Annotated in this window: 39 protein-coding genes (1 of these 39 only partly in view); 5 read left to right on the forward strand and 34 right to left on the reverse strand. The window is 35.2% G+C overall.

Annotated elements, in window-relative coordinates:
• From RRB46_RS00935 to pcp, 7 genes are all read right to left on the reverse strand, one after another.
• Positions 1–1562 carry the 5' portion of a DEAD/DEAH box helicase gene (locus tag RRB46_RS00935; RefSeq protein WP_311537157.1) on the reverse strand. Its footprint begins 529 nt before the window's first position, so only the first 1562 of its 2091 coding nucleotides appear in the window; its start codon is at positions 1560–1562; its stop codon lies off the left edge, out of view.
• Positions 1559–2881: an ATP-binding protein gene (locus tag RRB46_RS00940; RefSeq protein WP_311537158.1), complete on the reverse strand. Its 1323-nt coding sequence runs from the start codon at positions 2879–2881 to the stop codon at positions 1559–1561. The genes RRB46_RS00935 and RRB46_RS00940 overlap by 4 nt, the downstream gene beginning before the upstream one ends.
• Positions 2878–4545, reverse strand: coding sequence for a tellurite resistance TerB C-terminal domain-containing protein (locus RRB46_RS00945; RefSeq protein WP_311537159.1), 1668 nt, complete (start codon positions 4543–4545; stop codon positions 2878–2880). The genes RRB46_RS00940 and RRB46_RS00945 overlap by 4 nt, the downstream gene beginning before the upstream one ends.
• Positions 4546–4595: 50 nt before the next feature.
• Complete coding sequence (locus RRB46_RS00950) at positions 4596–5447, reverse strand: fructosamine kinase family protein (protein ID WP_311537160.1); 852 nt, start codon at positions 5445–5447, stop codon at positions 4596–4598.
• A gap of 111 nt (positions 5448–5558) precedes the next feature.
• Complete coding sequence (locus tag RRB46_RS00955; RefSeq protein WP_311537161.1) at positions 5559–6563, reverse strand: CAP domain-containing protein; 1005 nt, start codon at positions 6561–6563, stop codon at positions 5559–5561.
• A gap of 41 nt (positions 6564–6604) precedes the next feature.
• Positions 6605–7630: an alpha/beta fold hydrolase gene (locus RRB46_RS00960; protein WP_311537162.1), complete on the reverse strand. Its 1026-nt coding sequence runs from the start codon at positions 7628–7630 to the stop codon at positions 6605–6607.
• 1 nt (position 7631) lies between these two features.
• On the reverse strand, positions 7632–8276 hold the full coding sequence (gene pcp, locus RRB46_RS00965) for a pyroglutamyl-peptidase I (protein WP_311537163.1): 645 nt from the start codon (positions 8274–8276) through the stop codon (positions 7632–7634).
• Between the two features lie 96 nt (positions 8277–8372).
• Between pcp and RRB46_RS00970 the strand changes: the two genes are divergently transcribed.
• Positions 8373–8669 carry a rhodanese-like domain-containing protein gene (locus RRB46_RS00970; RefSeq protein ID WP_311537164.1) on the forward strand — a complete coding sequence of 99 codons (297 nt, stop codon included), beginning with the start codon at positions 8373–8375 and terminating at the stop codon, positions 8667–8669.
• A 22-nt stretch (positions 8670–8691) separates the two neighbouring features.
• Here RRB46_RS00970 and RRB46_RS00975 read toward each other — a convergent pair whose 3' ends face one another.
• The 6 genes from RRB46_RS00975 to RRB46_RS01000 all read right to left on the reverse strand — a co-directional run bounded on the left by RRB46_RS00975 (position 8692) and on the right by RRB46_RS01000 (position 15096).
• Positions 8692–9486, reverse strand: coding sequence for an ABC transporter permease (locus RRB46_RS00975; RefSeq protein WP_311537165.1), 795 nt, complete (start codon positions 9484–9486; stop codon positions 8692–8694).
• Positions 9470–11053 carry an ATP-binding cassette domain-containing protein gene (locus RRB46_RS00980; protein WP_311537166.1) on the reverse strand — a complete coding sequence of 528 codons (1584 nt, stop codon included), beginning with the start codon at positions 11051–11053 and terminating at the stop codon, positions 9470–9472. Before RRB46_RS00980 ends, RRB46_RS00975 begins: the two co-directional genes overlap by 17 nt.
• Positions 11046–11414 (reverse strand): zinc-ribbon domain-containing protein, encoded by a 369-nt coding sequence (locus tag RRB46_RS00985; RefSeq protein ID WP_311537167.1) that lies wholly within the window; start codon positions 11412–11414, stop codon positions 11046–11048. The genes RRB46_RS00980 and RRB46_RS00985 overlap by 8 nt, the downstream gene beginning before the upstream one ends.
• Before the next feature lie 114 nt (positions 11415–11528).
• Positions 11529–11729, reverse strand: a complete 201-nt coding sequence (locus RRB46_RS00990) for a cold-shock protein (protein ID WP_297688721.1) — start codon at positions 11727–11729, stop codon at positions 11529–11531.
• Positions 11730–11731: 2 nt separating this feature from the next.
• Positions 11732–12460 carry a class I SAM-dependent methyltransferase gene (locus tag RRB46_RS00995; RefSeq protein WP_311537168.1) on the reverse strand — a complete coding sequence of 243 codons (729 nt, stop codon included), beginning with the start codon at positions 12458–12460 and terminating at the stop codon, positions 11732–11734.
• A complete protein-coding gene (locus RRB46_RS01000; RefSeq protein ID WP_311537169.1) occupies positions 12460–15096 on the reverse strand; it encodes a valine--tRNA ligase in 2637 nt (878 codons plus the stop codon). Before RRB46_RS01000 ends, RRB46_RS00995 begins: the two co-directional genes overlap by 1 nt.
• Before the next feature lie 466 nt (positions 15097–15562).
• Here RRB46_RS01000 and RRB46_RS01005 point away from each other — a divergent pair, with 466 nt between their 5' ends.
• The 3 genes from RRB46_RS01005 (at position 15563) to RRB46_RS01015 (ending at position 19825) form a co-directional block, all read left to right on the forward strand.
• Positions 15563–16381, forward strand: coding sequence for a pyruvate, water dikinase regulatory protein (locus RRB46_RS01005; RefSeq protein ID WP_311537170.1), 819 nt, complete (start codon positions 15563–15565; stop codon positions 16379–16381).
• Positions 16378–19002, forward strand: a complete 2625-nt coding sequence (ppdK, locus tag RRB46_RS01010; RefSeq protein WP_311537171.1) for a pyruvate, phosphate dikinase — start codon at positions 16378–16380, stop codon at positions 19000–19002. The genes RRB46_RS01005 and ppdK overlap by 4 nt, the downstream gene beginning before the upstream one ends.
• A gap of 115 nt (positions 19003–19117) precedes the next feature.
• Positions 19118–19825: a TraX family protein gene (locus RRB46_RS01015; protein ID WP_311537172.1), complete on the forward strand. Its 708-nt coding sequence runs from the start codon at positions 19118–19120 to the stop codon at positions 19823–19825.
• A 38-nt stretch (positions 19826–19863) separates the two neighbouring features.
• Here RRB46_RS01015 and RRB46_RS01020 read toward each other — a convergent pair whose 3' ends face one another.
• From RRB46_RS01020 to purE, 15 genes are all read right to left on the reverse strand, one after another.
• The gene (locus RRB46_RS01020; protein WP_311537173.1) at positions 19864–20142 is read right to left on the reverse strand and encodes a hypothetical protein; all 279 of its coding nucleotides are present in this window, start codon (positions 20140–20142) and stop codon (positions 19864–19866) included.
• Entirely contained in the window at positions 20139–20432 is a 294-nt protein-coding gene (locus RRB46_RS01025; RefSeq protein WP_311537174.1) for a hypothetical protein, read from the reverse strand. The genes RRB46_RS01020 and RRB46_RS01025 overlap by 4 nt, the downstream gene beginning before the upstream one ends.
• A gap of 95 nt (positions 20433–20527) precedes the next feature.
• The gene (locus RRB46_RS01030; RefSeq protein WP_311537175.1) at positions 20528–21115 is read right to left on the reverse strand and encodes a hypothetical protein; all 588 of its coding nucleotides are present in this window, start codon (positions 21113–21115) and stop codon (positions 20528–20530) included.
• 24 nt (positions 21116–21139) lie between these two features.
• Entirely contained in the window at positions 21140–21352 is a 213-nt protein-coding gene (locus tag RRB46_RS01035; protein WP_311537176.1) for a hypothetical protein, read from the reverse strand.
• Between the two features lie 51 nt (positions 21353–21403).
• Complete coding sequence (locus RRB46_RS01040) at positions 21404–21724, reverse strand: hypothetical protein (RefSeq protein ID WP_311537177.1); 321 nt, start codon at positions 21722–21724, stop codon at positions 21404–21406.
• A 103-nt stretch (positions 21725–21827) separates the two neighbouring features.
• The gene (locus tag RRB46_RS01045) at positions 21828–22019 is read right to left on the reverse strand and encodes a hypothetical protein (protein ID WP_106460684.1); all 192 of its coding nucleotides are present in this window, start codon (positions 22017–22019) and stop codon (positions 21828–21830) included.
• Between the two features lie 21 nt (positions 22020–22040).
• Positions 22041–23684, reverse strand: coding sequence for a formate--tetrahydrofolate ligase (locus RRB46_RS01050; RefSeq protein WP_311537178.1), 1644 nt, complete (start codon positions 23682–23684; stop codon positions 22041–22043).
• On the reverse strand, positions 23685–24929 hold the full coding sequence (gene purD, locus RRB46_RS01055; protein ID WP_311537179.1) for a phosphoribosylamine--glycine ligase: 1245 nt from the start codon (positions 24927–24929) through the stop codon (positions 23685–23687).
• 1 nt (position 24930) lies between these two features.
• Positions 24931–26448 carry a bifunctional phosphoribosylaminoimidazolecarboxamide formyltransferase/IMP cyclohydrolase gene (purH, locus tag RRB46_RS01060; protein ID WP_311537180.1) on the reverse strand — a complete coding sequence of 506 codons (1518 nt, stop codon included), beginning with the start codon at positions 26446–26448 and terminating at the stop codon, positions 24931–24933.
• On the reverse strand, positions 26445–27008 hold the full coding sequence (purN, locus tag RRB46_RS01065) for a phosphoribosylglycinamide formyltransferase (protein ID WP_311537181.1): 564 nt from the start codon (positions 27006–27008) through the stop codon (positions 26445–26447). The genes purH and purN overlap by 4 nt, the downstream gene beginning before the upstream one ends.
• Positions 27005–28009, reverse strand: coding sequence for a phosphoribosylformylglycinamidine cyclo-ligase (gene purM / locus RRB46_RS01070; RefSeq protein ID WP_311537182.1), 1005 nt, complete (start codon positions 28007–28009; stop codon positions 27005–27007). Before purM ends, purN begins: the two co-directional genes overlap by 4 nt.
• Entirely contained in the window at positions 27993–29420 is a 1428-nt protein-coding gene (gene purF / locus RRB46_RS01075; protein WP_311537183.1) for an amidophosphoribosyltransferase, read from the reverse strand. Before purF ends, purM begins: the two co-directional genes overlap by 17 nt.
• Positions 29421–29439: 19 nt before the next feature.
• Positions 29440–33108 (reverse strand): phosphoribosylformylglycinamidine synthase, encoded by a 3669-nt coding sequence (locus RRB46_RS01080; RefSeq protein ID WP_311537184.1) that lies wholly within the window; start codon positions 33106–33108, stop codon positions 29440–29442.
• Positions 33095–34135, reverse strand: coding sequence for an ATP-grasp domain-containing protein (locus tag RRB46_RS01085; protein WP_311537185.1), 1041 nt, complete (start codon positions 34133–34135; stop codon positions 33095–33097). Before RRB46_RS01085 ends, RRB46_RS01080 begins: the two co-directional genes overlap by 14 nt.
• Positions 34132–34611 (reverse strand): 5-(carboxyamino)imidazole ribonucleotide mutase, encoded by a 480-nt coding sequence (gene purE, locus RRB46_RS01090; RefSeq protein WP_297688748.1) that lies wholly within the window; start codon positions 34609–34611, stop codon positions 34132–34134. The genes RRB46_RS01085 and purE overlap by 4 nt, the downstream gene beginning before the upstream one ends.
• 182 nt (positions 34612–34793) lie before the next feature.
• Here purE and RRB46_RS01095 point away from each other — a divergent pair, with 182 nt between their 5' ends.
• Positions 34794–35477: a phosphoribosylaminoimidazolesuccinocarboxamide synthase gene (locus RRB46_RS01095; protein WP_311537186.1), complete on the forward strand. Its 684-nt coding sequence runs from the start codon at positions 34794–34796 to the stop codon at positions 35475–35477.
• 36 nt (positions 35478–35513) lie between these two features.
• Here the strand turns inward: RRB46_RS01095 and RRB46_RS01100 are convergent, their stop codons facing one another.
• From RRB46_RS01100 to hpf, 6 genes are all read right to left on the reverse strand, one after another.
• Positions 35514–36818, reverse strand: coding sequence for a sodium-dependent transporter (locus tag RRB46_RS01100; protein WP_311537187.1), 1305 nt, complete (start codon positions 36816–36818; stop codon positions 35514–35516).
• 156 nt (positions 36819–36974) lie between these two features.
• Positions 36975–38273 carry a sodium-dependent transporter gene (locus RRB46_RS01105; protein ID WP_311537188.1) on the reverse strand — a complete coding sequence of 433 codons (1299 nt, stop codon included), beginning with the start codon at positions 38271–38273 and terminating at the stop codon, positions 36975–36977.
• A 3-nt stretch (positions 38274–38276) separates the two neighbouring features.
• Complete coding sequence (trpS, locus tag RRB46_RS01110; protein ID WP_296128169.1) at positions 38277–39362, reverse strand: tryptophan--tRNA ligase; 1086 nt, start codon at positions 39360–39362, stop codon at positions 38277–38279.
• Between the two features lie 45 nt (positions 39363–39407).
• Positions 39408–40518 (reverse strand): peptide chain release factor 2 gene (gene prfB / locus RRB46_RS01115; protein ID WP_296128171.1). Its coding sequence is split into 2 segments (ribosomal slippage): positions 39408–40442 and positions 40444–40518, totalling 1110 coding nucleotides; the frame shifts between segments, so codons are not numbered across the junction.
• A 1-nt stretch (position 40519) separates the two neighbouring features.
• Positions 40520–43237: a preprotein translocase subunit SecA gene (gene secA, locus RRB46_RS01120; RefSeq protein WP_311537189.1), complete on the reverse strand. Its 2718-nt coding sequence runs from the start codon at positions 43235–43237 to the stop codon at positions 40520–40522.
• 273 nt (positions 43238–43510) lie between these two features.
• Positions 43511–44056, reverse strand: a complete 546-nt coding sequence (gene hpf / locus RRB46_RS01125) for a ribosome hibernation-promoting factor, HPF/YfiA family (protein ID WP_296128176.1) — start codon at positions 44054–44056, stop codon at positions 43511–43513.
• Positions 44057–44113 lie beyond the last annotated feature (57 nt).

Here is a 44113-nt window from a genome sequence, read left to right on the forward strand (position 1 = left end):
ATTACCATAATTTTTCGAGACCTATGGTTAATGGCATTGATTTGCCAAACTTGGCCTGCTAGGTAGATCCTATCACCGACCTTTAGATTATCCCCAAGCTCAATCTCTCCCAAGATATTTTTATCAGTAGAAACCTTATAAGATTTTTTGCTAACAAATTGGTTATAAAAAGACCCCATGGTCATGAGTTTTTCAGCTTCCATGCCTACTATATACTCACCATCTATTTCTTCTATGAAGTTTTTTTCTAGCATAAAATCTTTTAGCTTTGCAAATTCATCATCGCTTATATCAGAAAAACTCTTTAGGTTTTTATTTAATTTTCCAAATTCATCAAAGAAAAGTCCATTTTTTTCTAAAAGAGTCGATAGGACTTGGTGGGCGAAGATATCAAAAGACTTCTTTGGAGGCTTAATCTTATCAAGCCTTCCTTCCTCGAATAAAATAAGAGCAGCCAAGGCCTGAAGGAGGTCATATTTATCTGTTGCTATTTGATGGATTATAGATTTTTTACTTCTCCTACCAGACCTTCCCAATCTCTGGGCAAGAGATAGGACAGAAGCAGCCGATCCTACTTGAATAACCTGATCAACTGCCCCTATATCAATTCCAAGTTCTAGGGTCGATGTAGCTACAATTATGAAATCTTGCCTGGAGTTTTTAGCAAAGTCTTCGATTTCCTTTCTCTGAATTTTTGAAATTGACGAATGATGGGAAAAGACCCTAAGGCCATAGGCCTTGTCTTTGATTTCTTTTTGCAAGAGATAGGTAAGTTTTTCAACCTTCTCCCTAGAATTTGGGAAAATTAAGGTAGACTTACCAAGTGAATATCCTAAAATCTTCTGAATAATCTCATTATTTATATCATCGGCTTCGATATAATCAAGGCTTGCCAATAAATCATTTCTTGACCTATCAAGCAAAATGTTTGTTTCTCTGCCATTTATAAAAAATTCTTTAGCTAGGGAATAATTTTCATCTCCTAGAGTTGCTGAAAGACCTAGCATCCTTGGAGTCTTTAGAGAGTAGGCCTGGATTCTTACCAGGAGAGATTTTAACTGAAGGCCCCTATTAGTATCTAAAAAGCCGTGAATTTCATCTACTATTATGAAATCTAAATCTTTAAATAAAACCTTAGCCCTTGCCTTATCGCTTACAAGCATGGCTTCTAATGATTCTGGAGTAATTAGCATGATTCCAGAAGGATTTGCAACAAGCTTTTCCTTTTGACTAACAGATGCCTCTGAATGCCAACTAGTCACCCTTATATCAAGTCCCTTGCAGATGTCTAAGACTCTTTTAAACTGGTCATTAATAAGGGCGATTAGGGGTGAAATATATAAAATTTTTAAACTTTTATCTAAGTCATCAGCCTTTGAAATTGCAGGCAAAAAGGCCGCTTCAGTTTTGCCTGATGCTGTTGGTGCAGCAAGAATTAAGTTATTGTCTGTCTTATAAATTTGCTTGATGGCAGCTTCCTGAATCTTTGTAAGACTTTGCCAGCCATTTTCATAAACAAATTTTTTCATATCCCTATTTAATAGGTCAAAGGCATTTGTCATATTATTTCGATCTCATCATCTAGATTGTCTGGGTCTTTGAAAACTGCCACTTGGCTTCCAAATTTGTTGGCAAGTATTTGATTAATATCGACATCTTGGTTTTGCCTTTTTATATCAAGTATTTCTATAAAATCCTTGATAACTGATCTTGGGGTTAGAAATTCGTCAGCTCCCGGCCTATTTAATTGGCCCTCCATATAGGTCACAATCTGGTCATGGCTTAGATTAATCTCGCTTTTATAGTGGGTGTTGTAGATATCGACTAGGTTTTCTAAAAGTGTATAGATTTCTTCTTCAGTCAAGACCCTAAGGCCAAGGACAGTTTTATTGGTATTTACAAGCCTATCATCCATTGATGCCTCATTTCCAAGCCTTCCTTTTAAAGCTCCATAAGAAGCAAGCCCCCTACTTTCATCAAAGACTGTCTTTCTAGTCGCCCCAAAATTAATAAATAAGTGCTTGGCTAGGTTTGATTTTGTTTCGTTAAAAATATTTAAGATTCTCTCATAATTTCTTTCACGAGTTGTAGCATGTGGTAACTTGTAGAGGTTGACTGCCTCATCAAAGTTTATCACAAAACCCTTATAGCCAATTTCTGCAAAAAGCTCTGCCAGGTTTTTAATAGCTTCAAAATAATTATCATCATTTATTATTTCATTTATGCCAAGCTCTTTTTTTGCCTCAGTCTTTGTGGAAATATCACCCCTAATCCATCTAATAGCCTCAAGTTTTAAAAGCCTATTATCAGCTACAAAGCCCTCATAATATTTGCAAAGAGCTTGGCCTAGCTCATAAGAAAGGCCTACTGATTTGAAATTTGCAAGGATATCTAAAATTTCTCCTTTGACCTTATCCTGATATTGGCCAGCCATCAAATCTTTCATATCATAGGAATAATCCTGGGCAAGCTTCATAAAAATATTTGAGATCCACTCTTCAATTATAGCTTCTATAACGTTTCCTTCTCTTTTGGTCTTTGTCTTTATATTTTCAATTATAGCTTGATACAGGCCAACAGCCTTCCTATCAGTGGCATAGAACCTTCTTGATGGGTTAAGGTCAATGGTTGATACTATAAAATTATTAGATAAGGCCAGGTTTTCGATTGTCTTGAGCATAAAAGATTTACCAGATCCAAAATCACCCACCCAAAACCTAAGATCTGAATCGCCATTTTCAATATTTTCTAAGATTTTGATTATCTCTTCTACTTCTACCTTCCTTCCCACAAGCAAGTGACCTATGCCAATATCTGGCACCACACCTGCTTCTAGGCTTTTTATAATCGAGTTTGCTTCTTTAGGGTTGATTTTTCTCATCTTATATACTCCTCCACCATATTTAGGTAAAATTCATCTATTAACACATTTCCATCTTCTATTCTTATAGTTTGGTCATTTACAAAATCATAAAGTTCGTCATTTACTTGTTTAATAAAGATATTTAAAAACAAGCCTTGGTCTTGGGCAATTCTTTTTACCTCATCTTCTGCAAGAGATCCCTTTTCTATTAAGAGTTTTAGAAAATTTCTACTTGCTTCTGATAAATTCTTTTCCTTAGGCTCTTCTTTTTCAGGCAAAGGCTCACTTGCTTCAATATTTTCTTCTTCTCCTACAAATTGACTTATAGTTTCTACAGTAGACCTTAGGGCCTTTCTAGATCTAGCAATTTTTTTATCATCAAGACTTATCCTTTTAGGCTTAATTTTATCAAGGTCTAAAATTTCAGAAATAAGACCTATATCGATATTATTTTCCTTTACAAGGTCTAGGAAAAACTCGTAATTTTCTTCTTTTATGACTTTAAATAAAATTTTATCGTGGGCTTTTTTATTTACTTTACTTTTGTAAATATGATATAAGGCTATTATTCTAAGGCTTGGATCCTTTGATTTTAGAAGGGCATTTAGAATTTGATTAAAATTTTGCTCTTTACTAAAATTTTCTAGAATTCCTATCTGTCTATCAATATCTAAGGATTCTATATATCTGGTAAATTCAGTAAGCTTAGCTGGATTTTCCTTAAAATATTTAAGGTAAATCCCACTTATCTCCTTATCTTTCAAATCAAAAAGAGCCGACCTTTGGTAATCCATAAAGATGTTCAAGATATCTGAAGCCCCATTTTCTAAAAGTAAGTCAATAGCACCTTGGCTTTGGATTTCTGATAAAAATACAAAAATACTTCTAACATTTGCTTCGCTTATTATTAGGAGGGCATCTAAGAGCTTTTTTGAGAGGGTGTAAGGTTTTTGGTAGGCCACTAAAAGGTCGGTATTAATATTTTCATCATCAAATACTATTTTTAGGCTCTTTAGAAATAAATTCATGGTAAGATTTTTTAAATCTTCATTATCCCAAAGAATATTAGACCTTTTGCTTATTGATTCGATTGCCCTTTCCTGGTCAATGTCAAACTTATATTTTTCCCTTAAAGACCCATCCTCGTCCCAAAATACCTTCTGCTTGCCGTTAGCTGTTAGGTCATAGAAAGCTATAGTTTTTTCATTTGCTCTTGGAATATTTTTTATAAAATCCTTGGCTGTATCTCTTAAGATCTTTATTGTATCCTTATCTAAAAAGGTCCCTAAGTTTTCATAGATAGATTGGGTTTTCTTTTCAAAGTTAGGATCATAAAAAGAATTGACATAATCTCTTGATAGCAGATAAATTTGATTATATAAGTCATTTGAAAGAATTTTCTTGCCAGCTAGGCCTACTTTTATCAAATTTAAATACAAGTTGATAGATTCTTTCTTGACTTGGTCTGGCAAATTTATATTTGCATTTCTTATCCTTAATTTGGAAAGATAATAATCGTCAGACTTATTTTCTAAGTCAATATTTATATTTGCCTTAAGATTTTTAGTATTTACTTTTCTATTTATCTTTTTCTTATCCCTAGCTCCAAGATCTTCAAGCAAACCTTCTATCAAAGCCTTAATATCATCCATAGCTTCCCCCATTTCTAGCTTACTAATCATTATACTCTTAGGGGATATAAAGTTAAGCAATAAAAAAAGTGCCGAAGCACTTAATTTAATATATTTTTCATGACATCATTTACTGATGAATCATAAACTGGTCCAAATTTTAAGAGGTGGACCATTAGTAGGTAGAGTCTATAGAAGTTTATTCTTTTTTCCCAACCTACGTATAGAGGCAGCTCATCCCTGTAGGCCTTGTAGAAAATCTTGCCAAAACCACCGAATACTGTTGAAATCCCAATATCAAACTCACGGTCACCGTATAGAGGATTTGGGTCAAATACTAATGGAGCTTGGTTTTCATCAAACATGAAATTACCTGCCCAAAGGTCTCCATGAAGGAGGACTGGCCTTGATTTGTGACTATCAAGTTCCTTTTCTATAACTTTTCTTACCTGGTCATATCTTTCAAGGTCTTTTTTATCCCATAAAAGACTTGAAGCTAGCTCATCTCTAAGCTTATCCATCCTTTGATTAAGGAAAACTTCCTTCCAAGTATCCCTATATTCGTTCGAAAAGGTAGAACCTGCTCCCCTATAAGGATAATCAAAGCCAAATTTGCCATTTGGGCTTTCTATGGTGTGAATTTTGGCAATAAGTTTTGCCAAATCTTCTTGACTGCCCATAGTATCTTCCTTATGGTAGGTTAAAAGCATAAAGCCACTGTCATCATTTGATCCACTAGCAAGGACTCTTGGAGCATTTATTCCTTCTCTTTCAAATATCTCAAGTCCTTTTTTCTCACCATCAAAGAATGATTCATCGCTATTTTTTTGTACTTTTAAAAAATAATTTTTTCCATCTGCCCTTAGCTTGTAGGTCTCATTTACATCTCCACCATTAATGGATGTAATTGATTCTACATTGGCTAAAGGTAATTTTGTAATTAATTTTTCCATAATAACCCCTATTCTTTTACTCTTCTTATAATAATTTACCTCTTATATAAATTCTTTAAATAGCAAGATCTAGCGGGTTAATTATTATAAATCTAATTTTTATCCATTTTCCTATAAGTTTTGAAGAAGTTTTTCACCCTTTTGGATTAACTGTTCAGAAGTTTCCATCAACTTATCAAGTTCTCCCCTAACCTTTGCTACTGTGTTTGGTGTGTTTTTGATTAGATACTTAGCTGCACTTAAGGTCTCTCTATTTTTATTAATTGCCGCTTCTAAATCTTTTTTAATTTCTGCTTTAGACTTTTTATTCTTAGTAACTTTTGCTGGAACTTGTTTACCAAAGTTAACTGTGTAATCACCGACTAGTCCTGTCGCACCAGTCCCAGATTTGGCACTATTACCAAATTCAGCCAAAGCATAGTAATAATCTGCTCCAGGAACTAAAGCAAGGCCGAAATATTGATAGCTTGGATCTAGGAGTATATAAAGGTGGGCATTTCCGTTGTTATAAACGCCATTAGCATCTATAAGTAGTTGATATTCACTCCTATTATTGTAGTCACTTCTTTTCATATATGCCCATTGGTTTATTGCACCTTGTGGGCTAAAAGCTCCTGAATTATAAGCAATTATTTCAGCATTTGTCCTTGCGCCATTAGGAAGACTAGCTGCAGAATAATCACTGCCATCAGCTCTTACGTGACCTTTGGCATCTGTAAGGCCAACCTCAGTTGCCCTTTGGATGGCAATTTTTTCTAAATCTTGGGACCAATTTATTGAGTTTAGGTAGGCTTCCTTTGAATTTATCCCCTTAGTTTTTAGGTAATCTCTTAATTTTTGATTAGATTTATTAGAATTTCCTCCAGTAAAAGGCACATTTTCATCCCACATATCAGATCTTATTTGTCTGATAGCAGCAAGTGTTGCATTTTTATGGGCCTCATCTTGTTTTAAGCGCACTGTAGCGCTTAGGGAAGGGAAATTTTTGGTAGAGATACCTAGGTTTAAATCGCTAGAAGCATAAGCAATATTATTTTGACTACTTGCTAGGTTAAGTGCACCAAAACTTGTTGCCATAAGTAAAGATAGGGCCATAACTTTAGTGGTTTTTTTCATTTTAAACTCCTTGTGTTTTTATTTATTATAATTTATATTTTTTAAAATACAATTAAATTATCCTTATCATCTAAAATATTTAGTATATCCTCATAAACAATCTCTTTGTCAGTTTCATTTAGGATTTCGTGCTTCATATCCTTATAGGCTTTTGAATTAATATTCTTATAGCCAAGTTCTTCAAGAAAAGTAAGGCTTGATTTAATTCCCTTCTCTCCTTTGGTAATAGGGTCGCTCTCGCCCACTAGGTTATAAATCTTAAGATTTGGATTGGCAAGCTCATAAGTCCTTGACCTTGTTAATTTTTGGTTTAATTCTATAAGGGTCCTTGAATATCCTAACTTGAATTTGAAAATCCTCATCGGATCATTTTCTTTATTTTTTATATTTTCTTCATTAAAAGAAATAAAATCAATCCCCTTACCTGCCCCTACTATGTAGTCAATGATTTGACTTTCATGCTTATCTCCAAAATAAAAGCACAATATATTTAAGAAAAATACTCCAACTGGAGCAAAGGCATTGCCTGGCACTGTTCCTGTAAGGATTAATTTATCGATTAATTTATCATTTTTACGTAAATACAGTCTTGCAATCATAGATCCCATGGAATGGCCCAGCATAAATAGCTTCTTGTCAGGATAAGTAGCTTTTAGGTACTTACTTAGCATTGCCTGGTCATCTATAAGCTCTTCTGCCCTTTGCATGAAACCATTTGGATAGGCATTTGAAATTGATCTTCCATGACCTCTATGGTCTGCAATTGCTACTATATAGCCATTGTCTGCCAAAAAGTTTGCAAAGTCATCATAATTTCCCCCGTGCTCACTCATGCCGTGGACCAATTGGACAAGACCCTTTGGCTTCTCAGTCTTATAAATTTTTACAAATATATCATTGCCATCTGTATTTGTTAAGTATAGTTCTTCATGGTTTTTATCTTCACTTATGGTAAGTCTCTTAAAATATTTGCTGGTCATAGCTAGGGACTTATAAAAACCTTCTTTCCTCAAATAATAAAGTTGAGGAATTATGAGAATTATTAATATTATAAAAAATATCTTCATATCAATGGGTCCTTCCTTGAGCTATCTTTAAATCATCTTTATCATAATATTCAATGCTTGTATGAATGGCTATTTCTATTGCCCTTACCATAGTTGCCAACTCCATAGAAGCTATGCCATTTTTTTCAATAACTTGGTCTGGTAAGAAAGGTAGGTGGATAAAGCCTGCCCTAATATTTTTATATTTACTAGCCAAATACAAGTCTTGATACATCACATGGTTGCAAACATAGGTTCCTGCTGTATTTGATATAGCTGCAGGAATTTTTTCTTCTTTTAGTTTATTTATTATTGCCTTAATAGGAATTGTCGCAAAGTAAGCTGGCGCTCCATCTTCACGAATTTTCCTGTCAACTGGCCTATTTCCTTCATTATCATCTATCGAAGCATCATCGATATTAATAGCAACTCTTTCTACTGTGATATGGCTTCTACCACCTGCTTGGCCTAGTGAAATAATAATATCTGGCTTTATTTCTTTGATTTTTTCTTCAATTATACTTGCCGATTTTCCAAAAACCGTAGGGATAAGCTCTTTATAAAGATCAGCCCCATCTAACTTTTCTGGAATTTTTTCTAAGACAAGGCTAGCAGGATTTATTTTTTCCTCCCCAAAGGCATCAAAGCCTGTTAATAAAATTTTCATAATTCACCTCTATATACTTTTACCAAAAACAGTCTATTTTTAAACAAAATTAGGAAAAATATTTTTGAAGTATAATAAAACAAAAAAGGAGATTCTATGACTATAAAAGAAATATCTGGTGATAACCTCTTAAAACTTGATGCTTCCTATAAGATAATAGATGTAAGAAGTGAAGAAGAGTATAAAAATGGTCACATCAAAAATTCTATAAATATGCCCCTTGATAAAATAATGGATTATATAAATAAGTTTGATAAGGATGAAAAACTAGTTATCCATTGCAGAACAAATGGCAGAGCAGGAAGGGCCCTAGCTATCTTAGAATACTTAGGTTATAAGAATTTAACCCTTGCTCCTGGAGTAGATTTATACGATTATAATTTAGTAAAATAAAAGGTCTTGCCAAAGCAAGACCTTATTTGTTTATATTTTTTTCTAAAACTACTCCCGCCAAATATCCGCTTAAAGCTGATAGGGCAATGAGCATGAGCCAACAAACTATAAAATGACTTACATTACTATAGTCTATAAATTTACCTACTCCTGGAAATGAACCCGGCCTTTCAGTAAAACCTGTCAATCTTAAGATTGCATCATAGCCATTTTTACTTATCATAAGGCATGATATAGCTTGTAGGTATAATTTTTCAAGCTTAATATTTCCTGCTAAAACAAGTTGAATTAACAAAACAAATGGCATGGCTGTCATTGCAATTTCCGTATTTTTAACTGCCGCAGAAATAAGAATTCCCAGTGCATTAGCTGCATAAATAATTAGGAAAAAACTTATAAACAAGCCAACAAGGACAAAATAGTTTTCGATGTTTTGGCGGTAAAAAATTGTAAGTAAAATCGTTATTATCACCGCTTCTATCAAACATATCAAAAGACCAAATATCATGTGGCTTGCGATATAAGATTTTATATCAAGGCCTTCCCTATATTCATGTTTTATAATATCTCTTTCCTTACAAATTGAAGTAATAGAATTAAATATTCCAAGCCATAAGCAAGCACAAGCTAGGATAAAAACAGCAGTACCCGCATCAGATGATGTGGTAAGGAAGCTATCTTCTCCTGTAACTATCCTAACTATGGCTGGAGTTGTAATTGCTCCTAGTAGGATTATAAGCTTTGACTTGTTTTTAAAATCTCTAATTAATTTTCCTAAATATACTTTTATCTGTTCTTTCTTAGATAGGTAATTCACTTTCTCCCCCTTCTCTAAATTTATCTATATAATAATCTGTATCTTCTAAGAGCCTATCAACTATTGTCTCAATATTTTTTGTGTCAAAAAACTCCATCGCTTCTTTAGGGCTACCATAAAAGGCAAGCTTGCCGCAATTTTCACTTTGGCTCTTACCTAAAACTAATATCTTATCAAATAATTCAATAGCCCTATCCGGACTATGAGATATTAGCATGATTATCTTATCATTATCTGCAATTGTCCTTAGATTAGCCATGATAGACCTAGCATTATAGCCATCTAGACCAGAATCTGGCTCATCAAGTAAAAATACAACAGGAGATGAGATATATTCACTGGCTATCGATAATCTTTTTCTCTCTCCCCCTGATAAATCTCTAACAAGAGAATCCTTGATTTTATCTAGGTTCATCATTTGAAGTATTTCTAAGACATAATCATTTAATAAATTCTCATCCTTTGTAAAATCTCTAGGAAGCTTTAATTCTCCAGAATTTTTAAGGGTCATAAAAACAGTGTCATTATCCCTTGATAGATCAAACTGCGGTACAGTTGAAACCATTCTCTTAACCAAATTGAAATTTCTAGCAAAATCTATATTTCCAATACTTATAGATGAATTTGCATTATCTTCATTCAAAAACTCTTTAAAAAGAGTAGATTTACCAGCACCTGATGATCCTAAAACTAGGATAAGCTCTCCTGGTTTTGCCTTAAATTTTATATCCTTAAGTAAAGTTTTAGGCCCATTTTCTGTCATTACAACTTTTTCTTTGATATCTACATCCAAGAAGTCATCCTTACTTATATTCACCGCAAATATAGCCTTAGATTTTTTCTGATAATCTTCAAGTTCGTTTTGATAAAATAAATAATTATCCTTTAGGATAAACATCCTAGACTTATCTATGAGGTAATCATTATTATTGAAAATAATTTCATCATAAATCTTTTTATTATTTAAATAAAGCCCATTAGGAGACGGTTTTATATATAATCTTTCATTTTTAAAACTTATAAAGTCCACATCTATTGAAAAATCTTCACCAAGAGGCTCTTTGTTCCATGCCACATTTTCCTGGTCTAAAATCGTATAAATAAAACTTATACCATTTACTTCAATTAGGTCATTATTTAAAAGATAATATTTCTTATTAGGATCTAGAAGCTTCTTATTTACAAATAAATTTGAATTAGGATTGCCTTTAAAATAATAACCCTTATAATCATTTGCCAAAATCGATCCATCTCCTAAAAGTATTTCCTTATTAAATTTTAAAATTTCAACTTCTTCATCAATTTTGACTATGAGAGGATAGATATCAGCATTTAGGATTTTATCTGAAGCATTGATGCTTTTGCTAAAACTATCATATATATTTATCAAGGTATTTGCTAGAGGAATGTCTTCTTTTGTCAAATCTTTTTTGCCTATAAATGATGTTCTCTTTACTCTCGGTCCATCGTTAGAAACCAATATTCCACAATTGGGGCAATACTTATAGCCTATCTTTAAATTATGAGAGCACTGAGGACATTTTTCTTTTAAGAAATATTTATCCATCTACTTCTCTCTTCTGGCCACATATTGGGCAAAAATTTGAATTCGCTTCATAAATTGCCCCACAATTAGGACATTTCCTAGTGGCACTAGTTAAAATGTTTATTTGACTATTTAAACTTGTAAGTTTTTCATATAGGGATTTTATATTTTCCCTATCTTCCTTAAAATCAGGTAGACTTTCGCCTTTTTCCAACCTATCATAGACCTCACACCCTAATAATCTTAGGGCCTCATTCATCTCTTCTTCTAAATTTTTATATTCTTTTCTAAGTTTACTTTCTTCTAATTTTGTTTTTGCAGACTCGCTAACCTTGTTAGATGCCTTACTTACCTTAGAAAAAACACCATCTAAAAAATCCATAATTTTTCCTTTCTTATGTTTCTATAATAACATAGTTTATCCTGTTAATCAATTATAAGTTTTATTTCAATTTATTTTTATTAACATAAAAAAATTCCCTCAAAAGAGGAAATTTTATAACTTTTTAACTTTTATGGCTTGAGGCCCTCTTGGGGCTTCTACTTTTTCAAATTCTACATTATCGCCTGCATCTAGCCTTTTAAATTCTTCATCTGTTATTATATCTGAAAAATGGACGAATATATCTTCTCCAGCCCATTTTATAAAGCCGAAACCTTTTTTATTATCAAAAAATTTAACTACACCTATACTCATTTTCACACCTTTCTTGCTGCAAATAAGACCCTTAAAGTATCTTCATCTACATTTTCAAATGTATCTTCATCAAATATTTGTAGGTCAATAAATCCTGATTTTTTGGCCAAATCTTCCATGAAATCTATGCTATAGACTCTTTCACATTGGTATTCCCTTATTCTCTTGTAGGTCCCATCTGGATTTTCCACAAAAAAATTAAGTTCCATATCTACTAGGTTATCTTCCATATAATTATCCCAAGTGTAGAAGATATCTTCATACTCATAGACAAAGCAGTTTGACCCAAAGATTTCCCTCATCTTCATTTCTGAATTTATATCAAAAATTAGAAGGCCTCCATCTTTTAGGTTCTCATAGCAATTTTTAAATAGCTTTTCTAAATCTTTTGGATCTATCACATAGTTTATGGAATCTAGAAGTATTACTATTAGGTCGTAAGCCTTGGGATTTTCAAAGTCAACCATATCATAATAGATTAGATTTACCTTGTCATTGTCATATTTGCCTGCAAAGCAATCTAGCATTTCACTTGACAAATCTAGGGCATCAATTTCTTTAAAATCATCAAAAAAATGATTAGTAAGCATGCCAGAGCCACAAGCTAGCTCCAGCATCCTCTCCTTTTCTATCCCATATTCTTTTATTAATTTTTTGATATTATTAGCATACTTTTCATATTCTATATCAAATGATAATTTGTCATAAATATAGGCAAACTCACCGTACATTACTTATCCTTAATTTCTTCTAGGCTTTCTTTTGTTTTTTGAAGGAGGTCTTTGTAGCCTTCAAGTTTTTCTCTTTCCTTATTTACTACTGCCTCTGGTGCCTTATCTACAAAGCCCTTGTTTGAAAGCTTGCCTTCTGCTCTTTTTATTTCACTTTCTAGCTTTTTAATTTCATCTTTTAGACGAGCTCTTTCCTTGTTATAGTCCATAAGTTCATCTAAGGACATATATACAGAAAATTCGTTAAAGACAAGCTTAACCATACCATCATCTTCAATTTTATAGTCAGCCTTATTTTCTACTTCTACCTCGCTTGCGCTTGCTAGGTTTATAAATTGGGCTTTAATCTTTTCGATTAGGGCCTTATTCGCTTCATTTTCTGCTAGAATTGTAAGCTTTTGTTTGGTTTTTGCAGGTACATTTAGGCTTGCCCTTTGGTTTCTTATGGCTGTTATTGCCTTTATTACTGAGTTTACATTCTTTTCCTCATCTACAAAGTTATATTCTTCTCTTATTTCTGGCCATTTTTCTACAATTAGCATGTCATCTTTGTTTGGAAGTGCTGAATAGATTTCTTCTGTTATAAATGGCATGAATGGATGAAGAAGGATGAGCATATTTTTAAGAACGTAAAGTAGAACTTTCTTAACTTGTAATTTTTCTTCAGAATCGTCGCCATATAGTCTAATTTTTGCAAATTCTATATACCAATCGCAGTATTCATTCCAGATAAAATCCTCTATCCTGTCTGCTGCAAGACCTATTTCATACTTGTCTAGGTTTTTAGATACATCTTCTATTACTTGATTTAATCTCTTTAGAATCCATTCATCCTCTAGGGATAGGTCGCCGAAGTTTTCATCAAGCTTGTCATTTTCATCTATGTTCATTAGGACAAATCTTGATGCATTCCATAATTTATTGGCAAAGTTTCTAGAAGCAAGGAGCTTATCCTCATCATATCTCATATCGTTTCCTGGAGAGTTGCCTGTAATTAGGGTAAATCTTAGGGCATCTGCACCAAATTTTTCAACTACATCTATTGGGTCTACACCATTTCCTAATGACTTACTCATCTTTCTACCTTGACTATCTCTAATTAGACCTGTAAATAATACGTGAGAAAATGGAACCTTTCCTGTTGTATAAAGGGAAGCAAATACCATTCTTATTACCCAGAAGAATATTATGTCATAACCTGTGATTAAAATATCTGTTGGGAAGAAATAGTCAAATTCTTCGTTTTCTTCTGGCCAACCAAGGGTTGCAAATGGCCAAAGGGCTGATGAGAACCAGGTATCAAGTGTATCTTCATCTTGGGTGACTTTTTTACCCTCTAGCATGCCATTTTCATCTGGCATTTCTTCTGATACTATGACTTCTCCATCTTCTGTATAAAATACTGGAAGTCTGTGACCCCACCATAATTGACGTGAGATTGTCCAATCTCTAATATTTTCTAGCCAGTTCATGTAAGTTTTGGATAGGTTGTCAGGAATTAGTTTTAATTCGCCATCATTGTAGGCATCTATACAAATTTTTGCAAAGCCATCCATCTTTACAAACCATTGTTTAGAAATAAGTGGCTCTATTACAACATCTGTTCTTTCAGAATAGCCTACAGCGTGGTCAATCTCTTCTATTTTTACAAGGAGGCCTTCTTTTTCAAGATCAGCAAGCATTGCTTTTCTCGCCTCATATCTATCCATGCCAGAATATCTGCCATAGCCATCTACTATGTGGGCTTTGGAATCAAGGACTACACATTGGCCAAGGTCGTGACGAGCACCTACTTCAAAGTCGTTAGGGTCATGGGATGGGGTGATTTTTACACAACCTGTACCATATTCCATATCTACGTAGGAATCTGCAATTATAGGAATCTTACGACCTACAAGTGGTAAGATTAAATTTTTGCCAATCTTATCCTTAAAACGATCATCTTCTGGGTTTACTGCTACAGCAAGGTCACCAAGCATAGTCTCTGGACGGGTTGTAGCTATTGTTATAAAATCATCGGAATCTTCATAGTGGTATTTGATATACCAAAGCTTGCCCTTTTGATCCTTGTGGTAAACTTCTGCATCAGAGATAGCAGTTTCTGCCATTGGGTCCCAGTTTACAATCCTATTGCCCCTATAAATTAGGCCATCATCATACATCTTCTTGAAAACTCTTTTTACAGCTCTTGTGAGGTTTTCATCCATTGTAAAGGAATCGTGATCCCAATCGCAAGAAACACCTATAGTTCTAAGTTGCTTTTTGATTGTGCCACCATACTTATGAGTCCAGTCCCAGGCTTCTTCCAAAAATCCAGCTCTTCCAAGATCAGCCTTTGTTTTTCCATCAGCGGCAATTTTACCAACTACCTTTGCCTCTGTAGATATAGATGCATGGTCTGTTCCTGGTATCCATAAAGCTTCAAATCCTGCAAGCCTCTTATATCTAATTATGATATCTTGTAGGGTATTGTTTAGGGCATGACCAAGGTGAAGTTGACCTGTAACATTTGGTGGTGGCATAACAATTGTAAATGGCTTTTTGTCTGGATTTACCTTTGCCTTAAAATATCCATTATTTTCCCATTTTTGGTAAATTTTCTTTTCAAAATCCTGTGGATTATATTTAGTATCCATCATTTCTCCTTTCAATATAAAAAGGCGGTAGCGCTTAATAGGACGAATTATCGCGTTACCACCTAAATTTCTTTATAAAAAGACTCTCTCTTGCATATATGCATGCTACATTAACATGTACGAAAACAACCTTCGTCTAGTCCCAAGTAAGATTTTCACCAACCATCTTCTCTCTATGCTTCTTTCTAGACTACTCCTTTTTCATTGTTAATATTCGATTTAATAGTCTTATTATATTTATCTTTGCCAAAATGTCAATATCTAGACCTTCTAGGAAAATCTATTTTATGAAAACGATGGCTTTCTTACGGTAAATTAATTTTTATCTAAAATTAAACTAGACAAATCTATTAAAATGAATATAATTTAATATATATCAATAAAAATTTTCAGAATTGATGAAAATATTTTCATTATTTGATTTTTTTTGTTATAATATATTTAGAGTCTTGGTGTAGGAGTAGTTATGGATTTAAAAATTTACCTTATATCAGATGGCGGTGCTTATCTACTAAAGGACATAGTTCATAACACCATGAGTCATTTTGATGCCAAATATAAAATAGAAATATTTGACAATCTCAATAACTTAACAAAGCTAAATGGTATACTAGGTGTAATTAAGAGATCAAAAAATTCAATAATTTATCACTCTTTTAGAGACTCTAAGATGAATGCCTATGTCAAAAATTTCTGCAAGGCTAATGAAATCAACAGCATTGAACTTATGGATTATTCGATTAATTCCATGGCTAAGATTCTTGGTGAAAACCCTCACGAAGAAACAAATTTCATTGACCCTACAGAATTTCTCCATTCTAGAAGGATGGATGCCCTAGATTTTGCCATAAAATATGATGATGGCCAAGATTTTAGGGGCCTTGAACATTGCGACATAGCAATCATAGGAGTTTCAAGATCTTCAAAAACTCCCCTATCCATGTATATGGCTAGTAAGGGATACAAAGTTAGTAACATCCCCTTGCTAATAGATTCAAAAGTACCGCAGGCACTTTTTGAAATTGACCCAAGCAAAATTTTCGGTCTTACTATTGACAAGGATGTACTTAAAAAAATCAGAGAAGAAAGGCTAAAATCACTCAATCTTTCAGTAGACTCTCTCTACTCTTCTAAGGAGCGTATCAAAAATGAGATCGATTACGCACTTGAATTAATGAATGATTTGGGATGTACGATAATCGATGTCACTTACAGATCTATAGAAGAAACTTCGGAACTTATAATTGATTATTTAAATCAAAATAAAGAAAGGGAAAAATTATGAGCACAAAATACGTTTATAACTTCGATGAAGGCGACAAATCAATGAGAAGCCTTCTAGGCGGTAAGGGAGCAAACCTTGCAGAAATGACCAACATGGGAATCAATGTTCCTTATGGTTTCTCAGTAACAACTGAAGCATGTATCAGATATTACAAAGAAGATAAAAAGCTTTGGGATGAATTAAATGCTGAAATTACTGAACATATTAAAGACCTAGAAAAACACAATGGCAAAACTTTTGGTAATAACGAAGATCCTCTTCTAGTATCAGTTAGATCTGGTGCACCTATATCAATGCCAGGTATGATGGATACTATCCTAAACTTAGGTCTTAATGATGTTGCTGTTAAGGGTCTTGAAAATAAAACTCAAAACAGAAGATTTGCTTACGACTCTTATAGAAGATTTATTCAAATGTTTGCTGATGTTGCAATGGGACTTGATAAAAATAAATTTGAAGAAGTTCTAACAGCCAAGAAAAATGAAAAAGGCGTTGCAACTGACCATGACCTTACAGCTGAAGATTTTGTAGATGTAGTTGATAAATATAAAGTAGTTTATAAAGATCTTGCTGGCGAAGAATTCCCACAAGAACCTAGAAAACAATTAGACCTTGCTATTGCTGCAGTATTTTCATCATGGAATAACGACAGGGCAATCCTTTACAGAAAATTAAACGAAATTGATGATAAAATGGGTACAGCTGTTAACGTTCAATCAATGGTATTTGGTAACATGGGCGAAACAAGCGGTACTGGTGTAGCCTTCTCTAGAAACCCAGCTACAGGAGAAAACGTTCTATATGGTGAATACCTAATGAACGCTCAAGGTGAAGACGTTGTTGCAGGTGTTCGTACTCCAGAACCAATCAGCCATCTAAAAGACTTAATGCCTGAAGTATATGAAGAATTTGCAAACACAGCTCAAACTCTTGAGAAACATTACAAAGACATGCAAGATATGGAATTTACTATCCAAGATGGTAAACTCTATTTATTACAAACTAGAAATGGTAAAAGAACTGCCCAAGCAGCTGTCCAAGTAGCTGTTGATATGGTAGAAGAAGGCTTAGTTGACGAAAAAGAAGCCCTATTAAGAGTTAACCCACAAGACTTAGACGGACTTCTCCACCCTACCTTCACTCAAGCAGCTATAGATAAGTCTGAAGCCCTAACAGTAGGTCTTGCAGCATCTCCAGGAGCAGCAGTAGGTAAGATAGCTTTCTCTGCCCCAGAAGCAGCAAAAAGAGCCAAAGATGGTGAAACAGTAATCCTTGTTCGTGAAGAAACAAGCCCAGAAGACCTAGAAGGTATGGTATCAGCAGTTGGTATCCTTACAGCAAGAGGCGGTATGACATCACACGCTGCAGTAGTAGCAAGAGGTATGGGTAAATGCTGTGTATCTGGTGCTTCAGATATCCACGTAAACGAACTTGAACATACCCTAAGAGTAGGCGATGTAGTTTTAACAGATCAAGATACAATTTCAATAGATGGTTCAACAGGTGCAATCTATGCAGGAACTCTTGAGACCCAACCACCACAAATGCACGGAGCATTTGGAACATTCATGGAATGGGTAGATAAATATAGAGATATGAAAGTTAGAACAAATGCCGATACACCAAGAGATGCAAAACAAGCTCTAGAATTTGGCGCTGAAGGTATAGGTCTATGTAGAACAGAACATATGTTCTTTGCTGATGATAGAATCTTCCAAGTTAGAAAGATGATTCTAGCTTCTGATCTTGAAACAAGACAAGCAGCCCTAGATAAAATCCTTCCAATGCAAGAAGAAGACTTCTATCAAATCTACAAACTAATGGAAGAAAGACCAGTAACTGTTAGACTTCTTGACCCACCACTTCACGAATTCCTACCAAAGGGAGAAAAAGAAATCGCTGACCTTGCCCTAGAATTAAAGATGCAACCAGCAAGAATTCACGAAAGAATTTCTGAACTTCAAGAAGTAAACCCAATGCTAGGTTTCAGAGGCCTAAGACTTGGTGTAATCTATCCAGAAATCTCAAGAATGCAAGCAAGAGCAATCATGCAAGCAGCTATTAGACTAAATAAAGAAGGCATAAAAGTAGTTCCAGAAATCATGATCCCACTTTCATCAGATGTACACGAACTAGCTTACGTAAAAGATATAGTTGTAAAAGAAATTGAAAAAGTATTTGAAGAACAAGGTATGGAAATCAAATACCTACTAGGTACAATGATTGAAATCCCAAGAGCAGCTATAACAGCTGATGAAATAGCTCAAATCACAGACTTCTTCAGCTTCGGTACAAACGACCTTACACAAATGACCTTCGGTCTATCAAGAGATGACGCAGGTAAATTCCTACCAGCTTACATCGAAAAAGATATCCTAGAAAAGGATCCATTCCAAGTACTAGATCAAAAAGGCGTTGGCTTCTTAGTAGAAACAGCTGTAGAAAAAGGATCAAAAGCAAATCCTGACCTACACCTTGGTATCTGTGGTGAACACGGTGGAGAACCAAATACAGTTAAATACCTATACAATGTAGGTCTTGACTATGTATCATGCTCACCATTCAGAATTCCAATAGCTAAACTTGCAGCAGCTCAAGCCGCAATAGAAAAAAATAAATAAGCTATAAAAATAATTTTCTCCGGTTAGTCTTTCTAACCGGAGATTTTTTTCACAAAAAATTTGCAATTTTTATACTCTTAGGATAAAATCTTCAAATAATCTAAAAGGAGAATTTATGGAAAAAATCGAAAAATTTAAATTAATAGATGGAGCCCAGCTTAAATATATAGCCTTCGCTTCAATGTTTATAGACCATTTTAATAAAGCAATTATAACACCATTTTTGACAGGGTCTGGTCCCCTAGTTATTCTTACAACTATCTTTGACATCCTAGGTAGGATTGCCTTTCCAATCTTTGCCTTCATGATAGTGGAAGGATTTTTCAAGACTAAATCACGCTGGAAATATTTAAGGAATCTCTTAATTTTTGCGGTGATTTCAGAAATCCCTTACGATATGTTCCAATCAGCTGAGTTTGTAAATACCTGGTCACAAAATATTCTCTGGGGTCTTGCCCTAGGACTTTTTACCATAATGGTAATTGATAGGCTAAAAGAAAGCATAAAAAATAGACCACTTTGGGTCATCGTATCGCTAATTCTTGTAGCTCTGTCATGTCTAGGATCTATGCTAATCTCATCAGACTATGAGTATTATGCCATTATAACCATCTACCTATATTATGTTTTCTATGATAAAAGAATCCTAGCATCAGTTCTTTCCTACCTAGTAATCATCAAGGAAATCTACGCCATCCTCGGTTTTGCAACCGTACTTTTATATAATGGAGAAAAAGGCAAACAAAATAAAATATTTAATTACCTATTTTACCCAGTCCATCTTTTAATTTTTGGAATAATAAGGATGGCCTTTAAAATCTAAAAGACAGCTTAATTTATTTAAGCTGCCTTTTAATTTCCTTATTTTTTTCTATGAGATTTTATTAGGGAAATTGAATTTATTAAAATTGAAAGGCCTACACATAACCAAAGAGCCTTAGAAATGGTTGGCATGGTATCCATAAGTCCTGCCCAGTCTTCTATAATAACTCTACTTGCCCCATCAGCATAAAAAGCACAAACTGTAAAGCTTGTGAAGGATAGGCTTAAAAATCTAAAGATATCAGATTTCTTTTTGAAATTAAATATATTTAGGATAGCAAAAATTATTGCCAAAATCCCAAAGATAAGCCACATCATAAGGCTTCCTTTCTTATATATTTCTTAACTATAAAGCCAAAATATATTGAAATAAAACCACCTATAAGGCCTGCTATAAATCTTTTAGTCACGCCCATTTCTGTCGCAAAAATCGCATAAGCAAATAGGGTTATTATCGCAAGGGTAAAAATAAAAAATACTAGACCTCTGCTTGCAATTTTAATAGTAGTTGAGTTTTTATTTTCAAAAGATTTTTTCAAAACAAAATAGAAAAATCTCACAAAAACAATCAACATTATTAAATAAAGTACTTTTCCTAAAATTTCCATAATAAGTCCTTTCTTGTAAAAATAATACATTTTTGAACTCTCAAAATCCAATACGAGTCAAGCGCTAAATATTTTTCTGCTATATTTATCTACCGCTATTTTTCATCACTTTCTAGTTCAACTTCTAAAACCAAACCTGATAAGTCTTTTTTAAGTCCAGATTTTATTTCTTCCTTCCACTGACTTGAAACAGTTAAATCTTTTGAATTTGTTGAATAAGATTCAAATATGCTCAAAGGCTCATCCGCCTTAAGAACTCCTCCATCAGTCCAAGTGTAGGCATTTGTTCTTTTATCTATGAAAATCCTATCTCCAAAGTATGCTCCTGATATTGAAGAGATTTTTTTATCTGATATTGCATAAAGATTTAGGTTATTTGAAGTAATAGCTATCCCTAGCTTTTCACCCTCTTCTATCTTTGGAAGCTCGATATCAAAAATATCATCTTCATTTCCCTTATCATAACTTATTAGCTTTAGACGAAGCTTTGCATCTTTAGGCCTCTTAAATGAGTAAACATTGGCTCCAAAATCAACCACATCTCCTCCATCAAAACCATCCCTTAGGTCAAGGTCGAAATCTTCTTTTATAAGCTTAACCTCTCCAGGATTTTGACTTTCAACCTTACAAGCCCCTAAAATTAGTATTAAAAGTAGACTTAATAAAATATTTCTCTTTTTCATTTTTCCCTCCTATAAATAAGGAATTTACTTTTCTTTTTTATCTAGTATAAGTTCAAAGGCCAAAATCTTAAGGTCTTTATCTTCCTCACTCATTTTTTTAAGGTCTTCTTTTGTTATATTTTTTATATCAATATCCTTATCATCCTTGGACATCCCAACAAAGAGAATAGCTGATTCCTTATCTTTTATATCAGCTTGGTCTAGCCAATAAGTCTTGTTAAAATAGTCCTTGTCCATAGCGGAATCTGACTTATAACTTGTATTATAATTAACTTTATCTCCTTCTATTCAAAGGTCGATATAGGAATTTTCATTAAAACCAATACCAAGCAAAGAATTTTCTTTAGCATCACTTAATGGTCCATCTACAAAGTTAGAAACTTCCCCGTCTTTTATAGCAAATAAGTTCATTTCTAGTTTTTCTGTATCAAGTCCTTTTAGGGAATATGTGTTATAGGCAAAGTCTAATTTCTTTTCTTCGCCAACATATTCTAGCGCATCCACATCAGTCTTAGTCTGGCTTATTTTTGCACCTTCTTCTAGATTAGCTTCCTTATTGCAGCCTGTAATAGCAAGGGCTAAGGCCCATATCAGTAAAAACTTTTTCATCACATCCTCCTTTATCTTGTTACTTATATAATACCCAAAATTTTTTTAAAAAAAGGATTTCCTAAATAATTCAAAAAAAGCGGCCGGAGCCGCTTGTAAATTTTTATAAAATCATTAATAAGAAGATGATTAAAAGGACCATTAAAACCTTGGCACCCAAGGGCAAGATTTTAACTTCTTTTTCCCAATCTGTGCTCTTATACATTTTTTGCTCGTCTATATATGAACTTGTAAAGGACAAAGATTTTATATAATAGGTTAAATTTTCCTTAAATTTAATGATTTTATCTTTCAACTTCAATCCTTTTTGTATTTTCTAGAATAAGTTGATTATATTTTCATTTTCATCAAGGTCTATGTCCAAAGCATTTGGATGTTTTGGTAGGCCTGGCATGGTTAGGACCTTATTGAGGTAGGCAACTATAAATCTTGCTCCCGTTTTGATCTTGATATCAGAAACAGTTATTTCAAAACCTTCTGGTCTGCCCTTGATTTTGCCATCATCTGTTAGGGATGCTGGAGTTTTTGCCATACATATTGGGTAATTTCTGTAGCCAAGTTCGTCGATTTTATCAAGGACCGCCCTTGCCTCGTCTGTAAAATTAACCTTGGCAGCGCCGTAGATTTCCTTGGCGATTGTATTGATTTTCTCTTCTGTTGATAGGTCGTCCTCATAAAGAAGTTTTACTTCTTCGCTATTTTCTTCAACTAATTTTACAAGTTTATTAGCAAGGTCAATCGCACCTTCACCGCCCTTGGCCCATACTTGGGTTAGGGAAAATTCTACGCCAAAGTCTTTTGCCCATTCTTCCATAAATTTAATTTCAGCTTCCGTATCTGTAACAAATTCATTAAGGGCAACTATTACTGGTAAGTTGTACTTTCTCATGTTTTCTACGTGCTTTTCAAGGTTTTTAACCCCTTCTTTTAGGGCATCAAGATTTTCTTCTGTTAAGTTTGCTTCATCAACTCCACCGTGAAGTTTTAAAGCCTTGATTGTTGCAACTACTACAGCTGCCTTTGGTCTTAGGCCTGATGCCCTACATTTGATGTCTAAAAATTTCTCCGCACCTAAATCTGCACCGAAACCTGCTTCTGTTATTACATAATCAGAGTATTTAAGGGCTGTTTTTGTAGCTATAACTGAGTTACAACCGTGGGCAATATTTGCAAAAGGACCGCCGTGGATGATAGCTGGGTTATTTTCTAAAGTTTGGACAAGGTTTGGATTTATAGCATCCTTAAGTATGGCTGTAATTACACCTTGGATTTTTAAATCTCTTACAAAAATCGGCTCATCATCTTCGTTATAACCAATCATTATATCAGCAATTCTATTTCTTAGATCTTCTAAATCTTCTGCTAGGCATAAAATAGCCATAATCTCACTTGCAACTGTGATATCAAACGAAGAATCTCTTTCGTCCTTGCCATTAGCATTGATTTTAATTCTTCTAAGGGCCCTTTCGTTCATGTCCATGACATAGTTAAATAGAACTTCCTTAAACTTAAGCTCATTTCCCTGGAAGATGTGGTTATTAATTAGGGCCATGATTGCGTTGTGGGCTGATGTGATAGCGTGGAAGTCTCCATTAAAGTGAAGATTTATCTCCTCCATTGGGACAACCTGAGCAAAACCACCACCTGTAGCCCCGCCCTTTCTGCCAAGAACTGGGCCAAATGATGGCTCTCTTAATGCAACTGTTGATTTCTTTCCGATTTTGTTTAGGCCATCAGAAAGCCCAACTGTTACAGTTGACTTACCCTCACCGCTTGATGTAGGGTTGATAGATGTGACTAAAACTAAATTTTCTGATAGCTTATCAAAATCTGGCTTTCTAATTTTTGCCTTGTACTGGCCATATTTGATTAAATTTTCTTCAGAAATATTTATTTTCCCTGCAACATCTTCGATTTTTTCTTTCTTTGCCGCGAGCGATATCTCATAATCTGTCTTCATTTATACCTCCTCTAGGGACATATGACCTATGTCCTTTCTGAAAAATAGGTTGTCACACTCTATTTTTTCTATATCTTCATAGGCTTTCTTGTAAGCCTGGCTCAAATTGTCTGCCTTAGAACATACTATTAGGACCCTTCCACCATTTGTGAGAATTTTTCCATCTTCGGCCTTCGTTCCCATATGAAATACATGAGAATCTACCTTTTCTAGGCCCTTAATTTCAAATCCCTTTGCATAGCTTTCTGGATAGCCCTTTGAAGCCATGACTACTCCAATATAGGCAGCATCATCAAATTCCACTTCAAAATCCTTGCCATCAATCACCTTCTCTGCTATATCATAAAGGTTTGATTTCATAGCCAAAAGCAGGATTTCTGTTTCTGGATCGCCAAATCTAACATTATATTCTATAGTCTTAATTCCGTCTTTAGTTTTCATAAGACCTGCAAATAATATACCCTTAAATTCCCTTTTTTCCTTGATCATAGCCTTGGCAGTTGGCCTTAGAATTTTTTCCATTGCCTCGTCTATGTCAGCCTGATTTATGTGCTTAATAGGCATATAGACACCCATGCCGCCAGTATTTGGACCCTTATCCCCATCAAAGGCCCTCTTGTGGTCTTGGACAATCTTCATTGGCACGACCTTTTCGCCAGATATAAAGGCTAGGAGAGAAAATTCCTCACCTTCAAGGAATTCTTCAATTACAACTTCATTTCCAGCCTCGGCAAATTTTTGATTGACCATGATTTCTTTAAGGGCATCTTTTGCCATATCATAGTTTTCAGCTATTATTACACCCTTGCCGGCAGCTAGGCCATCAGCTTTGATTACAAGTGGGAAAGTTGATTTATCAAGGTAGGCTAAGGCCTTTTCATAGGATGTAAAAATTTCATAGGCTGCAGTTGGGATGCCATATTTTTTCATAAGATCCTTGGCAAAGGACTTGGACCCTTCCAAGATAGCCGCTTTCTTGTTTGGCCCAAAGACTCTGATATTTTCTTTTTCTAAAATATCTACAATCCCATCTACAAGATAGGCTTCTGGGCCTACAAATACTAAGTCGATATTTTCTCTTTTACAAAAGCTTGCTATTTGATCATTTTTTAAATCAACACACTTCCCAAATTCAGCAACACCTGGGTTTTCACCGACCATAAATATTTCATGGCCTTCCTTATATAATTTGTAAGAAATGGCAGCTTCCCTACCGCCATTTCCCAATACTAGTACTCTTGCCATATTAATGTTTAAAGTGACGCATGCCAGTAAATACCATGGCTATGCCGTTTTCATTACAAGCGTCGATTGATTCTTGGTCACGAATTGAACCACCTGGTTGGATAATGGCTTTGATATCGTGTTTAGCTGCCTCATCCACACTGTCCCTGAATGGGAAGAAAGCATCTGAAGCAAGGACACATCCCTTAGCCTTGTCACCTGCTTGTTTGAAGGCAATTTCAGCTGCACCAACCCTGTTCATTTGACCAGCGCCAACACCAATTGTCTGGCCATTCTTAGCAAGTAGGATAGCATTTGATTTGACGTGTTTTACAATCTTATAGGCAAATTCTAAGTCTTTTAGGTCCTCTTGGCTGACCTTTGTTTCTGTAACTGTTTCAAGCTTGTCATAAACGGAATCATCATAGTCTTGAACAAGAATTCCACCCCTTACAGATTTTATTAATTTAGGATTCTTGTCAGTTTTCTTTGGAATCTTATAAATTCTTACGTTTTTCTTCTTTTCTAGAATCTCTAAAGCCTCGTCTTCATAATCGTATGCAAGGATTATTTCTAGGAAGATTTCGTGCATTTTTTCGGCAGTTTGCTTATCAACTGTACCATTAATTGCTACTATTCCGCCAAAGATTGAAACTGGGTCTGCCTCAAAAGCCCTAGTCCATGCATCAAATACGGTTTTACCTGTGGCAACTCCACATGGGTTCATGTGTTTTAGACCAACACAGACTGTTTCATCAAATTCTTGTAAAATATCAAGGGCTGCTGAAGCATCTTGGATATTGTTATAAGACATCTTCTTTCCATGTAATTGGACGCAATCCTTTAGAGAATAAGATACTTCCTCATCTGATACATAAAAGGCAGCCTTTTGGTGTGGGTTTTCCCCATATCTTAGCTCATCTTCTAGAGTGTAAGTTAGGGTCAATTTTTCATTTTCACCATTAATAGAATTAAAATAAGAAGCTATTAGGCCATCGTATTGGGCTGTTTTGTTAAAAACTTTTCCTGCTAGTCTTTGTCTTGTTTCAAGGCTTGTCTCGCCATTTTCTTCTAATTCTTTAATGATTTTTGGATAATCTTCTTTCTCAGTTACAACTGTCACAAATTTATAATTTTTGGCAGCAGACCTAAGCATAGAAGGACCACCGATATCTATATTTTCAATAATTTCCTCATGGGTCACACCTTCCTTGGCTAAGGTTTCTGCAAAAGGATAAAGATTTACGCAAATTAGGTCTATATAATGTATGTCATTATCCTTAAGCTCTGACACATGGCCCTCATTATCTCTTTTTGATAATAGTCCACCGTGAACTTTTGGGTGGAGGGTCTTAACCCTGCCTTCTAAAATTTCTGGAAAACCAGTGTATTCTTCAATTGAAATGCAATCTAGACCAGCATCTCTTAGGTGGTTTAAAGTTCCACCAGTAGAGATTATTTCAAAACCATTTGCTACAAGGCCCTTAGCAAAATCTGCCACTCCTGTCTTATCACTTACACTTATTAAAGCTCTTTTCATTTTTCCCCCTTTAGGATTTCTGCTGCAGTCTTTATATAAAGCCTATGCTCTATATCATGCACCTGGCTTTCTATTTCATCTAGACTCTTACTATAGTCAACCTTAAACTTATCTTGGGCTAGGATCTCTCCACCGTCTATTTCTTCATTTACATAATGGATGGTAACTCCAATGTATTCTTCCTTTGCTTCATAGGCTCTCTTAATTGATTCTATTCCCTTGTATTTAGGAAGAAGTGAAGGGTGTATATTTATGACCTTCCCCTTATAAGCTTCAAGAAAATCTTTAGAAAGAATCCTCATATAACCAGCTAGAAAGATGTAATCCAGCTCTTTTATTTTTTCTAAAATTTCTTTTTCATAGGCCGCTTTGTTTTCATATTCTTTTGGATTAAAAACGAAGCATTCTATATTTTTATCTTCTGCTCTTTTTATAACTCTAGCACCTGGCTTATCACAAACCATAATCTTTATTTCAGCAAGACTTTTTATTTCATCTGAACTTGCTAAGGCTTCAAAATTTGTACCAGTGCCTGAAGCAAAGATTCCTATTTTTTTCATAGAAGGACTATCCCTTCCTCATCTGTGACCTCACCTAGAATGAAGGCATCATAAATTAGGTCAAGGACCTTGTCTTTATCAGCATCATCTACAATTACTGCAAGGCCTACACCCATGTTAAAGACTTGATACATCTCATCGTGGTCAATTTGACCCTTTTCTTCAATAAATTTGAAAATTTCTGGAATCTCATAGGAATCCCTATAAATTTTCATACCTAGGCCTTTTTTAAGGGCTCTTGGAAGATTTTCTATAAAGCCTCCACCTGTGATGTGGGAAATGCCAGAAACTTTTACATTTTCTAATAAGCTTCTTACTTCCTTGGCATAGATCCTTGTTGGTCTTAAGAGGGCCTCTCCAAGAGTTTCTCCATTAAATTCATCATCTAGGCTTATATTTTCATCACTTAAAACTTTTCTTATTAGGGAAAATCCATTAGAATGGAAACCTGATGAAGGAATGCCAATTACTGCCTGGCCAGCCTTGGTATTTTGAGCATTGATTAAGTCTTCCTTTTCAGCTGCACCTACTGCAAAGCCTGCTATATCATATTCGCCTTCCTTATAAAAGCCTGGCATTTCAGCAGTTTCTCCACCTACAAGGGCCGCTCCCGCTTGTCTACAACCATCTGCCACACCCTTAACTATTGCTTCGATTTGAGCTGGGTCATTTTTGCCACAGGCAATGTAGTCTAAGAAGAAAAGTGGAATTGCACCTTGGGCAAGGATGTCATTTACACACATAGCTACTGCATCTATACCGATTGTATCGTGTTTATCCATATCAAAGGCAAGTTTTAGCTTAGTTCCTACCCCATCTGTTCCGCTTACTAGAACTGGATTTTTAAAGCCATAGGCTCCTAGGTCAAAGGCCCCACCGAAACTACCAATCATGTCCATCATGCCTTTATTTTTGGTTGATTCTACGTGTTTTTTTATTCTTTCAACTGATTCATAGCCGGCATTTAGGCTAACCCCTGCCGCCTTATATTTCTCGCTCATTTGCTCCCCTTTTTAAGTATTCTTTTTGTATGTCTGTAAGTTCAGCTTCAAATTCTTCCTTATAATTTCCAAGACCCTCTACATAAGCACCTGTAAAAATATCAAGGGAGATTCCCTTATTAGGAGTATCAAAGTCAAAACCAACAGCTTCCTTTAATCCTTCTACAGATATAAATTCCAAACTATCTGCCCCTATCAAATCCCTTACTTGCTCTTTTGTAAGGTTGGCTGCGATTAGTTCCTTGGAGGTTTTCATGTCAATTCCTGAATAAGATGGAAAGACAATTTCTGGTGAACCTATCCTTAAGTGAACCTCACTTGCCCCAGCTTTTTTGAGCATGGAAATGATTCTCTTTGAGGTAGTGCCCCTTACTATTGAATCATCAAGAAGGATTACCCTCTTATTTCTAACAACGTCAGAAAGGGCTGATAATTTCATCTTCACAGCTATGTCCCTGAGATTTTGACTAGGTTCTATGAAGCTCCTTCCTATATATTGGTTCTTAATAAGTCCCATCTCATAAGGTAGGCCGATTTCTTCTGCATAGCCTGTCGCAAGGGATAGGGAAGAATTTGGTACACCGACTACTATGTCAGCATCAACAGGAAATTCTCTTGCCAAAACCCTGCCAGTATTTTTCCTAACTATGTGGACGTTTTTGCCAAGTATAGTTGAGTCTGGTCTTGCAAAATAAATAAATTCCATTGATTCGATGGCAATATTTGAAGCCTCACAAAAGCTTCCAATCTCATATCCATTATCATCTATTTTTATAAACTCTCCTGCAGAAATATCCTTTAGAAATTCTGCCCCAATTACATTTAGAGCACAAGACTCAGAGGCGATTGTATAAGAATCATTGAGTCTACCAAGAACTAAAGGCCTGGTTGCATGCCTATCTACCGCACCATAAAGGGCATCTTGGGTTAGAAGCATGACTGAAAATGATCCCTTAAGCTTATTTAAAGCTTCCTTGAATCTTTCTTCAATACTATCTTTTCTAGATCGTCTAATTAAATGCATGATTATTTCAGCATGGCTTGCTGAGTGGAAAACTGCTCCCTCATCTTCAAGCTCGGCTCTTAGCCATTTGGCGTTATTTAAATTGCCGTTCATGGCTATGCCTAGGTGGCCATCGTTAAATTTATACAAAAGTGGCTCTATATTTTGAACGTTTGTGGAATTACCGCTTGAGTACCAAAGAGCACCCAAGGCAGAAGTACCATCTATTTTTTCTAATTTTCCATTATCTTTAAATACAGCTGCCAAGAGGCCAACATTCCTGTAGCCCCTGAGCCTAGTTCTTTCTGTTGAGACAATTCCTGCTCCCTGTTGTCCCCTGTGTTGGAGGGCATGGAGGGCATAAAAGGCAACGCTAGGGGCATTTTCTATATTCCAAATTCCAAACATCCTTACTCCTTAATAAATTTTATCTAGTGAAATATTTTACACCGTTTTTAAATATATCTTGTCTTTCTCTTATAGTTTGGGTCTTATAAAGAGTCTTGTATGATCTTTCAGAATGGCCCATCTTTCCTAAAATCAAGCCATCCTTGCTGACCATACCCTCTATAGCGTAGGCTGATCCGTTTGGATTGTACTTGCCATTCATGCTAGCATCCCCATCAGGGTCTACGTATTGGAAGGCTGCAAGGTCCTTAAATTCTTCTATCCTATCGCCTACTAGTCGTCCCTCACCATGGCTTAGGACAAGTTCGTGGAGATCATCTAAATTAAAATCTTGGGTCCAAGGTGAATTTGTATTGGCACACCTTGTTATAGCTGTATCTGATATGTGCCTAAAACCTGTATTTCTAAATAAACTTAAATCTTCCGAATCTAGGTCTCTAATTTCTCCATAAGGTATTAGTCCTGATTTTATAAGGGCTTGGAAGCCATTGCATATACCAAGTATTAGCCTCTTATCAGCTAGGTGGTCATGGATTGCCTTTTTAACCTTGTCATTTTTTAGTATATTTACTATAAATTTGGCTGAACCGTCTGGCTCATCTCCTGCTGAAAATCCACCAGGAAAGGCTATTATGTGGGATTTTTTGATTTCTTTTACAAATTCATCTATAGAATCATTTATATCATTTTCCTTTGTATTTCTAAAAACAACTTGTTTTACGCTTGCACCAGCTTCTTCGAAGGCCTTTTGGGTATCATATTCTGAGTTTGTACCTGGAAATACTGGTATAACTACCCTAACATCATCGACCTTTTCCTTGTAATATCTCTTTTCATTTCCAGATGTTGCAATATTTTCTGTCTTTTCACCATCCTTATTGTAATAGGTTGGATAAATCTCTTCAAGAGTTGACATATAGGCTTTTTCTGCTTCATCAAATCCTATTTCAATGCCATTTATAGAAATTTCTTCGCTCACTCTTCCTATTTCTTTAAAGTCAAGGTCTGAGTCTCCTTCGATGACGATTGAGCAAGGGTTAAAGTCAAGAGCCGCATCATAGTCGATTGTAAAACCTAATTTATTTCCAAGACCCATCTTAATTAAAGAAGATGTAACTGATCCAAAATCTTGGACATAAGCTGCTACTACTTTTTTATCCTTGATATAAGCATTTAATTTTTCAAAATCTGCCATGGCTTTATCTAGATTTGGATAGGCCTTGGCATCTTTTTCTATTTCGACGATATATAGTTTATTGCCAATTTTTTTAAGGTCAGGAGTGATTACATCAGATATTTTAACCGGTGTACAAGCAAATGAAATCAAAGTTTCTACTACATTTATATCATTAAAGGATCCTGACATGGAGTCCTTTCCTCCTATGGCAGGTCTTCCTATTTCCTTCTGGGCAATGATTGATCCAAGCATGGCCTGGCTTACCTTGCCCCACTTCTTAGGGTCATCAAGGAGCTTTTCAAAATATTCTTGGAAGGAGAAGTAAAGATTTTCCCTATTTCCACCTACCGCATAGACTTTTGCTACAGATTCTAAAACTGCGTATATACTTGATAAGAATGGTGAATATTTTGATATCTTTGGTATAAAGCCGTAGGCTAGGATGGTTGCTGTATCTGGTGTTGAATAAAGGGTAGGAATAGCTGCAACTGAGGCTTGGACAGGTGTTATCCTTTCCTTGCCAGCAAATGGCATCATCACAGATTGGGCACCTACGGAAGCATCAAACATAGAAGCCATACCCTTTTGGTTGGTTACGTTTAAATCTTTTAACTCATCAAGGATTGCTTCTTTAGTCACTTCTCTTTTAACAAATGGATTTTCGCCTAAATTATCAACCAGTTCTGCCTTTGCATGTTTTCTGACTCCTGCAGTTGCTAAAAATTCTGCAGAGAAGTCTACAATTTTTTCATCCTTGTAATACATTTCTATGCGGTTTTTGTCAGTTATATTTGCCACATGAACGTATTCTAGATTTTCTTTTTGGCATTCTTTTATGAAGGCTTCATAGTCTTTTTTATCAAGACCTACTGCCATCCTCTCTTGAGATTCGGATATGGCAATTTCTGTTGGATTTAGGCCTTGGTATTTGGTTTTGACCCTATCAAGGAAGATTTCAATACCATCTGAAAGCTCGCCTATAGCTACAGATACACCACCCGCACCAAAGTCGTTTGATTTTTTTATAAGTCTTGTGACTTCTGGCTTTCTAAAGAGTCTTTGAATCTTGCGTTCTTCTACTGGATTACCCTTTTGGACTTGGCTAGAAGCAGTTGTTAAAGATGAATCATCGTGGATTACAGATGAACCTGAGGCTCCCTGTATACCATCACGACCAGTTCTTCCACCAATCATTACGACAATATCTCCAGGCACTAGTTCTTCTCTCTTGTAGTCCCCATCTTTTACAGCTCCTACAACAGCTCCCACTTCCATAGTTTTTGCCACATAGGATGGGTCGTAGATTTCTCTTACAAAGGTGGTTGCTAGTCCTATTTGGTTGCCGTATGAGGAATTACCCAGGGCCTTACCCTTAGATATTTCTACTTGAGCAAGCTTATTTGCAAGGGTATCTTCTCTTTTTTCTAGGATATTTCCAGCTCCTGACACCCTCATAGCCTGATAAACATAAGACCTACCAGAAAGTGGATCTCTTATAGCCCCACCTATACAGGTTGATGCCCCACCAAAAGGCTCGATTTCTGAAGGATGGTTATGGGTTTCATTTTTAAATTGAATGAGCCATTTTTCCTTCTTGCCCTTATTTTCAATATCTGTAAAGAAGGAACAGGCATTAATTTCCTCACTCACTTCTATATTTTTATCTCCAAGGACCTTTGTATGATATTTGCCAATAATTGATGCCATATCCATAAGTCTAACAGGCTTTGTAATTCCAAGTTCTTCCCTTAAAGATAAGTAATAATCAAAGGCTGCTTGCATTTCATCTTGGAAGAGTTTTGAATTAATTTTAACTTCATCAAGGCTTGTCTCAAAAGTTGTATGCCTGCAGTGGTCTGACCAAAATACGTCTAGAACATAGATTTCAGTTTCACTTGGGTCCCTGCCTTCTTTTTTGTAATGGCTTTGGATAAATTCTAAATCTTCTAGGTCAAGGGCAAGAGAAAGGTCTTTAATAAGTCCTTCTAGTTCATTCTTGCCATAGTCCCTAAAGCCGGTCAAATCTCTTAATGGCTTCATTTGAGAATCTATTTTAAAATCCATCTTAGCAAGGTCTTTTTCTGAAGACTCGATTGGATTTATTAGATATTTTTTTATTTGTCCTAATTTTTCATCAGAAACTTCCCCATCTATTACGACAAGCTTGCCTGCTCTAACTAAGACATCTGCCTTATCGTCAATTAATTTTAAAGCCTGCATAGCAGAGTCAGATCTTTGGTCGTATTGGGCTGGGAGAGTTTCGTAGGCTATGTAAGTTTTGCCATTAAGGTCGATATTTTCAAAAACCTGGTCTATCATTACTTCTGAAAACACTCTTTCTTTTGCCTTCTCATACAAGTCTTCTGTTATATTGTAAAGGTCATAGATTACGTAAGTTTTAAGATTTTTTATAGCAAGTTTAAAATCTCTATTCAAAAGATTTTTAAGATTTTCACTTTCCCTGTCATAGGCTGGTTTTTTTTGTACAAATATTCTCTTATTCAAAGTCATCCTCCAAATATACATTTCCTAAAAAGTTCATGTGACCGATTTTCCTATTGTGGCGAGCTTCCTTTTCGTATAAGTGAAGATAGCCTTGTTTTTTTGTGATTAAATTTATAAAATATTCTTCATTTTGGCCTAAGATGTTATAAAGAGTTGCCTCCCTATTTTCGATTTTTCCCACCTTTAGTCCACAAATTCCTTCGATGTGAGCCCTAAATTGGGATTTGGTCGCAGATTCCTGGGTAATGTGGCCAGAATTATGGACCCTAGGGGCAATTTCATTAAAAATCACTTGGCCATTTGAAATAAAATACTCTACAGTAAGGACTCCGTAATAATCATTGTCATTAAGGACTCTTTTTGTGTATTCAATTGCCTTGGCCTCTTGATCTTTGCTAATCCTTGCAGGAATATTTGACCTATAGAGGATGTTGTTTCTATGTTCATTTTCGACCACAGCTACAATCTGAATTCCCTCAATATCTTTTACAGCTACCACAGATATTTCCTTGTCAAGTTCAATCAGCTCTTCAAGGATAGTATCTTTTTCTACTTCTTCATTTGAAGAAATTATCTTCTGGCCCTTGCCATCGTAGCCAAACCTCGTTGTCTTCATTACATATTTGCCATCAATATCGTAATCATCCTTATTAGCATCAAAGTATTTTACAGTAGGAATACCCAAAGATTTCGCATATTCTTTTTCCTTAAGTCTGTGTTGGCTTATTTCTAAGAGTCTTGATGATTGGACGAAATTATATTTATTTTCAAGCTTCTTATAAGATTCTATATCTATATTTTCAAACTCAAAGGTTACTACATCGCTCATCTGGCATAGTTTTTCAATATTTTCGTATACATTAAAAGCACTATGGATAAAATAATCTGCAAATTTTCTTGCGCAGGCGTCTTCACCTGGATCTAGAATTGCAACCTTATAGCCCATTTCTTTTGCGCTCATAGCTAGCATTCGTCCAAGTTGGCCGCCACCGATTATACCGATAGTGCTTTTTGGTAATATAGTCTGAATCATAATTTCATATCTTCCTTTACTATATTTTCTAATTCAATTTTAAAATCCCTGTACTTTTCAGCTAATTTTTCATCATTTATAGCTAAAATTGCAAGGGCTGTAATAGCAGCGTTTTTAGCACCTGCCTCTCCTATAGCCATGGTTGCAACTGGCACACCATATGGCATTTGCACAATAGAAAGAAGCGAGTCAACGCCGTTTAGGGTGGATGATTTAATTGGGACACCAATCACAGGTAGAGTCGTTGACGCAGCAACCATACCTGGCAAATGTGCAGCACCACCAGCTGCAGCAATTATTAGGCTGTATCCATTTTTTCTAGCGTTTTTAGCAAAGTCAACCATCAACTCTGGCGTCCTATGCGCGCTAACAACCCTCTTGTCGTAATCAATGCCGAACTTATCAAGCACAGCACAACACTCTTTCATAGTCTGATAGTCAGATTTTGAACCCATAATAACAGCTACTTTTGACATTTTAACTCCTTAACTTTTCTTCTACAAAATTAGTATATCTATTTTATTATTTTTTTCAATAGCTAAAGCAAAAATAAATTTTTAATCACAAACTTGACAAATTATTCTTAATAAATAAAATTTACTTGTAAGAAAGTTCTAAATATTATATCGTAATTGTAAAAATTCTAAAGGAGACTATGATGGATTTAATTTACAAGGGCAAAACAAAAGATATTTATAGCCTTGAAAATGGCAATATCTTAATGAAATTTAAGGATGATGTAACAGGCAAAGATGGAGTATTTGATCCAGGCGAAAATCAAGTTGGCCTAAGCATAGATGGTGCGGGCAAGGCTGGTCTTGAGCTAACAGAATTTTTCTTTGAAAAATTAAATAAGGAAAATATTCCAACCCATTATGTAAGATCAAATCTTGATGAAAATACCATGGAAGTCAAAAAAGCAAAAGTTTTTGGCAAGGGCCTAGAATTTATTTGCAGGTATAAGGCCGTGGGATCTTTTTATAAAAGATATGGCAAATACATAGAAAATGGAGAAGACCTAGACGCCTTCTTTGAAATAACAATCAAAGATGATGAGGCAGGCGACCCAACAATAAATAAAGATGCCCTAGAAATCCTAGGCATAATGACACCAGCCCAATACGATGAGCTTAAGAATCTAACTAGGGAAATTTGCGGAATAATAAAAGAAATCCTAAAAGAAAAAGACCTTGATCTATACGATATAAAATTAGAATTTGGTCTTGATGAAAATAATAATATCTTATTAATAGATGAAATCTCAGGCGGAAATATGAGAGTTTATAAGGGCAAAGAATATATCGAACCTCTCAAACTCAACAAACTCGTCTTAAATAAATAGCAAAAGAGCTTCCAAAAATGGAAGCTCTCTTTTAATTTAGAATGATATTCTAAATATTAGTGCTATCAGACAAAGGATAACTGCAAGTGGTGTATAGACGTACTTACCTATATTATGCCAATTTTTGCCGTAAACTTTCTTTGCTCCTTTATTAATCTCTTTAATTAATATATCTTTTTTAAGAATCCAGAACCAAGTTACAGCACCTATCATTGCTCCTATTGGGATTATATAGATTGAAATTATATCCATAAATGGACCCCATTGGCTGATCATTTCCATATTGACACCTATGGCAAACACGATTATACCTATAATTATTAGGGCTAAGTTTCTACTTAGGTTTTTATGTCTATCGATAAGTGATTCTGCCACTACTTCAAACATATTTTGTAGGGATGAGATACCACCAAAGATAACTGCTGTGTAAAGAATTATTGCAAATATTCTACCGAAAGCCATATCTTGTAAGATTGTTGGGAGAACTTGGAATAATAAGCCTGGACCTCCCGCTTGATCCATATTGTATACAATAATTGCAGGAATCATTACAAATGAAGCGAGCATAGCTGCAAGTGTATCAAGCATACCAGTTGTAACTGATGATGATACTATATCTTCTTTATCATCTAGATAAGCTCCTACTACAATCATTCCTGAACCTGTTACTGAAAGTGAGAAAAATGCCTGACCCATTGCCTGAAGTACCGTTCCCCAATTAAGCATTTCCTTGTCAAACCTAAACATATATTTGTAGCCTTCCATAGCATTTGGAAGTGTTACTATTCTTACTGCTAGGATTAAAAATAATATAAAAAATCCTGGCATCATTATCTTATTAGTTTTTTCGATTGTGCTAGCCCCACCTATACATGATAACAGGGTGATAGTAATGATTATAAAGTGAAAAATAACTACTGAATATGGCTGTAAAGAAAAGCTATCAAAATATGTAGTTGTATCTACACTTAGAAGACTTCCTGTTAGGGAATCAAATAAAACCTTGCAAATATAAGCAACTATTACAGCATAACCGATTGCTATGGCAAGTGATCCTACAAGAGGAATGTAGCCGATAAATTTACCAATCTTTGTATCTTCTTTTTTAGTCTTAAAGGCCTTGTAATAAGCTCCGAGGGTGCCTGTTTGTGCATATCTACCAACTGCAAACTCACTAGGAAGACCACAGTATGCAAAAATACCGATAAATACTAAATATGCCAAGAGAAAGACAATTCCTCCCTGTTGAAGCTTGTATGGAAATCCCCAGACATTTGCCATTCCCACGGCAGAACCAACCGCCGTTAGGATAAAACCTAATTTCGATGAAAATTTGTTCATAATGACTCCTTATATAAAAATATTTATTTAAACTTTATTTATACAAACTTTGTATGTATACCCCTATACTGGGATAAAGTATATTATGTATTATATACCTTCTAGTATAAAATTCAAATAAAATTTTTTATATAAAAAAAGCTAGGCAAGCTAGCTTTAATGACTTATTATTGACAAGATACATATAATAATTACCAAAGGTGTATAAAGGTATCTGCCAAGCTTTATAAATTTTTCACTTTGTTTTTTCTTTGCTCCCTTATTTATTTCTCTTAAAAGAACATCCTTATCCATAACATAAAACCAGATTATAGAACCTGACACTGCCCCAAGAGGAATTATGTAGTAGAGGGTGATATCCATGAAAGGCTCCCAGATGCCAATTGGGTGGAGAAATACTCCGAGCAAAAATACAAGACCACCCACAAGGCCTAGGGCAAGTCTGTCTGATATCTTACACTTCTTAACCAAAGTATCTCCAACAGATTCAAAGATATTTTGTAAAGAGGTAAGACCTGCCATAATTATAGCCAGATAAAACAAGCAAGCAAAGCCCCTACCTATTGGAATATTTGCAAATATGGTTGGTAAGATATGAAAAATTAATTCAGGCCCCTTGGCATGACCCATTTCAAATACAACTATAGCTGGAACTATAATAAAGGCTGATAGAAGGGCCACGACTGTATCAAAAACTGCAGTAAGCTTTGAATCTACTATTACATCTTGATTATCAGCCAGCATTCTCCCCATAAAGATCATACCAAAGCCTGTTATAGAAAGAGCAAAAAGGGCATCGCCCATAGCAGATATGGCTGTACCTATAGAAAGGTTTTCAAAGTCAACCCTAAAAAGTAACCTATAACCTTCTTCAATTCTTTCAAGCCCACTCATCCTTATCATCACTATAATATATATGACTATCATAGTAGGCATGAGGATGGAGTTTATTCTTTGCATTGATTTAAAGCCGCCCAGACTCATTATTATCGCTACAATTACTATTGCTAGGTGAGTTTCTATTACTGCAAAGGACCTGGATGAGAAATTTTCAAACCAGAGGCTTGAGCTTGTTGTGGCAAGCGTCCCATTTAAGGTATCTATGAAAGCCTTTGCCACATAGGAAACTATAATGGTATAACCGATGGCTATGATAAGAGATACTATCATAGGTATGTAACCATAAAAACTTGCTATTTTTGAATTTTTAAACCTAGTCTTTATGGCTTTTTCATAAGAATATACCACAGATCCCTTGCACATCCTACCTATGGCAAATTCGCTAGATAGGCCTACATAGGCGAATAGACTTATAAAAAACAAATAAAATATCAAAAAGAAGAGTCCTCCCTTATGAAATTTATAAGGAAAGCCCCAAACATTTGCCATACCGACTGCAGAACCTGCAGCCGATAAGACGAATATGGTCTTAGATTTAGTTTTTGGAAGCTTCATAACTTATCCTTGGTATTTTTTCTCTATTTCTGCTATAAGCTTTCTATCGTTAAAATAATCAATTCCCATGGCAGCCTTAACTTGGCTAAGCTTCTCGCTTCCCTTGCTTCTTGCCTCTTCACTTCCTTTCTTAAGTATGTCAAATACTTCATCTATGTGCTTTTCATAGTAGGCTCTTTTTTCCCTGATTGGGGCAAGTTCTTCTTCTAGGACCTTAATTAAGAACTTCTTGCACTTAACATCACCTAGGCCTCCTCTTTGATAGTGGGCCTTTAGCTCGTCAAGATTTTTATACTCTGGCAAATATTTTTCAAAATGACTATCATTTGAAAATACATCTAAATAGGTAAAGACAATATTTCCTTCTACTTTGCCTGGATCATCTATATTTATATGGTCTGGGTCTGTGTACATACTCATGACTTTTTTCTTTACATCAGCCTTAGTATCTGCTAGGTAGATGGCATTTCCTAAGGATTTGCTCATCTTAGCTGCTCCATCTATGCCAGGCATACGACGAGCGATTTTTTGATCAGGGAGGACTGCCTTTGGCTCTATGAAGACCTGACCATAGATATTATTAAAGCTTCTTGCTATCTCTCTTGCTTGCTCTAGCATTGGCTCTTGGTCCTCACCAACAGGTACTATATTAGCATCAAACAATAGAATGTCAGCAGCCTGGCTTACTGGATAGATCAAAAATCCTGCTGGAAGGCTAGTTTCAAAATTTCTTAGCTTTATCTCACTTTTTACAGTCGGATTTCTTTCAAGCCTTGATAGGGTTACAAGGTTTAGGTAATAGAAAGTAAGTTCTGTTAGTTGTTCTATCTGTGACTGGACAAAAATTGTCACCTTTTCTGGGTCAAGGCCTACACTTAAGTAGTCAAGGGCAACCTCTATAAGGTTTTCACGAATTTTTGCTGGATTGTCAAAATTATCTGTTAGGGCCTGGCTGTCAGCAATCATGACATACATCTTGTCAAAGTTTCCTTCATTTTGCATTTTCACCCTGTTTTTAAGGCTGCCTACATAATGGCCTAGGTGGAGTCTACCTGTTGGCCTATCGCCTGTTAAAATTATATCTCCCATTTCTTCTCCCTTCATGTAAAAAAGGGGAAGCTTAGTGCTTCCCTATTAATTTTCATTTTTTGCTAAATAAGCATCTATAAAGCCCTGGATATCACCATCCATTACAGCTTCTACATTTCCCATCTCATAATTTGTCCTATGGTCTTTGACCATTGTGTAGGGTTGGAAAACATATGATCTTATCTGGCTACCCCAGGCAATTTGTGAATATTTACCTTGGATATCTTCTATTTTTTCTCTTTTTTCTTCTTCCTTAATCTGGATAAGCTTTGATAAAAGAAGCTTCATTGCTGTTTCTTTATTTTGCATTTGGCTTCTTTCAGCCTGACTTGATGCGACTACTCCTGTAGGAATGTGGGTTATCCTTACGGCTGAGTCAGTCTTATTGACGTGCTGGCCACCTGCCCCACTTGCCCTATAGGTATCAATTCTTAGGTCTGATGGATCGATTTCTATTTCATTATCATCATCAAGCTCTGGAAAAACATCTACTGATGAGAAGGATGTGTGGCGTCTTGACTGGCTATCAAAAGGTGATATCCTTACTAGCCTATGAACGCCTTTTTCCGCCTTAAGATATCCGTAGGCATAAGGTCCTTGGATATAGAGAGTTGCCGACTTGATCCCGCCTGCTTCCTCATTGTTTATATCCTTGACCTCTATCTTGTAGCCTCTTTTTTCGGCATATCTGGTGTACATCCTATAAAGCATGTCTGCCCAATCTGTAGCTTCAAGACCACCTGCACCCGCATTTATTGATAGGTAGCAGGAGTTTTTGTCATACTCACCATCTAGTTGGGTCTTTAGCTTCATAGATTTGATATCTTTTTCAAGTTTATGAAGATTATTATCTACTTCTTCTAAAGTTTGACTTTCATCTTCATCGCTTAATTCAACTAGCTCAATCAAATCTTCATTATCTTTTAGGCTAGTTTCTAGCTTTTCATAGTCTTCTAGGTCGCTTTTCTTGTCAGATAAGTCTGCCATTATCTTAGAGGCCCTATCTGAATCATTCCAAAAGTCTTCTTTGATAGATTCTTTTTCTAAGTCTGCGATTTCTTTTTTAAGACCAGCTGGGTCAAAGACTATCTCCGATTAATTTTAAGATTTCGCTTAAGTTTTTAATTTCTTCTTTTAGTTCGAATATTTCTCTCATCTTATCTCTTTACATTTGATTTTGAAGCTTCACGTTCTAGTCTACGACGTTCTGCCCTATTAAGATTTGACTCATCATCTGAATTATCTAGTTCTTCAAGACTTTCACCTTCTGGAACTAGGACTTGTTTTCTTTGAATGTTTTGTTGCATTTCTACATTCATCATAAACTTAACTGTATCTTCTTGGATAGATCTAGTCATTTCTTCATACATATCGAAACCTTCGTTGGTGTAGGCTCTTACTGGATCTTCTTGACCCATTGCCCTTACTCCGATTTCTTTTCTCATCTGATCCATAGCATCGATGTGGTCCATCCATTTTTGATCTATTACCCTTAGAAGGATTACTCTTTCTACTTCTCTCATTGTTTCTGGGCCAAAGGTTGCTTCTTTGTCAGCATATTTGGCAAGAGTAGCTTGGGTTATATATTCAATTAGGTTTTCTTGAGTGTATGAGTTTAAATTTTCAAAGTGTAGTTGGGTTACTGGTACACCTAGTCCATTTAGGTAATTTAATAGGGCTGTCATTTCCCAATTTTCTGGTTTAACTTGTGGGTTTGTAAAGCTAAGTACCGCTTCTCTTATGACATTTTTGATCATATCGATGATGGTTTCTTTCATGTCATGTCCCATAAGAACTTCACGTCTTTCGTTGTAGATTATAGTTCTTTGTTTGTTCATGACATCATCGTATTGTAGGACTCTTTTTCTTGTTGCAAAGTTGTTTGCTTCTACTCTTGTTTGAGCCTTTTCGATTGATCTTGATACTAGTTTTGAAACTATTGGTTCATTTTCATCAAAGTTGTATGAATCAACAAATTTAGCTACTGCTTCCCCACCATTTAGTCTGATTAGGTCATCTTCAAGTGATATGAAGAATCTTGACTTACCAGGGTCACCTTGTCTACCTGAACGACCTCTTAGCTGGTTGTCTATACGTCTTGACTCGTGTCTTTCAGAACCAATTATATATAGGCCGCCAACATCTATTACTTGTTTTTCCTCAGCCTTTATTTCAGGTCTGTAGATATCTTTATAGTGTCTGTATTTTTTCCTGATATCTAGGATTTCTTGGTCATCTGTAGCTGAGAATGAATCAACTTCTTCTAGTAATTCTTCAGAAGTTCCCTCTCTTCTTAGCCTTTGTTTGGCCATAAAGTCTACGTTACCACCAAGGGTTATATCTGTACCACGACCAGCCATGTTGGTTGCAATTGTAACTGAACCTAGACGACCTGCTTGAGCAACAATTTCTGCTTCTCTTTCGTGGTTTTTAGCGTTTAGTACTGTATGTTTGATGCCAGCTTTCTTTAGGGCATCTGATAATCTCTCACTTGCTTCAATTGAGATTGTACCTACTAGGATTGGTTGACCTGTAGCATGTACTTTGTTTATTTCGCTGATTATGGCGTTAAATTTACCACGTTCATTTATATAAACATAGTCTACATCATCGACCCTTTGTACTGGTCTATTTGTAGGGATTTCTACTACGTCAAGCTTATAAATTTCATCAAACTCGTCTTCTTCTGTCTTTGCAGTACCAGTCATACCTGATAGTTTATCATACATTCTAAAGTAGTTTTGGAAGGTAATTGTAGCTAGGGTCTTACTTTCAGCCTTAACTTCTACACCTTCTTTTGCTTCTATAGCTTGGTGAAGTCCATCTGAGAATCTTCTACCTTGCATGATACGTCCTGTAAATTCATCTACGATTTCTACTTCGCCGTGGTTTACAACATAGTCAATGTCTCTTGTCATAGTTGTATTTGCCTTAAGAGCGTTATTAATATAGTGAGATAGCTCTAAGTTTTCAGAATCTGATAAGTTTTCGATGCCAAAGAATTGTTCAGCTTTCTTTGTACCTTTTTCTGTAAGGTTAGATGATTTTCTCTTCTCATCTACTAAGAAATCTACATCTTCAACCTTAAACTCTCTATCAAATGGGTCAATATCAGCATCCTCATTAGGATCGATTATCCTACCTTCTAGGGTTTGGATAAATTCATTTGCCCTCTGATAGGTATCTGTTGATTCATCACCTTGGCCTGATATGATAAGTGGTGTTCTAGCTTCATCTATAAGGATTGAGTCAACCTCATCGACTATAGCATAGTTTAGTCCACGTTGTACCATGTCTTCTTTGTAGATAACCATGTTATCTCTTAGGTAGTCAAAACCAAATTGGTTGTTTGTACCATAGGTAATGTCAGCGTTGTAGTTTTCTTTTCTTTCGCTATTTGTAAGTCCGTAAATAATACAACCAACACTTAGACCAAGCCATGTGTGAACTTTACCCATCCACTCTTGGTCACGCTTAGCTAGGTAGTCGTTTACTGTTACTACATGGACACCCTTTCCTGAAAGAGCGTTAAGATAAGATGGAAGTGTTGCTACAAGAGTCTTACCTTCACCTGTTTTCATCTCTGCTATCTGTCCATTATGTAGTACAATACCACCTAAAAGCTGTACAGGATAATGTTTCATACCTAATACCCTGTCACTTGCTTCTCTAACTACAGCAAATGCTTCAACTAAAATATCATCTAATGTTTCGCCGTTTTTTAATCTTTCTTTAAATTCTACTGTTTTATGTTTTAACTGATCATCAGTTAACTTTTGCATATCTTCATCTAGTGCTAAAATCTTGTCAACAATCTTTTTATTTTGTTCGATTTCTTTTTGACTAAATGACTTAAATAAATTAAATAATGCCAAATTTTTCACCTTCCAATTCTTTACTTATCCTACCCTTATTATACAAAATTTCAATCATTCTTAGGCTTTATGTCTGTAATTATAATCAATCTTTATCCGATAAAAAAGCCTTGTAAATTTCCCGTAAAATAAATAATAATTATTATAGTCCACTATTTATTATATAGGCTTATTTTACATTAATCAATAGGAGAAGCTAAGAATATAAAAAGGACCCGAAGGTCCTCATTATATTTTATATATATAAGTTAAATCATGTTAATCTATAAATCTTTATAAGGTTGGTACTATCATACCATAATCGCCTTTTCTTCTCTTATAGACGACTCTAATTTCCATATCTTCTGCATCTTGATATACAAAGAAATTATGATTTAATAGTTCCATTTGAAGGATTGCTTCTTCAGCACTCATTGGTTTAACTGGAATAGATTTTTCCCTAGCAATCTTGATTTCTTCTTCATCTTGTTTTTCTTCGCCTGGTTCATATTGATCAAAGGCTTCAAATCTAATTGATTGTCCAGTATTTCTATTTCTTTGTAGTCTTGTCTTATGCTTTCTAATTTGTCTGACTAAGGCATCTATAACCCTATCAATAGCATTTTGGTAAGACTCATCGCAAGCTTCTGCACGAAGGATAGTGCCATTGTCTAGATAAACAGTAGCCTCTACCTCAAAACCAATACCCTCCTTAGCAAATTTCAAATCAAGCTCTTCTTCTTCGTGGAAGTATTTATCTAACCTATCAAATTTTTTCTCAGATTCTCTTGTGATGTCATCTGTTAGATTAAAATTCTTAGCTTTGATATTTAGTTTCATAATAACCTCCTCGTATATTATAGTTGTAGTAATAAATACTACATTTTGTTCTCAATC

This window comes from uncultured Anaerococcus sp., from assembly GCF_963512375.1.
GTDB lineage: Bacteria > Bacillota > Clostridia > Tissierellales > Peptoniphilaceae > Anaerococcus.

What these genes read in the sequence shown, in the direction of transcription:
- RRB46_RS00955 (WP_311537161.1), bottom strand. Translation starts at nt 6,563, where the DNA reads ATGAAAAAAACCACTAAAGTTATGGCCCTATCTTTACTTATGGCAACA.
- purH (WP_311537180.1), bottom strand. Translation starts at nt 26,448, where the DNA reads ATGAAAAGAGCTTTAATAAGTGTAAGTGATAAGACAGGAGTGGCAGAT.
- RRB46_RS00945 (WP_311537159.1), bottom strand. Translation starts at nt 4,545, where the DNA reads ATGATTAGTAAGCTAGAAATGGGGGAAGCTATGGATGATATTAAGGCT.
- purD (WP_311537179.1), bottom strand. Translation starts at nt 24,929, where the DNA reads ATGGCAAGAGTACTAGTATTGGGAAATGGCGGTAGGGAAGCTGCCATT.
- RRB46_RS01000 (WP_311537169.1), bottom strand. Translation starts at nt 15,096, where the DNA reads ATGGATACTAAATATAATCCACAGGATTTTGAAAAGAAAATTTACCAA.
- purN (WP_311537181.1), bottom strand. Translation starts at nt 27,008, where the DNA reads ATGAAAAAAATAGGAATCTTTGCTTCAGGCACTGGTACAAATTTTGAA.
- purM (WP_311537182.1), bottom strand. Translation starts at nt 28,009, where the DNA reads ATGAGCGAGAAATATAAGGCGGCAGGGGTTAGCCTAAATGCCGGCTAT.
- RRB46_RS01050 (WP_311537178.1), bottom strand. Translation starts at nt 23,684, where the DNA reads ATGAAGACAGATTATGAGATATCGCTCGCGGCAAAGAAAGAAAAAATC.
- purE (WP_297688748.1), bottom strand. Translation starts at nt 34,611, where the DNA reads ATGTCAAAAGTAGCTGTTATTATGGGTTCAAAATCTGACTATCAGACT.
- RRB46_RS00980 (WP_311537166.1), bottom strand. Translation starts at nt 11,053, where the DNA reads ATGGATAAATATTTCTTAAAAGAAAAATGTCCTCAGTGCTCTCATAAT.
- RRB46_RS01020 (WP_311537173.1), bottom strand. Translation starts at nt 20,142, where the DNA reads ATGATGTGGCTTATCTTTGGGATTTTGGCAATAATTTTTGCTATCCTA.
- RRB46_RS01095 (WP_311537186.1), top strand. Translation starts at nt 34,794, where the DNA reads ATGGATTTAATTTACAAGGGCAAAACAAAAGATATTTATAGCCTTGAA.
- RRB46_RS01085 (WP_311537185.1), bottom strand. Translation starts at nt 34,135, where the DNA reads ATGATTCAGACTATATTACCAAAAAGCACTATCGGTATAATCGGTGGC.
- RRB46_RS01035 (WP_311537176.1), bottom strand. Translation starts at nt 21,352, where the DNA reads ATGGACAAGGACTATTTTAACAAGACTTATTGGCTAGACCAAGCTGAT.
- RRB46_RS01100 (WP_311537187.1), bottom strand. Translation starts at nt 36,818, where the DNA reads ATGAACAAATTTTCATCGAAATTAGGTTTTATCCTAACGGCGGTTGGT.
- trpS (WP_296128169.1), bottom strand. Translation starts at nt 39,362, where the DNA reads ATGGGAGATATAATTTTAACAGGCGATAGGCCAACAGGTAGACTCCAC.
- RRB46_RS01030 (WP_311537175.1), bottom strand. Translation starts at nt 21,115, where the DNA reads ATGAAAAAGAGAAATATTTTATTAAGTCTACTTTTAATACTAATTTTA.
- purF (WP_311537183.1), bottom strand. Translation starts at nt 29,420, where the DNA reads ATGTTTGGAATTTGGAATATAGAAAATGCCCCTAGCGTTGCCTTTTAT.
- RRB46_RS00995 (WP_311537168.1), bottom strand. Translation starts at nt 12,460, where the DNA reads ATGTACGGTGAGTTTGCCTATATTTATGACAAATTATCATTTGATATA.
- RRB46_RS00985 (WP_311537167.1), bottom strand. Translation starts at nt 11,414, where the DNA reads ATGGATTTTTTAGATGGTGTTTTTTCTAAGGTAAGTAAGGCATCTAAC.
- RRB46_RS01015 (WP_311537172.1), top strand. Translation starts at nt 19,118, where the DNA reads ATGGAAAAAATCGAAAAATTTAAATTAATAGATGGAGCCCAGCTTAAA.
- RRB46_RS01005 (WP_311537170.1), top strand. Translation starts at nt 15,563, where the DNA reads ATGGATTTAAAAATTTACCTTATATCAGATGGCGGTGCTTATCTACTA.
- RRB46_RS00990 (WP_297688721.1), bottom strand. Translation starts at nt 11,729, where the DNA reads ATGAGTATAGGTGTAGTTAAATTTTTTGATAATAAAAAAGGTTTCGGC.
- RRB46_RS00940 (WP_311537158.1), bottom strand. Translation starts at nt 2,881, where the DNA reads ATGAGAAAAATCAACCCTAAAGAAGCAAACTCGATTATAAAAAGCCTA.
- RRB46_RS01025 (WP_311537174.1), bottom strand. Translation starts at nt 20,432, where the DNA reads ATGGAAATTTTAGGAAAAGTACTTTATTTAATAATGTTGATTGTTTTT.
- RRB46_RS01105 (WP_311537188.1), bottom strand. Translation starts at nt 38,273, where the DNA reads ATGAAGCTTCCAAAAACTAAATCTAAGACCATATTCGTCTTATCGGCT.
- RRB46_RS01080 (WP_311537184.1), bottom strand. Translation starts at nt 33,108, where the DNA reads ATGACTTTGAATAAGAGAATATTTGTACAAAAAAAACCAGCCTATGAC.
- RRB46_RS00970 (WP_311537164.1), top strand. Translation starts at nt 8,373, where the DNA reads ATGACTATAAAAGAAATATCTGGTGATAACCTCTTAAAACTTGATGCT.
- ppdK (WP_311537171.1), top strand. Translation starts at nt 16,378, where the DNA reads ATGAGCACAAAATACGTTTATAACTTCGATGAAGGCGACAAATCAATG.
- RRB46_RS01040 (WP_311537177.1), bottom strand. Translation starts at nt 21,724, where the DNA reads ATGAAAAAGTTTTTACTGATATGGGCCTTAGCCCTTGCTATTACAGGC.
- hpf (WP_296128176.1), bottom strand. Translation starts at nt 44,056, where the DNA reads ATGAAACTAAATATCAAAGCTAAGAATTTTAATCTAACAGATGACATC.
- RRB46_RS00950 (WP_311537160.1), bottom strand. Translation starts at nt 5,447, where the DNA reads ATGGAAAAATTAATTACAAAATTACCTTTAGCCAATGTAGAATCAATT.
- RRB46_RS00960 (WP_311537162.1), bottom strand. Translation starts at nt 7,630, where the DNA reads ATGAAGATATTTTTTATAATATTAATAATTCTCATAATTCCTCAACTT.
- pcp (WP_311537163.1), bottom strand. Translation starts at nt 8,276, where the DNA reads ATGAAAATTTTATTAACAGGCTTTGATGCCTTTGGGGAGGAAAAAATA.